Annotated in this window: 53 protein-coding genes and 1 riboswitch (1 of these 54 running past the window's edge); of the genes, 29 read left to right on the top strand and 24 right to left on the bottom strand. The window is 72.4% G+C overall.

All coding sequences use genetic code 11. The features are described 5' to 3' along the window. The 10 genes from ABGB17_RS25660 to ABGB17_RS25615 form a co-directional block, all read right to left on the bottom strand. Nucleotides 1–115 carry the start of a DUF4191 domain-containing protein gene (locus ABGB17_RS25660; protein WP_347633877.1) on the bottom strand. The gene continues 569 nt to the left of window position 1, outside the view, so 115 of the gene's 684 nt are visible here — the first part of the coding sequence; the start codon lies at nt 113–115; its stop codon lies beyond the left edge, outside the window. Nucleotides 116–354: 239 nt separating this feature from the next. Further along, a complete protein-coding gene (gene lipA, locus ABGB17_RS25655; protein WP_347633875.1) occupies nt 355–1,284 on the bottom strand; it encodes a lipoyl synthase in 930 nt (309 codons plus the stop codon). 65 nt (nt 1,285–1,349) lie between these two features. After that, a complete protein-coding gene (gene lipB / locus ABGB17_RS25650) occupies nt 1,350–2,033 on the bottom strand; it encodes a lipoyl(octanoyl) transferase LipB (protein ID WP_347633961.1) in 684 nt (227 codons plus the stop codon). Nucleotides 2,034–2,089: 56 nt separating this feature from the next. Next, a complete protein-coding gene (locus tag ABGB17_RS25645) occupies nt 2,090–2,827 on the bottom strand; it encodes a peptidase E (RefSeq protein ID WP_347633873.1) in 738 nt (245 codons plus the stop codon). Nucleotides 2,828–2,904: 77 nt separating this feature from the next. Further along, nucleotides 2,905–3,891, bottom strand: a complete 987-nt coding sequence (locus ABGB17_RS25640) for a DUF1731 domain-containing protein (protein WP_347633871.1) — start codon at nt 3,889–3,891, stop codon at nt 2,905–2,907. A gap of 167 nt (nt 3,892–4,058) precedes the next feature. Then, nucleotides 4,059–5,516, bottom strand: coding sequence for a 2-oxoglutarate dehydrogenase, E2 component, dihydrolipoamide succinyltransferase (gene sucB, locus ABGB17_RS25635; RefSeq protein ID WP_347633869.1), 1,458 nt, complete (start codon nt 5,514–5,516; stop codon nt 4,059–4,061). Nucleotides 5,517–5,548: 32 nt separating this feature from the next. After that, a complete protein-coding gene (lpdA, locus tag ABGB17_RS25630; protein ID WP_347633867.1) occupies nt 5,549–6,928 on the bottom strand; it encodes a dihydrolipoyl dehydrogenase in 1,380 nt (459 codons plus the stop codon). Between the two features lie 168 nt (nt 6,929–7,096). Further along, nucleotides 7,097–8,629 carry a leucyl aminopeptidase gene (locus tag ABGB17_RS25625; RefSeq protein ID WP_347633865.1) on the bottom strand — a complete coding sequence of 511 codons (1,533 nt, stop codon included), beginning with the start codon at nt 8,627–8,629 and terminating at the stop codon, nt 7,097–7,099. 56 nt (nt 8,630–8,685) lie between these two features. Then, nucleotides 8,686–9,456 carry an adenosylcobinamide-GDP ribazoletransferase gene (cobS, locus tag ABGB17_RS25620; protein ID WP_347633863.1) on the bottom strand — a complete coding sequence of 257 codons (771 nt, stop codon included), beginning with the start codon at nt 9,454–9,456 and terminating at the stop codon, nt 8,686–8,688. 96 nt (nt 9,457–9,552) lie between these two features. Next, nucleotides 9,553–10,659, bottom strand: coding sequence for a bifunctional adenosylcobinamide kinase/adenosylcobinamide-phosphate guanylyltransferase (locus ABGB17_RS25615; protein ID WP_347633861.1), 1,107 nt, complete (start codon nt 10,657–10,659; stop codon nt 9,553–9,555). A 612-nt stretch (nt 10,660–11,271) separates the two neighbouring features. On the opposite strand from ABGB17_RS25615, the gene ABGB17_RS25610 reads away from it, so the two are divergent. Next, nucleotides 11,272–11,478: a hypothetical protein gene (locus ABGB17_RS25610; protein WP_347633859.1), complete on the top strand. Its 207-nt coding sequence runs from the start codon at nt 11,272–11,274 to the stop codon at nt 11,476–11,478. A 110-nt stretch (nt 11,479–11,588) separates the two neighbouring features. Here ABGB17_RS25610 and ABGB17_RS25605 read toward each other — a convergent pair whose 3' ends face one another. Continuing rightward, nucleotides 11,589–12,587 (bottom strand): aldo/keto reductase family protein, encoded by a 999-nt coding sequence (locus tag ABGB17_RS25605; protein ID WP_347633857.1) that lies wholly within the window; start codon nt 12,585–12,587, stop codon nt 11,589–11,591. 84 nt (nt 12,588–12,671) lie between these two features. After that, a complete protein-coding gene (locus ABGB17_RS25600) occupies nt 12,672–13,295 on the bottom strand; it encodes a DUF3043 domain-containing protein (RefSeq protein WP_347633855.1) in 624 nt (207 codons plus the stop codon). Nucleotides 13,296–13,528: 233 nt separating this feature from the next. Here ABGB17_RS25600 and ABGB17_RS25595 point away from each other — a divergent pair, with 233 nt between their 5' ends. From ABGB17_RS25595 to ABGB17_RS25560, 8 genes are all read left to right on the top strand, one after another. After that, nucleotides 13,529–14,365, top strand: coding sequence for a PspA/IM30 family protein (locus tag ABGB17_RS25595; protein ID WP_347633853.1), 837 nt, complete (start codon nt 13,529–13,531; stop codon nt 14,363–14,365). After that, on the top strand, nt 14,362–14,640 hold the full coding sequence (locus ABGB17_RS25590) for a hypothetical protein (protein ID WP_347633851.1): 279 nt from the start codon (nt 14,362–14,364) through the stop codon (nt 14,638–14,640). The genes ABGB17_RS25595 and ABGB17_RS25590 overlap by 4 nt, the downstream gene beginning before the upstream one ends. Nucleotides 14,641–14,649: 9 nt before the next feature. Further along, nucleotides 14,650–15,564, top strand: a complete 915-nt coding sequence (htpX, locus tag ABGB17_RS25585) for a zinc metalloprotease HtpX (protein ID WP_347633849.1) — start codon at nt 14,650–14,652, stop codon at nt 15,562–15,564. A 1-nt stretch (nt 15,565) separates the two neighbouring features. Next, nucleotides 15,566–16,126: a hypothetical protein gene (locus tag ABGB17_RS25580; protein ID WP_347633847.1), complete on the top strand. Its 561-nt coding sequence runs from the start codon at nt 15,566–15,568 to the stop codon at nt 16,124–16,126. A gap of 142 nt (nt 16,127–16,268) precedes the next feature. Next, the gene (locus ABGB17_RS25575; protein ID WP_347633845.1) at nt 16,269–18,098 is read left to right on the top strand and encodes a phosphatidylglycerol lysyltransferase domain-containing protein; all 1,830 of its coding nucleotides are present in this window, start codon (nt 16,269–16,271) and stop codon (nt 18,096–18,098) included. A 67-nt stretch (nt 18,099–18,165) separates the two neighbouring features. Next, nucleotides 18,166–19,902 carry a protein kinase gene (locus tag ABGB17_RS25570; protein ID WP_347633843.1) on the top strand — a complete coding sequence of 579 codons (1,737 nt, stop codon included), beginning with the start codon at nt 18,166–18,168 and terminating at the stop codon, nt 19,900–19,902. Between the two features lie 17 nt (nt 19,903–19,919). Further along, on the top strand, nt 19,920–20,816 hold the full coding sequence (locus ABGB17_RS25565) for a hypothetical protein (RefSeq protein ID WP_347633841.1): 897 nt from the start codon (nt 19,920–19,922) through the stop codon (nt 20,814–20,816). Between the two features lie 72 nt (nt 20,817–20,888). Beyond that, nucleotides 20,889–21,656 carry an SIMPL domain-containing protein gene (locus tag ABGB17_RS25560; protein ID WP_347633840.1) on the top strand — a complete coding sequence of 256 codons (768 nt, stop codon included), beginning with the start codon at nt 20,889–20,891 and terminating at the stop codon, nt 21,654–21,656. Between the two features lie 40 nt (nt 21,657–21,696). On the opposite strand, the gene nadA is transcribed toward ABGB17_RS25560, so the two are convergent. After that, nucleotides 21,697–22,884 carry a quinolinate synthase NadA gene (gene nadA, locus ABGB17_RS25555; protein ID WP_347633838.1) on the bottom strand — a complete coding sequence of 396 codons (1,188 nt, stop codon included), beginning with the start codon at nt 22,882–22,884 and terminating at the stop codon, nt 21,697–21,699. 219 nt (nt 22,885–23,103) lie between these two features. Between nadA and erpA the strand changes: the two genes are divergently transcribed. Beyond that, on the top strand, nt 23,104–23,457 hold the full coding sequence (erpA, locus tag ABGB17_RS25550) for an iron-sulfur cluster insertion protein ErpA (protein ID WP_347633836.1): 354 nt from the start codon (nt 23,104–23,106) through the stop codon (nt 23,455–23,457). A gap of 346 nt (nt 23,458–23,803) precedes the next feature. Further along, nucleotides 23,804–24,790, top strand: coding sequence for a carbohydrate kinase family protein (locus ABGB17_RS25545; protein WP_347633834.1), 987 nt, complete (start codon nt 23,804–23,806; stop codon nt 24,788–24,790). 68 nt (nt 24,791–24,858) lie between these two features. Here ABGB17_RS25545 and ABGB17_RS25540 read toward each other — a convergent pair whose 3' ends face one another. Both ABGB17_RS25540 and ABGB17_RS25535 read right to left on the bottom strand, forming a co-directional pair. Beyond that, nucleotides 24,859–25,161: a sulfurtransferase TusA family protein gene (locus tag ABGB17_RS25540; RefSeq protein ID WP_347633832.1), complete on the bottom strand. Its 303-nt coding sequence runs from the start codon at nt 25,159–25,161 to the stop codon at nt 24,859–24,861. Between the two features lie 148 nt (nt 25,162–25,309). Next, on the bottom strand, nt 25,310–26,455 hold the full coding sequence (locus tag ABGB17_RS25535) for an aminotransferase class V-fold PLP-dependent enzyme (protein WP_347633830.1): 1,146 nt from the start codon (nt 26,453–26,455) through the stop codon (nt 25,310–25,312). A 348-nt stretch (nt 26,456–26,803) separates the two neighbouring features. On the opposite strand from ABGB17_RS25535, the gene coxB reads away from it, so the two are divergent. From coxB to ABGB17_RS25515, 4 genes are all read left to right on the top strand, one after another. Beyond that, nucleotides 26,804–27,466 (top strand): cytochrome c oxidase subunit II, encoded by a 663-nt coding sequence (gene coxB / locus ABGB17_RS25530; protein WP_347633828.1) that lies wholly within the window; start codon nt 26,804–26,806, stop codon nt 27,464–27,466. After that, on the top strand, nt 27,463–29,142 hold the full coding sequence (gene ctaD, locus ABGB17_RS25525) for a cytochrome c oxidase subunit I (protein WP_347633826.1): 1,680 nt from the start codon (nt 27,463–27,465) through the stop codon (nt 29,140–29,142). The genes coxB and ctaD overlap by 4 nt, the downstream gene beginning before the upstream one ends. Further along, a complete protein-coding gene (locus ABGB17_RS25520) occupies nt 29,139–29,534 on the top strand; it encodes a cytochrome c oxidase subunit 4 (RefSeq protein ID WP_347633824.1) in 396 nt (131 codons plus the stop codon). The genes ctaD and ABGB17_RS25520 overlap by 4 nt, the downstream gene beginning before the upstream one ends. Nucleotides 29,535–29,717: 183 nt before the next feature. Then, complete coding sequence (locus ABGB17_RS25515; protein WP_347633822.1) at nt 29,718–31,016, top strand: Ig-like domain-containing protein; 1,299 nt, start codon at nt 29,718–29,720, stop codon at nt 31,014–31,016. Between the two features lie 168 nt (nt 31,017–31,184). Here the strand turns inward: ABGB17_RS25515 and ABGB17_RS25510 are convergent, their stop codons facing one another. From ABGB17_RS25510 to ABGB17_RS25495, 4 genes are read right to left on the bottom strand one after another with little or no spacing between them, the layout of a single operon-like run. Continuing rightward, a complete protein-coding gene (locus ABGB17_RS25510; protein WP_347633820.1) occupies nt 31,185–32,840 on the bottom strand; it encodes a ubiquinol-cytochrome c reductase cytochrome b subunit in 1,656 nt (551 codons plus the stop codon). Next, entirely contained in the window at nt 32,837–33,913 is a 1,077-nt protein-coding gene (locus tag ABGB17_RS25505) for a Rieske 2Fe-2S domain-containing protein (RefSeq protein WP_347633818.1), read from the bottom strand. The genes ABGB17_RS25510 and ABGB17_RS25505 overlap by 4 nt, the downstream gene beginning before the upstream one ends. After that, complete coding sequence (locus tag ABGB17_RS25500; protein WP_347633816.1) at nt 33,910–34,758, bottom strand: c-type cytochrome; 849 nt, start codon at nt 34,756–34,758, stop codon at nt 33,910–33,912. The genes ABGB17_RS25505 and ABGB17_RS25500 overlap by 4 nt, the downstream gene beginning before the upstream one ends. Then, entirely contained in the window at nt 34,755–35,381 is a 627-nt protein-coding gene (locus tag ABGB17_RS25495; protein ID WP_347633959.1) for a heme-copper oxidase subunit III, read from the bottom strand. The genes ABGB17_RS25500 and ABGB17_RS25495 overlap by 4 nt, the downstream gene beginning before the upstream one ends. A gap of 187 nt (nt 35,382–35,568) precedes the next feature. Between ABGB17_RS25495 and ABGB17_RS25490 the strand changes: the two genes are divergently transcribed. Together ABGB17_RS25490 and trpD are read left to right on the top strand one after the other, a co-directional pair. Continuing rightward, on the top strand, nt 35,569–35,967 hold the full coding sequence (locus ABGB17_RS25490) for a hypothetical protein (protein ID WP_347633814.1): 399 nt from the start codon (nt 35,569–35,571) through the stop codon (nt 35,965–35,967). A 13-nt stretch (nt 35,968–35,980) separates the two neighbouring features. After that, on the top strand, nt 35,981–37,036 hold the full coding sequence (trpD, locus tag ABGB17_RS25485) for an anthranilate phosphoribosyltransferase (RefSeq protein WP_347633812.1): 1,056 nt from the start codon (nt 35,981–35,983) through the stop codon (nt 37,034–37,036). Between the two features lie 52 nt (nt 37,037–37,088). Here trpD and ABGB17_RS25480 read toward each other — a convergent pair whose 3' ends face one another. Beyond that, nucleotides 37,089–37,376 (bottom strand): Lrp/AsnC ligand binding domain-containing protein, encoded by a 288-nt coding sequence (locus tag ABGB17_RS25480; RefSeq protein ID WP_347633810.1) that lies wholly within the window; start codon nt 37,374–37,376, stop codon nt 37,089–37,091. Between the two features lie 46 nt (nt 37,377–37,422). Next, nucleotides 37,423–39,156 (bottom strand): DEDD exonuclease domain-containing protein, encoded by a 1,734-nt coding sequence (locus ABGB17_RS25475; protein ID WP_347633808.1) that lies wholly within the window; start codon nt 39,154–39,156, stop codon nt 37,423–37,425. 244 nt (nt 39,157–39,400) lie between these two features. On the opposite strand from ABGB17_RS25475, the gene ABGB17_RS25470 reads away from it, so the two are divergent. The 5 genes from ABGB17_RS25470 (at nt 39,401) to ABGB17_RS25450 (ending at nt 46,428) form a co-directional block, all read left to right on the top strand. Further along, on the top strand, nt 39,401–40,723 hold the full coding sequence (locus ABGB17_RS25470; RefSeq protein ID WP_347633806.1) for an NYN domain-containing protein: 1,323 nt from the start codon (nt 39,401–39,403) through the stop codon (nt 40,721–40,723). 243 nt (nt 40,724–40,966) lie between these two features. Beyond that, the gene (locus ABGB17_RS25465) at nt 40,967–41,953 is read left to right on the top strand and encodes an NlpC/P60 family protein (RefSeq protein WP_347633804.1); all 987 of its coding nucleotides are present in this window, start codon (nt 40,967–40,969) and stop codon (nt 41,951–41,953) included. A gap of 444 nt (nt 41,954–42,397) precedes the next feature. Then, nucleotides 42,398–42,558, top strand: a riboswitch (cyclic di-AMP (ydaO/yuaA leader). 103 nt (nt 42,559–42,661) lie between these two features. Next, complete coding sequence (locus ABGB17_RS25460) at nt 42,662–43,192, top strand: C40 family peptidase (protein ID WP_347633802.1); 531 nt, start codon at nt 42,662–42,664, stop codon at nt 43,190–43,192. A 994-nt stretch (nt 43,193–44,186) separates the two neighbouring features. Beyond that, the gene (locus tag ABGB17_RS25455) at nt 44,187–44,750 is read left to right on the top strand and encodes a hypothetical protein (RefSeq protein WP_347633800.1); all 564 of its coding nucleotides are present in this window, start codon (nt 44,187–44,189) and stop codon (nt 44,748–44,750) included. A 535-nt stretch (nt 44,751–45,285) separates the two neighbouring features. Continuing rightward, nucleotides 45,286–46,428 carry a glycosyltransferase family 4 protein gene (locus ABGB17_RS25450; RefSeq protein ID WP_347633798.1) on the top strand — a complete coding sequence of 381 codons (1,143 nt, stop codon included), beginning with the start codon at nt 45,286–45,288 and terminating at the stop codon, nt 46,426–46,428. 6 nt (nt 46,429–46,434) lie between these two features. On the opposite strand, the gene ABGB17_RS25445 is transcribed toward ABGB17_RS25450, so the two are convergent. Both ABGB17_RS25445 and ABGB17_RS25440 read right to left on the bottom strand, forming a co-directional pair. After that, a complete protein-coding gene (locus ABGB17_RS25445) occupies nt 46,435–47,040 on the bottom strand; it encodes a methyltransferase domain-containing protein (protein ID WP_347633796.1) in 606 nt (201 codons plus the stop codon). Nucleotides 47,041–47,109: 69 nt separating this feature from the next. After that, nucleotides 47,110–47,442 (bottom strand): hypothetical protein, encoded by a 333-nt coding sequence (locus ABGB17_RS25440; RefSeq protein WP_347633794.1) that lies wholly within the window; start codon nt 47,440–47,442, stop codon nt 47,110–47,112. Between ABGB17_RS25440 and ABGB17_RS25435 the strand changes: the two genes are divergently transcribed. Continuing rightward, nucleotides 47,429–49,153 carry a P-loop NTPase fold protein gene (locus tag ABGB17_RS25435; protein WP_347633792.1) on the top strand — a complete coding sequence of 575 codons (1,725 nt, stop codon included), beginning with the start codon at nt 47,429–47,431 and terminating at the stop codon, nt 49,151–49,153. The genes ABGB17_RS25440 and ABGB17_RS25435 overlap by 14 nt on opposite strands. Before the next feature lie 8 nt (nt 49,154–49,161). Here the strand turns inward: ABGB17_RS25435 and ABGB17_RS25430 are convergent, their stop codons facing one another. Further along, a complete protein-coding gene (locus ABGB17_RS25430; protein WP_347633790.1) occupies nt 49,162–50,961 on the bottom strand; it encodes an AMP-dependent synthetase/ligase in 1,800 nt (599 codons plus the stop codon). A 249-nt stretch (nt 50,962–51,210) separates the two neighbouring features. On the opposite strand from ABGB17_RS25430, the gene ABGB17_RS25425 reads away from it, so the two are divergent. From ABGB17_RS25425 to ABGB17_RS25400, 6 genes are all read left to right on the top strand, one after another. Beyond that, a complete protein-coding gene (locus ABGB17_RS25425) occupies nt 51,211–51,978 on the top strand; it encodes a metallophosphoesterase (RefSeq protein ID WP_347633788.1) in 768 nt (255 codons plus the stop codon). An 84-nt stretch (nt 51,979–52,062) separates the two neighbouring features. Next, a complete protein-coding gene (locus ABGB17_RS25420; RefSeq protein WP_347633786.1) occupies nt 52,063–52,500 on the top strand; it encodes an SRPBCC family protein in 438 nt (145 codons plus the stop codon). Continuing rightward, complete coding sequence (locus tag ABGB17_RS25415) at nt 52,497–53,693, top strand: ArsA family ATPase (protein WP_347633784.1); 1,197 nt, start codon at nt 52,497–52,499, stop codon at nt 53,691–53,693. Before ABGB17_RS25420 ends, ABGB17_RS25415 begins: the two co-directional genes overlap by 4 nt. Further along, nucleotides 53,677–54,225: a hypothetical protein gene (locus ABGB17_RS25410; protein ID WP_347633782.1), complete on the top strand. Its 549-nt coding sequence runs from the start codon at nt 53,677–53,679 to the stop codon at nt 54,223–54,225. Before ABGB17_RS25415 ends, ABGB17_RS25410 begins: the two co-directional genes overlap by 17 nt. Nucleotides 54,226–54,256: 31 nt before the next feature. After that, nucleotides 54,257–55,201 carry an ROK family glucokinase gene (locus ABGB17_RS25405; protein ID WP_347633780.1) on the top strand — a complete coding sequence of 315 codons (945 nt, stop codon included), beginning with the start codon at nt 54,257–54,259 and terminating at the stop codon, nt 55,199–55,201. A gap of 147 nt (nt 55,202–55,348) precedes the next feature. Beyond that, nucleotides 55,349–56,041, top strand: a complete 693-nt coding sequence (locus ABGB17_RS25400) for an endonuclease/exonuclease/phosphatase family protein (RefSeq protein ID WP_347633778.1) — start codon at nt 55,349–55,351, stop codon at nt 56,039–56,041. The last annotated feature ends 130 nt before the right edge of the window (nt 56,042–56,171 follow it).

The raw sequence follows: 56,171 nt of genomic DNA, 5'->3' as shown, positions 1-56,171 counted from the left end.
CCGACGCGTAAACGATCGGCATGCCCTTGGGGTTGGCCTTCTGGACGATCTGCGCGACCATCCGGAGCTGCTTGATGCGCCCCGGACGCTCGGGGTCTGCGGGCTTGTTCGCCATGGGTAAAGGATACAAATGCCCAGCGGGGAAAAGGACCGCCCGCCCGCCGCGCGGCGACGCCCCGGCGGCCGGGGCCCCCCGCCGTACAGGCGCCCGCGGAAAAGGACCGCACCCCGGCGGCCCGCACGGCTGCCGGAGCGTGAGGCGATGGTCAGACGGTCCGGCGGGCTCGGCGCCGCCGGGAGGCGAGGCGGGTCAGACGGTCCGGCGGCTTCGGCGCCGCCGGGGGGCGAGGCGGGTCAGATGGTCTGGCGGGCCTCGATGGCCTGCTTGTACAGGCGCCCGGCGCGGTAGGACGAGCGGACCAGCGGCCCGGACATCACCCCCGCGAACCCGATGGCCTCCGCCTCGGCCTGCAGGGAGACGAACTCCTCCGGCTTGACCCAGCGCGCCACGGGGTGGTGGCGCGGCGTGGGACGCAGGTACTGGGTGATGGTGAGCAGGTCGCAGCCGGCCTCCTTGAGGTCGCGCATGGCCTGCGTGATCTCCTCGGGCTCCTCGCCCATGCCGAGGATGAGGTTGGACTTGGTGACCAGCCCCGCCTCGTGCGCCATCGTGATCACGGCCAGGGACCGGTCGTACCGGAACGCGGGCCGGATGCTCTTGAAGATGCGCGGCACCGTCTCGATGTTGTGCGCGAACACCTCGGGACGGCTGGAGAAGACCTCCTCCAACTGGTCCCGCTTGCCGTTGAAGTCGGGCACGAGCAACTCGACGCCGCACCCGGGGACGTCGGCGTGGATGCGCCGCGCGGTCTCGGCGTACAGCCACGCCCCGCCGTCGGGCAGGTCGTCGCGCGCCACCCCGGTGACCGTGGCGTACCGCAGGCCCATCTGCATGACGGACTCGGCGACCCGGCGCGGCTCGTCGGTGTCGTACTCGGCGGGCTTGCCGGTGTCGATCTGGCAGAAGTCGCACCGCCGCGTGCACTGGTCGCCGCCGATGAGGAACGTCGCCTCGCGGTCCTCCCAGCACTCGGAGATGTTGGGACAGCCGGCCTCCTGGCACACGGTGTGCAGGCCCTGGTCCTTGACGAGGGATCTGATCTCGTTGAAGGTGGGCCCGTTGTGCAACCGTGTCTTGATCCACGGGGGCTTGCGCTCGATGGGGGTCTGGCTGTTGCGCACCTCCAGACGGAGGAGCTTTCGGCCTTCAGGAGCAACTGTCACGCCGTCCAGCTTACGTCCGCCCGCCCGGCCGCGATGACCCCGGCCCGCGTCGACGCCACCCCTGGTCAGACCCGGCCCGACAACAGGTCTTCCTCCTGGACGTCGACGCCTTCCGCGCCGAGCGCCTCGGCGAGCCGCTTCTCCGCGAACGGCAGCACCTCGTCCACCGTGATGCGCCGCCCCGTCTCGGCCGACAGGGACGTGACGCCGGCGTCGGGGATGCCGCACGGGACGATGCGGTTGAACCAGCCGGGGTCGTTGACGCAGTTGAGCGCGAAGCCGTGCATGGTGGCCCCGCGCGACACCCTGATGCCGATCGCGGCGAGCGCGCGGTCGGGCAGCCCGTGCGCGGGGTCGCCCGCCACCCACACGCCGCTGCGGCCCTCGACCCGCCCGGACACCACCCCGAAGTCGGCGCACACCTTGATCAGCGCCTCCTCCAGCAGCCGGACGTAGACCACGACGTCCAGCGCCTCGGTGAGCCGCACGATCGGGTACCCGACGAGCTGCCCCGGACCGTGCCAGGTGATCTTGCCGCCGCGGTCAACGTCGATCACCGGGGTGCCGTCGGACGGCCGCTCCTCGGGACGGGTGCGCTTGCCCGCGGTGTACACCGGGGCGTGCTCCAGCAGCAGGCAGGTGTCGGGGATGGCGCCCGCCACCCGGCGGGCGTGCACGTCACGCTGGAGCGCCCACGCCTGTTCGTACGGGACGTCGACGCCCATCCGGACGAGTGCGAGCCGCCCGATGCCCGTGGTGCTGCCGTGGTTCCCGCGCTCGCTCACGGGGTCAGCCTAACGCGAGGTCACGGGGTGAGCAGGCGAGGCTCCACACGGAACTCCTTGACGCGCCCCTCGCCGTCGCGCTCCAGCCGGTAGGCGGAGCCGGCGGGGTCCACGGTGACGGCCTGGATGAACTCCTGTCCCACGTAGTGCAGGCCCACGCCCTCGTCGGCGGCGTACCCCTCGGGCAGCTCGCCGGAGGCGACCGAGGCCTGCAGCAGGCGGCGGCGCTGCGGCTCGGAGTTGTAGTGCACGCCGCAGGAGAACGGCAGGAAGGCGAGCCCCTCCGCCCACACCCGCAGGTCCGGGCCGAAGGAGTCGGTGTTGCCGCCGACGTGCCAGCACAACGCGCCCGCGCTCTGGCCGGACAACACGACGCCGGACCGCCAGGCCTCCTCGAACGCCTCGTCCAGCCCGTGCAGCCGCCACAGCGCCACGAGGTTGGCGACGCTGCCGCCGCTGACGTAGATGACGTCCTGGTCCAGGATCCACTCGCGGGGGTCCTCGACGTTCGGCATGGGGAACACCGTCAGGTGGCTGACCTCGACGTCCCATGATCGGAACGCGCCGTACATCTTGAGCAGCCACGGCGCGTCGTCCCCCATCGCCGTGGCGACCAGGCCGAGCTTCGGGCGGTCCTGACCGGTGAGGTCGAGGGCGTAGCGCAGCAGGCCGGACGCCTCGACCACCCCCAAGCGCCGGGTCTGGCGGAACGAACCGCCGCCGATGGCGAGGATGTGGGACTGGCCGGACCGTCGCATGATCTCTCCTGATGCCGCATCGTGGGGCGAGAAGCCCCACCATGGGTCACCGGGCCTCCCGTTTCCGGAACGGCACACTAGAGTATGGCGGCCAGGGCCTCGTCGATGAGGGGATGACGGAACCGGTACCCCATCTCCAGCAGGCGGGCCGGCAGCACACGCTGGCCGATCAGCACCCCTTCGTCCGCCAGGGGGCCGAGCGCGGCCCGCAGGGCGAACGGCGGCACGGCCACCGGCAGGGTGGGACGGCCCAGCGCGCGGCCGAGCGCCTTGGTGAACTCCGCGTTGGTCACAGGCTCCGGCGCGGTCAGGTTCACCGGCCCGGCGGCCCCCGCCGCCGCGCCGGCCAAGAGGTGCTCCACGGCCCCCAGCCAGTCGTCCATCGTGATCCACGAGGTGTACTGCCGCCCGGATCCCAGCGGAGCGCCGAGACCCAGCCGGAACAGCGGGAGCAGCCTGCCGAGGAAGCCTCCCTCGCGGGTGAGCACATGCCCGGTCCGCAGCGTCACGACCCGCACGCCCGCCTCGGCTGCGGGCGCCGTCTCCGCCTCCCACGCCCGCGCGAGCCCCGCGAGCCACTGGCCGGGGGAATCGGGCGACGGCCTCGCGGGCGGCGCGGGTGCCGCGCCGGATCCCCGCGGCGACGTGCCTGCTTCTGTGGACGGCCCCACCGGCGGCTCGGTGGTCTCGTCCACCGCGCGGTCGCCGGTGTCGCCGTAGACGCCCATGGCCGACCCGGAGAGCAGCACCCCAGGCGGCCGGCCGAGACCGGCGATGGTGGTGGCGAGCAGCCGCGTGGACTCCACCCGGCTGGACAGCAGCTCCCGCCGGTAGGCGTCGCTCCACCGCCGGTCCGCGATCCCGGCCCCCGCCAGGTGCACCACCGCCTCGGCACCCTCAAGCGCCTCTGGCTCCAGCACCCCCGCCCGCGGGTCCCAGAACGCCTCGTCCGCCCCCGCGGGCGGCCTGCGCACCAGCCTGACGACGGTACGCCCCTGGTCGCGCAGCGCGCGGACCAGCGCCGTACCGAGGAGCCCGGACGATCCCGTGACGACGACGCTCATGCCGATCACCCTATGCGGATCACCCGGGATGACGGCGCCCCGGGCGCCATGTGTCGCGCACACCTGCCGAGCCCGCACCCGTCCGCGCCGGCTCCGGCGCGCGGTGGGCCGGACAGCCGGACGGCCGGACCGGGGAGTGTCCGGTCCGGCCGTCGGGGTGTCGCGGGTCAGCCCAGGCCGAGCTGGCTTTCGAAGCGGCCGTCCTCCAGGCGGCGCTTGACCGTCGTCAGGAAGCGGGCGGCGTCGGCGCCGTCCACCAGGCGGTGGTCATAGGTCAGGGCCAGGTAGACCATGGAGCGGACGGCGATGACCTCGCCCTCGGGGGTGTCGAGCACCACGGGGCGCTTGACGACCGAGCCGGTGCCGAGGATCGCCACCTGGGGCTGGTTGATGATCGGGGTGTCGAACAGCGCGCCGCGGCTGCCGGTGTTGGTCAGGGTGAAGGTGCCGCCTGACAGCTCGTCGGGGCTCACCTTGTTGGTGCGGGTGCGCTCGGCGAGGTCGGTGATCTTGCGGGCCAGGCCGGCGAGGTTGAGGTCGCCGGCGTCCTTGATGACCGCGGACGCGAGGCCGCGCTCGGCGTCGACCGCGAACGCCAGGTGCTCGTGGTCGAAGTAGGTGACCTCGTTGGTCTCGCTGTTGATCACCGCGTTGAGCTTGGGGTGCTGCTTGAGTGCCTCGACGGTGGCCAGCGCGAAGAACGGCATGAAGGTGAGCTTCACGCCCTCGCGGCGCTGGAAGTCCGCCTTGACCCGGTCGCGCAGCCGCGCGATCTTGGTGACGTCCGCCTCGACGACCGTGGTGAGCTGGGCCGAGCTCTGCAGCGACTCCATCGTGCGCTTGGCGATGGTCTGCCGCATGCGCGACATCTTCTCGGTGCGCCCGCGCAGCGTGGTGTCCGCCTGCACCGGCTCGGGAGCCGGGGCCGCCGCCTGCGGGGCGGGGGCCGGGGCGGCCTGCGCCGCCGGGGCCTGGGCGGCCTGGGCCTGGGCGTTGCGCTCGCGCTGCTGCCTGGCGGCCTCCAGCACGTCCTGCTTGCGGATGCGCCCGCCGACACCGGTGCCGTTCAGCGAGTCGAGGTCCACGCCGTGCTCGCCGGCGAGCTTGCGCACCAGCGGCGTGACGTACGGGCTCTCGCCGGTGGACGGCGCGGCCGGAGCAGGGGCGGCCTGCGGGGCCGGCGCCTGCGGCGCCTGCTGCTGAGGCTGCGGGGCCTGCTGCGGCGCGGGCTGAGGAGCCGGCTGCGGCGCGGGCTGAGGAGCCGGCGCGGGCGGCTGCGGGATCGACGACGCCGGGGCGGCCTGCGCGGCCTTCGGCTGCTCGGGCTCGGGCTGCGGCTCGGGCTCGGGCTCGGGCTTCGGCTGCTCGGGCGCGGCGGCGGCGCCGCCCTCACCGTCGATGACGGCGAGCTCGGAGCCCACCTCGACCGTCTCGTCCTCCGCGACGACGATCTTGGTGAGCACCCCGCTGGACGGCGAGGGGATCTCGGTGTCGACCTTGTCGGTGGAGACCTCGAGCAACGGCTCGTCGGTCTCGACGTGGTCCCCTTCCTTCTTCAGCCAGCGGGTGACGGTGCCCTCGGTCACGCTCTCGCCGAGCTGGGGCATGGTTACGGAAACCGGCATGATTTCTTCTCTCGCGCTTCCTTGTGAGGGCTTCAGTTGTGGACGTGCAGCGGCTTGCCGGCCAGCGCGAGCATCGCCTCGCCGACGGCTTCGGACTGGGTCGGGTGAGCGTGGATGAGTTGCGCCACCTCGGTGGGCAGGGCTTCCCAGTTGTAGATGAGCTGGCCCTCGGTGACGAGCTCGCCCATGCGCTTGCCCACCATGTGGACACCCAGAACCGGGCCGTCCTTCTGGGCGATGATCTTGACGGCGCCCTGCGTGCCGATGATCTGGCTCTTGGGGTTGCCGCCGAGGTCGTACACCAGCTCGGTGACCTCGTGGCCGCGCTCCCTGGCGACGGCCGAGGTGATGCCCACGGAGGCGACCTCGGGGTCGGAGTAGGTGATGCGGGGCACCCCGTCGTAGTCGATCGGCACGGGGTTCAGGCCCGCGATGTGCTCGGCGACCAGGATGCCCTCGGCGAACCCGGCGTGCGCGAGCTGCAGCGTGGGGATCAGGTCGCCCACGGCGTACACGCCGGGCACGCTGGTCTGGCAGTACTGGTCCACGACGACGGTGCCGCGCTCGATGGCGACGCCCGCCTCCTCGTAGCCGAAGCCGGACAGCACGGCGCCGCGGCCGACGGCGACCAGCAGCAGCTCGGCGTCCAGCGTCTTGCCGCCCTCCAGGGTCACCACGACCCCGGTGTCGGTGGTCTTGACGCCCTCGAAACGGGTGCCGAGCTCGTACTTGATGCCGCGGCGGCGGAACGCCCGCTCCAGCAGCTTCGAGCTGGACTCCTCCTCGAGGGGCAGCAGGTGGGGCAGGGCCTCGACGATCGTGACCTCGGCGCCGAAGGACTTCCAGACGGACGCGAACTCCACGCCGATGACGCCCCCGCCGAGCACCACCACAGAGGACGGCACCCGGTCCAGCTTCAGCGCGTGGTCGCTCGTGATGACCCGCTCGCCGTCGATCTCCAGGCCCGGCAGCGACTTCGGCGCCGACCCCGTGGCGAGCACGATGTTGCGGCCTTCGACGGCCTGCCCGCCCACCATGACGCGGTTCGGGCCGGCCAGCCGTCCCTCACCCTCGAAGATCGTGACGTTCCTGCTCTTCAGCAGGCCCTGCACGCCCTTCCAGGCGCGGTTGACGATCTTGTCCTTGAAGGCGTGGACACCGGACATCTCGATGCCCTCGAAGCGCGCCTTGACGCCGACCGTCGTGGCCTCACGCGTCTCGTCGGCCACCTCGGCGGCGTGCAGCAGCGCCTTGGTGGGGATGCACCCCCGGTGCAGGCACGTGCCGCCGATCTTGTCCCGCTCGATCAGCGCGACGTTCTTGCCCAGCTCGGCCGCCCTCAGGGCACACGCGTAGCCGCCGCTACCGCCGCCCAGGACCACGATGTCGAAGGGGCCGCTGCCATCAGCCACTGGAAAGCTCCTTGTCGGATCGGTGGGCCCACACGGCCGGGTCCTGCCCGTGGTCGCCTCCGCGACGCTCCCGGCCCGCCCAACAGCATCTTTTCACTTGTCCCGCGTACATGTGACGCGCTTGGCCGCCGGTACGCGCGGGGCCCGCGCAGGCGCGTCCCCGGCCCATCATGCCTCTCGGGCGGGCTGGTGGCGCTCGGCGAGGGCGACCAGCGTGCGAGTGATCACTCCGGTGCCGCCCTTCGGGGTGTACCCGTGCGGCGCCTCCTTGTTGAACGCGGGGCCCGCCATGTCGATGTGGGCCCAGCGCACGCCCTCGGGCACGAACTCGCGCAGGAAGATGCCCGCGGCGAGCATGCTGCCGGAACGCTCGGGGTTGAGGTTGGCGATGTCGGCGACCGGGGAGTCCAGGCCCTTGCGCAGCTCGTCCGGCAGCGGCATGCCCCAGGCGGCCTCGCCCTGGGCGACGGCGGTCTCCACGACGTCGGCGCGCAGCTCCTCGTCGGAGGCCATGACGCCGCAGGTGCGCCAGCCGAGCGCGACGATCTGCGCGCCGGTGAGGGTGGCGACGTCCACGATGACGTCCGGGTCGTCCTCGCCCGCGCGGGCGATGCCGTCCACCAGCACCAGGCGGCCCTCGGCGTCGGTGTCGACGACCTCGACGGTCTTGCCGCTGTAGGTGGTGAGCACGTCGGAGGGACGCTGCGCGCTGCCGCTCGGCATGTTCTCGGCCAGGCACAGGTAGCCGACGGCGTTCACCCGCAGGCCGAGCTTGGCGACGGCCAGCAGCGCGCCGAGCACGGCGCCCGCGCCGCCCATGTCGGACTTCATCCACGGCATGGACGCGGACGGCTTGAGCGATAGGCCGCCGGAGTCGAAGGTGATGCCCTTGCCGACGAACGCCACGCGCGCGGACGCCTCGGGGTGCTCGTAGCCGAGGCGCACCAGGCGGGGCGGGTTCACCGAGCCCTGGCCGACGCCGACGATGCCGCCGAAGCCGCCGCTCTTGAGTGCGGTCTCGTCGAGGATGTCGACCGTCAGGCCGGACTTGGTGCCGAGCTCCTCGGCGATCTCGGCGAACCTGGCGGGCGGCAGGTCGCACGGCGGGGTGTTGACCAGGTCACGGACCAGCGACACCGACTCGGCCAGCGTCGCGGCGCGGTCGAGCGCACCCTGCGCGCCCGGGGCGTCGCTCAGCACGGCGAGCTCGCCGACCGGGGGCTTGTCCTGCCCGGTGCGGTACTTGGTGAAGACATAGGCGCCGAGCAGGCCGCCGAGCGCCACCGCCTCGGCCTGCTCCGCCGTGGCGGCGGGCAGCGCCAGCGCGGCGCGCGACGTGCCCGCGAGGGCTCTGGCGGCCGTGCCGGCGGCCCGGCGCAGCACCTCCAGGTCGTATCCGCCGTCCTCAGGGGCGTCTCCCAGCCCCACGGCGACGATCACCGTTGCCGGCACGGCGCCGAACGCCGGGAACTTGGCGGTCTCTCCCGCCTTGCCGCTGAAGCCGAGGGCGCCGAGTGTGGCGGTGAGCCCGCCCGCGATGGCGTCGTCGATGCTCTCCGCCCCTGAGGCGGGACGCGGGCCGTCTGGGGAACTGTGGATGCCGATCACGAGGGCGTCGGACTCCACCGACCTCGGGTCAGGCGCGTTAAGTCGCACTGTCGTCACGTAGGCCGATGCTAGCCCTGCTTCCTCCGTACGCATAAACGAGGGTTCGTCCGACGATTCCCGCCCCGCTTTCCGCGGCGAACCGGGAAGCCTCAGATCAGCGCGGCGCACACGACCAGCGCGACCGCCGTGGCGGTCTCGACGAGGGCCCCGAGCACGTCCCCGGTGATGCCGCCGAGCCGCCGCACGGCGTGCGTCTGCACCAGCCAGGCCGCTCCGAGCCCCGCGGCCATCGCGAGCACGTACGCCACGGGGACGCCGGTCGCCACCCCCGTGAGCAACGCGGCCACCGCCGCCGCGATCGTCACGATGATCGCGTCACTGCGCCGCACGGCCCCCGCGACCATGGCCCCGAGCCCTTCGGGCCGCGCCGCCGGCACCCCCGCCGCGCAGGCCCACGTCACCGCCAGCCGCCCTGTGACGCACGCCACCACCAGCGCCACCGCCCCGGCCTCGGCGGTCGCCGTCACCTGGACCAGCACCGTGAACACCAGCGCCATCACCCCGAACGGCCCGATGTCCGACCTTTTCATGATCTCCAGCGCCTGGGGGGCGGCCTTACCGCTGCCCAGCCCGTCCGCCAGGTCCGCCAGCCCGTCCAGATGCAGTCCCCGGGTGAGCACCGCCAGCACTCCCACCCCGAGCGCCGCCGCGAGGAGCCCCCCCGTCACCAGCCCCGCGACCGCCATGACCCCCGCCGCGACGACCCCCAGCGCGAGCCCCACCACCGGCGCCAGCGTCATCGCCCACGAGGTCGTGGCCCGATCGACCTGCGGCGCCCCCACAGGCCAGATGGTCAACGTCCCGGCCGCCAGCCGTAACCCTTCGGCCACCGGCCGCTCCGCGGCAGGGGAGGTCGTCACGCCCCAAGTATCACGCCTCCCCGCGCTCGCCGCGCGCCCCGTCCCACCCGGCCGCCGCACGGCGGCGCCGGATTTGCCGCCCCCGTGGGGAGCGGGTCAGACGGGGAGGGGGATGGGGCGGCCGGCCAGCACGAAGGTGGTCTGTTCGGATTCGGCGGTCAGGCGTTGGTTGAGGCGGCCGAGGGCGTCGCGGAAGACGCGGCCGCTGGCGGTGGCGGGGACGACGCTCAGGCCCACCTCGTCGCTCACGGCGACCACTTGGGCGCGGGTCTGGCGCCAGGCGGCGATCAGGTCGTCGCAGCGGGCGGCGACGGCGTCGAGGGCGGTGCCGAAGCGGCCCGGTTTGCGGCCGCGGGGGCGGTCGTGGGCGGGGTCGCCCCAGGCGCCGCAGCCGTCGAAGACGGCCGTCAGCCACGTTCCTATGCCGTCGATGAGGAGGGGGCCGGTGGCGGTCCTGAGCAGGGTGGCGAGTTCGGTGGTCTCGATCGTGGTCCAGTACGGGGGGCGGCGACGCTGGTGGGCGTGGACGCGGGCCAGCCAGTCGGGGTCGCGGCGGCCGGTGGGGCCGGTGGCGACGTAGGTGACGTCGGGCTCGGTGATGAGCCGCAGCTCGGCCTCGGCGGACTTGCCGGAGCGGGCGCCGCCGAGGATCAGGGTGCGGCGCGGCGGGGCCGGGCGGGGCGGGGGGAGGTGCCGGGTGTCGAGGATGGTGCCGTCCTCCACGGCGTGCGCGCCCCAGAACGCCAGGCGCCGCCCGAGCTCGGCTTCCGACGGCAGGCGGTGGTCCAGGTGGACGGCCACCACCTGCGTCCGCGCGGTGACCAGGCCGCGGCGCCGCAGGTCGCCGAGCCGTTGCGGCCGGTCCAGCAGGTCGATGAGCACGAGGTCGTAGGCGTCCTCGGCCCAGCTCGGTGAGGGGTCGCCCCTGTCTTCGTCCTCGGGGGCGACGGCGTGCAGCACGCGCCCGCGGTCGGGCCCGCTGACCGCGTGCCCGTCCGGGGTGACCGTCATGCGGTACCCCTTCGGCAGCGAGGCGGGCTGCGCCAGCGGCAGCCCCGCCGGGGGCGCCAGCCGCACCATGTCGTCGAGCACGATGGACGTGGGCAGACGGTGGCCGGGGGAGAGCCGGGAGCAGGAGACACACCCGCAGGCGGGCTCGGGCCAGCCGAAGGGCCCCGCCGTCCCGGAGAGCAGGACCTTCACCGCGCCCCGGCCGGGTGGAGGGACACGGCCGCCGCGAGAGCAGCGCCCGCTCGCCGGCCGTCACCGGCCCGCGACACGCCACGCGTGCACGGCGGGGAATCGGCGGTGCGCGGGACACCGGCCGGGTACGACGGCACGGCAGGGGCGGAGGTGCGCGGGGTGGCGACCGCGGGACGAGCGGGCATCTGTGCCGGGACGGTGGCCGTGGGGCGAACGCGCGCCGGTGCCGGGGCGGTGGCCGTGGGCAAAGCGGGCGCCGGTGCCGGGGCGGTGGCCGTGGGCAAAGCGGGCGCCGGTGCCGGGGTGGTGGCCGTGGGCAAAGCGGGCACCTCTGCGGAGGCGAAGGCCGTGGGCCCAACGGGCGCCGGTGCCGGGGTGGTGGCCGTGGGCGGAGCGGGTACTTGTGCCGAGGGGGACGTGGGGTGAGCGGGGACCCGTGCCGGGGTGGTGTCAGGCGGCATGGGGTGGGCTCCTTGCTTGTCCGGAGGGCGGGTGGGGCCTCCTGAGGGGTCCGCGCGCCCCCACGGCAAGATCTGCGGGACACTCCCAGGAGATAGGGTCTGCACAGCCTCGGGAGGCGATCGGCGAACCCCGCGAAAAGGAGCGTATGGCATGAGTTGGCGATGGCGATATGAAAATGCCAATGGCGGTGAGGTCACCGAAGGGCCGCTTCCGCGGGAGGTGTTTCCCAGCCAGGCGGACGCCGAGTCGTGGCTCGGGGAAAACTGGAAAGTGCTGCTCAATTCCGGGGTCGAGCAGGTCTCGCTGCTGGACGGGGACAAGGTCGAGTACAAGGCGATGTCCCTGCGTGTGGAGTGACGGCGGGGCCCTCCGTGCCGGTTGATGCGCGTGTGACGCCAAATACGAAGGGCCCCGGTCGCCGGTGACCTTACGGTCCCGCCTTTACCCCGGATAAGGGCATTTACTGCCTATGGCCGGGGATTAGGGCTTTCGGTGCGCGACGGGTCGCGCTCGATCACCGAGCCGAGCGTCTCGTCGATTCTGGCCATCACGTCGGCGTCCAGCTTCATGCCCGCGGCCTTGACGTTGTCGCGCACCTGCTCGGGCTTGGAGGCCCCGATGATGGCGCTCGACACGTTGGGGTTCTGCAGCACCCAGGCCACCGCGAGCTGCGCCATGCTGAGCCCGAGGTCGGCGGCGACGGGTTTGAGGTCCTGGACGGCGGACAGCACGTCGTCGCGCATGAAACGGCTGATCATGTTGGCGCCGGTGGGGTCGGTGGCGCGGGAGCCCTCGGGCGGCGCCTGGCCGGGCTGGTACTTCCCGGTGAGCACGCCCTGCGCGATCGGCGACCAGACGATCTGCCCGACGCCTTCCTGCTCGCACAGCGGCACGATCTCGCCCTCGATGACCCGCCACAACATGGAGTACTGCGGCTGGTTGGAGACCAGGCGGTCGAAGCCCATCTGGTCGGCGATGCGCAGCGCCTCGGCGATCTGCGAGGCCTTCCACTCCGAGACGCCGATGTAGAGGACCTTGCCCTGCCGGACCAGGTCGTCGAACGTCTTGAGGGTCTCCTCAAGGGGCGTCTCGTAGTCGAACCGGTGCGCCTGGTACAGGTCCACGTAGTCGGTCCGAAGGCGGCGCAGCGAGCCGTGGATCGACTCGGTGATGTGCTTGCGCGACAGGCCGCGGTCGTTCACGCCGGGGCCGGTCGGCCAGTAGACCTTGGTGAAGATCTCCAGCGACTCGCGCCGCTGCCCCTCGAGCGCGCGGCCGAGAACCTCCTCGGCCCGGGTGCCGGCGTACACGTCGGCGGTGTCGAACGTCGTGATCCCCTCGTCGAGCGCGGCGGCGACGCACGCCTTGGCGGCGTCCTCCTCGACCTGGGAGCCGTGGGTGATCCAGTTGCCGTAGCTGATCTCGCTGACCTTGAGACCGCTGCGGCCGAGATGGCGGAATTCCATGCCCATGACCATAAACCTCCCGTGCGGGACGACCCCGGGGAGGTCCCCCGTCCACCCGGCGGGACCAGGTGGACGGGAGGCGGCTCACCGCTTCGGCGGGACCGGCTTGCCGCCCGGCAGCAAGGTGGGCGGCGGGAAGCGCAGCCGCCGGATCTGCAGCGCGCGCATGGCCGCGTAGAAGCCGACGCCCTTGAGGTTCTCGCCGGGCAGCTTCGCGGCGACCTCCTTGCGCACCCGTTGCGACACCAGGATGGAGCTGACGACCACCAGGATGATCATCAGCGGCCACAGGAAGGTGATGGCGTAGGAGTACAGCACGATGCCGGCCTGCCCGAAGAGCATGGGGACCGTCCACAGCACGAGCAGCAGGGCCAGCGAGAACGGCAGGAAGTACTGGCTGATCGTGCGCCGGGAGTCCACCCAGTCGCGGGCGAACCTGCGGGCCGCGCCGCGGTCGCGCGCGGGCAGGTAGCGCTCGTCGCCGCGCATCATGCCCTCACGGGCGCGCACACGCTCGGCCGCCTGGCGCTCGCGCATCTGCTTGTAGGCCTCTTTGCGGTTGGAGGGGGCGGTCACCGGGGACCGGCGCCGGCTCTCGGAGTCCTTGCGCTTGGGGGTGGGGCGCCCCTTGCCCGCGGTCTTGGCCGATGACTCCGTGGACGCGGCGGGGGCGTCATCCGCGGGGGCTTGATTACGACGTCGGAACACGACGTCAGCCTACCGGCGGTGCAACTTAATGACGCCCTCGTGCGTTATGCGTAGGGTGGACGTAGGCGACTTTGCCGCGATAATCGGGGGCCGGGCATGAGCGGGCAGCCTATGGAGTCGCGCGTCGGCGCGAGGGAGCATGGATGCCTGCGCAGCGAGCATACGGCCGGCGAGCGTCGCTGCGTGCGGGAACATAGGCATAGCACTACCTAAGAAGGGGACGGCCAACGCGCATGAGCGTGATGAAGAGACTTTCCATGATCTTCAGGTCCAAGGCCAACAAAGCCTTGGACAAGATGGAGGATCCGCGCGAGACCCTGGACTATTCCTATCAGCGGCAGCTCGAGCTTCTGCAGAAGGTCCGCCGGGGTGTGGCCGACGTCGCCACCTCGCGAAAGCGGGTGGAGCTGCAGATCAACCAGATCCAGCAGCAGTCGAAGAAGCTTGAGGACCAGGGGCGCAAGGCTCTCGGCGTGGGCCGTGAGGACCTGGCCCGTGAGGCGCTGAGCCGCCGTTCGGCGCTGCAGGGCCAGATCGCCGAGCTGCAGGTGCAGCACAACAACCTGCAGGGTGAGGAGGAGAAGCTCACCCTCGCCAGCCAGCGGCTGCAGGCCAAGGTCGACTCCTTCCGCCACCGCAAGGAGACCATCAAGGCCACGTACACCGCCGCCGAGGCGCAGACCCGCATCAACGAGGCGTTCTCCGGCATCTCCGAGGAGATGGGCGACGTCGGCCTCGCCATCCAGCGTGCCGAGGACAAGACGGCGCAGATGCAGGCCCGTGCGGGCGCCATCGACGAGCTGCTCGCGAGCGGCGCGCTCGACGACTTCAGCGGCCAGCGCGGCGACGACATCCAGGCCGAGCTGGACCGCATGGGCGGCGGCAGCGACGTCGAGCTGGAGCTCGCCCGCATGAAGGCCGAGCTCGGCCAGGGCCCCGCCCCGAGGGACGCCATCGAGCCCGGCCAGCCCGCGCAGCAGCACGCCCCGCAGCAGCAGTACCCCCCGCAGCAGCAGGCTCCGCAGGGCGGCCCGACGCAGCAGTACCCACGCCCGGGGGAGGGCTTGTGATCATCCGCATCATGGGCGAGGGCCAGGTCCAGATCGCCGAGGGCGACATCGACGTCCTCAACCTGCTGGACGGCGAGCTGGAAGCGGCCATCGAGACCGACGACGAGACGCAGTTCCGCTCCAAGCTGCACGCGCTGCTGGACAAGGTGCGTCAGATCGGCAAGCCTCTGCCTGATGACGCACTGGAGCCGTCGGAGCTGATTTTGCCGCCGGCTGACGCTTCGATCGACGAAGTTAGGGACATGCTCGGCGATTCGGGGCTGATTCCGGGTTAGTTTGGACATATGACGCAAACCCGGTTCGCCCCCGACCGGGGTCTGACCGTACGCATGGTCGTGACCATGTTCCTGCTGGGGCTGCTGTACGTCGTGTTCGTGGGCGTCCTGCTCGCTCTCGGCGTGCAGGCGGTCGTGGTGCTCGTTCTCGCCGGCGGCCTCCTGCTGGTCCAGTACTTCCTGTCCGACAAGATCGCATTGTTCGCGATGCACGGGCGTGAGGTCTCCCCGCAGGAGGCACCCGAGCTCCACGGCCTCATCGACCGCCTGTGCGCGATGGGGAACACGCCGAAGCCGCGGGTGGCGATCGCCGACAGCGACGTCCCCAACGCCTTCGCCACCGGCCGCGACCAGAAGCACTCCGTGGTCTGCGTGACCACCGGCCTGCTGCGGCGGCTGGACCCTGCGGAGCTGGAGGGCGTCGTCGCCCACGAGATGTCCCACGTCGCGCACCGGGACGTCGCCGTCATGACCATCGCCTCGTTCCTCGGCATCGTCGCGGGCCTGATGACGCGCTTCGCGCTCTACAGCGGCCTCGGCCGCGACCGTGGCAACAACAACGGCCCACCGATCGGCCTGATCATCATGCTGGTATCGATCGTCGTGTACGCGATCAGCTTCCTGCTCACCCGTGCCCTGTCCCGTTACCGCGAGCTGTCGGCCGACCGGGCGGGGGCGCTGCTCACCCAGCGGCCGTCGGCCCTGGCCAGCGCCCTGGTGAAGGTGAGCGGCGAGATCGCGCGCATCCCGACCAGGGACCTGCGCGAGGCGCAGCCGTTCAACGCCTTCTTCTTCGCGCCGGCGCTGTCGGGCCGCGGCGCGGGCCAGGGCCTCGCCACGCTGTTCGCCACCCACCCGCCGCTGGAGCGGCGCCTTGAGCAGCTCAGCCGCATCTCCGCCCAGCTCGGCCGCGGCGGGGTGTGACGTGGGCTGGCTGGACGCGCTGCTCGGCCGGGGCAAACCCGCCAAGGCCAACCTCGACGCCCTGTTCGCGCTGCCGTCCGCGGCCGTGACGCTCCAGGCCGCCACCGGCTTCGTCCCCACGGGCACCGGCTCGGTCTGTTTCCGCCCCGCCGAGGGCGGCGCGTTCGCGAGCCTGGAGCAGGACGTGACCGAGCTGCTCGGCGACGTGGACGTGGAGCGCACCCGCGACGCCTACGGCTACACGTGGCTGTTGCTGCGCCGCCCCGCCGACGACGTCGCCGCGCTGGTCACGGACCTGCACGGCGTCAACTCCTCGCTGGAGGGCGCCGGGTTCGGGCCGTCGCTGCTGTGCTCGCTGGTGACCTTCGCCGGCCCCGGCGGGGAGCGCCTCGCCGTCGTGTACCTCTACAAGCGCGGCACCTTCTACCCGTTCGCCCCGCTGGCGGGCGAGCGGCGGGACAACGCCCTGGAGCTGCAGGTGCGTGGCGTCCTGTCCGGCGAGCTGCCGGTCGAGGACGACCTGTCGCGGTGGTTCCCGGTGTGGGGCGCGCCCGGCCTGTGATCCGCCGCTTTCCGGCGTTCTTCACCGGCCTCTGCTTACCGTACCCAAAGCGATCAGTCACCCCCATGTGGCCCTAAGCAGGTGAACAGCCGGGTATACGACCCGACGATCACTGACGAACGGCCATCGCGGGGGAGACGGCGTGGCAGTCACCGAACAGGGCCGCGCCGCCGCGGCCGGGGCGGCCCGCCCGGCGGGGGACGGCGGGCGGGTGCGGGCGCTGGTCCCGCGCGCGCTGTCGGTCGCCATGGCGCTGGCGGCGCTGTACTCGGCGGCCATCGCGCTCGTCCCGCCCCTGCGGAACCTGCTGCGGCCGGTGACCTTCGTGGTCGAGACGGCCGTCTTCCCGGTCGCGCCCAACCTGGGGTACGCCGTGTTCCTCGCCATCCTCGCCGGGGCGCTCGCCCGCCGCAAACGCGCCGCCCACCGGGTGGCGGCGGCCGTGGTGGCCCTGCTGGTGCTGGGCGACCTCGCGGTGGTGCTGTCGGCCTCGCTGATGCCGGACCTCGTGGAGGAGTTCGGGCTGACCGGCCAGGTGGTCGCCTCGCAGGTGAACCTCGCCGTGGCCGCCGCCGCGCTCGGCGTGCTGATCGCCACCGCCGACGAGTTCTTCGCCCCCACCCGCAAGGCCTCCTTCCGCCAGGCCCTCGCCACCCTCGGGGGGCTGCTCGCCCTGTCGGCCGCGGTGGGCTACGGCCTGGTCACCCTGTTCCCCGGGACGCTGCGCGGCGAGCACCACCTGGCCTGGGTGCTGGAGCGGGCGCTCGGCGGGGCCGCGACGTTCGACGCGCAGCGGGCCGGGCGCCCGCCGTCCTGGGTGGACCTGGTCATCGGCCTGCTGAGCGCCGTCGCGGTGCTCGCCGCGTTCGCCGTGCTGTTCCGCTCGCAGCGGGTGAGGGCCGAGCTGCCGCCCGCCGACGAGGAGCGCCTGCGCGCCCTGCTGGCCACCTACGGCGCCCGCGACTCGCTCGGCTACTTCGCCACCCGCCGCGACCGCGCGGCGGTCTTCTCGCCGAGCGGCAAGGCCGCGGTGTCGTACCGCGTCGTGGCCGGGGTGTGCCTGGCCGGGGGCGACCCCATCGGGGACGTCGAGGCGTGGGCGCCCGCCATCAGGGCGTGGCTGGAGGAGGCACGCCGCTACGGCTGGGCCCCCGCGGTCATCGGGCCGGGCGAGACCGCCGCCCTGGCCTACGCCCGCGCCGGGCTGCGCGTGCTGGAGCTCGGCGACGAGGCCGTCATCGAGGTCGCGGACTTCGGCCTGGACGGCAGGGAGATGCGCGGGGTGCGCCAGGCGGTGAACCGCGTGCGGCGCGCCGGGTTCACCCTGCGGATCCGGCGGCACGCCGACGTGCCGGCCGCCGAGATGCGCGAGGCCGTCGAGCACGCCGCCGCGTGGCGCGACACCCGCGACGAGCGCGGCTTCTCCATGGCGCTGAGCCGCCTCGGCGACCCCGCGGACGGCGACTGCGTGCTCGTGGAGGCGCACGACGCCGACGGCCGGCCGGCCGGGCTGCTGTCGTTCGTGCCGTGGGGCGGCGACGGGCTCTCGCTGGACCTGATGCGGCGCGACAGGGACGCCGACAACGGGCTGACGGAGTTCATGGTGGCCGGGCTGGCCGCCGCGGCACCCGATCTCGGGGTGAAGCGGATCTCGCTGAACTTCGCGATGTTCCGCGCGGTGTTCGAGGGCGGCGCCCGGCTCGGCGCCGGGCCGGTGCTGCGGCTGTGGCGCTGGACCCTGGTGTTCGTCTCGCGGTGGTGGCAGCTCGAGTCGCTGTACCGGGCCAACGCCAAGTACCGGCCCCGGTGGGTGCCGCGCTTCCTCGCCTTCGACGACGCGCGCGACCTGCCGCGGGTCGGGCTCGCCTCGGTGATCGCCGAGGGCTTCCTCACCGCCCCCCGCCTGCCTGAGCCCCCGTGGCGCCTGCGGCGGGCGGGTCACGCTACGGGTACGGGTTGGCCCAGCAGGTGAAGTGTTCCTCCGCCGCACCCCACAATGGTGTGAATTGCGACCGATGTGGGGCGATGGAGGGGGCGTCATGTCGAACCCGGTGCCGTTGCGGCCGGGCGACCCGGAACGGGTGGGGGAGTACGAACTCGCCTCCCGGCTGGGTGAAGGGGGACAGGGGGTCGTCTACCTCGGCCGTTCCCGGACGGGTGCCCCGGTGGCGGTGAAGCTGCTCCGCTCCGACCTCGCGCAGAACGAGGAGGCGCTCGCGCGGTTCGTCCGCGAGGTCTCCACGGCCGAGCGGGTCGCCACCTTCTGCACCGCCCAGGTGATCGAGACCGGTGTGGCCGGGCACCGGCCGTACATCGTCAGCGAGTACATCGACGGCCCGACCCTGGACGCCGTGGTCAGCGAGGACGGGCCCCGGCGGGGCGCCGCGCTGTACCGCCTGGCCATCGGCACCGTCACGGCGCTGGTGGCGATCCACCAGGCCGGCATCGTGCACCGCGACTTCAAGCCGTCCAACGTGCTGCTCGCCGCCGACGGGCCGCGCGTGATCGACTTCGGCATCGCCAAGGCGCTGGACAAGACCTCGACGCTCACCTCGATGGTGGTGGGCACGCCCGCGTACATGACGCCCGAGCAGCTCGCCGGGCAGCAGGCGGGCCCGGCGGCCGACATGTTCGCCTGGGCCGGGACGATGATCTTCGCGGCGACCGGCGACGCGCCGTTCGGCTCCGACAGCCTGCCCGCGGTGTTCCACCGCATCATGAGCATCGAGCCGGACCTCACCGCGCTGGAGGAGCCGCTGCGCGGCATCGTGGCCGCCTGCCTGGCCAAGGACGCGGCCACCCGGCCCTCGGCGGGCGAGGTGCTGATGCGCCTGCTCGGCCAGCCCGGCGCCGCCGCGCCCGGGGCCGCCGCGCCCGCCGCCATGCTGGCCGAGGGCACGGCCGCCGCCCAGCCCCGCGAGCCCGCCGGGCTCCGCGACCCGGCCGCGGCGGCGCACGAGCCGCCCGTACCGCGTCCCGACGCCGCACCGGCGCGCCGGGAGATCCCGGCGCAGCACCATGAGCCCGCGGCCCAGGCCCGCGAGCACGCCTCGCCGTTCCAGGCCTGGGCCCAGCCCCTCCCCGCCCCGCCCCCGCAGGTGGGCACCCGCCCCGTGGATCCCGGCCCGGGCCGGACCACCCATCCGTCCGGCGGCCTCGCCTCGTCCACCCACCCCTCCGGCGGCGCCCCGCCGTCCGCCCACCCCTCCGGGGGTCACGCGCCGTCCGGCCACCCGCCCGGGGGGCAGGCGCCGCCCGCGCACCCGTCAGGCTTGGCGCCGTCCGGCCACCCCTCCGGCGGGCACGCGCCGCCCGCGCACCCGTCGAACTTGGCGCCGTCCGGCCACCCGTCCGGCCCCACGCCGTTCCCGCACCCGTCCGGCCACGCGCAGGGGGCGGCCACCCGGCACGCGGGGGGCTCGCACCCGCAGGGCGGGCACCTGCCCGGCCCGACGGCGCGCGTGCCGGGGGCCGGGGGGCCGCCGTACCCGCAGGGGCAGGGCGCGACGGTGCCGGCGTGGCAGCCGGGCGGGCCGTCCGCGCCGGCCGGCTGGCCCGGCAGCGAGGCGCCGCCGCCGTGCTGCTGGTCGCCGGGGGCGGCTACCTGGTGGTGCGCAACCTCAGCGACCCGGGCGGTGTCGCGGGCCGCACACCGGGGCCGTCGCAGACGGCGGGACGTTCCGCGACCCCGTCGGGCGGGTCGGCGGACGGAGGCTCGGAGAGCGATCCGAGCGCGTCCCCGGGCGGCAGGGCGGGCACCGCGACCGGCGGGGTGAACCCCTACACCTCACCGGTGGGCGACCCGCCGGCGGCGACCCGGCAGATCAAGCTGCCGGGCAGCACGATCACCGTGCACGAGAACGACGCCGACCCGATCAAGCTCACCGCCTACAGCCTCGACTACGGCAAGCGGGTCTACATCCGTCCCTGGGGCAAGAACTCCTTCGACCGCACGAGCAAGTACTTCGAGTACACCGTGGGCGCCGCGGGCCGCACGGCGCTCGGCACCAACGTCACCTACACCACCGACAACTACTCCACGGTGGCCCTGGTCGACCGCACCACCAGCCGCTCCACCACCATCAAGATCGCCAAGGCTCCGGTGTACCCGGTCTACCCCCAGTGGTCGCCGGACGGCAGCAAGATCCTCGTGAGCCTGAACAAGGCCGTCGGCGACTCCAGCGAGGGCTGGGGCTTCGCGATCATCGACGTCGCGCGCAAGACCGCCAAGATCGTGCGCATCACCGAGAAGGACGTCGGCCGCTGGAGCTACTTCTGGCGGGGCGACGGGCAGGCCGTCGGCACCTGGGCGCTGAAGGACGCCACCGAGCGCATCCGGTTCTACGACCTCAACGGCACCGTGCTGCAGACCCTGCTGGACGTCGGCTCGCCCCTCACGGTGGAGAGTGACGACGTCTCGCCCGACGGCACGCAGTTCCTCACGCGCTGCACCGGCAGCGACCAGGTCTGCGTGTGGTCCACCGACGGCGAGGAGCGGGCCCGCGTGCCGTTCGAGAGCGAGCGCCTGATCGGCTGGTACGACGACGGGCACATCGCGGGCTGGCGCAAGACGGGCGACGCGTACGAGGCGGTGGTCTTCGACTTCCAGGGCAAGGTGACGCGATTGCTGGCGACCGCCAACGCCGGGGACTACAAGAAACAGTACCTGCGCTACACCAGGGTGGCCTGAGAATGGTAAAGCTCCGGCCGTCCCCGGACGGGGCGCGCGGGGCCGCGCGGGGGCCGGTGGTGGCATGTGCCCATGACCAAGTTGAGTGTGGTGCTGGCGGCCACCGCGTTCGCCGTCGCGGGGCTCCAGACGGCCCCCGCCCTCGCCGCCGCGTCCCCCGTCCCCGTCGCCGTCACCGCGTCCCGCGCGGCGGGTGACGCCATGGAGATCACCGTCGCCGGGCAGGGCAGCGTGCAGGCCGTACCCGACGTGATGCGGCTCAACGTCGGGGTGGAGATCCGCAGGGACACCGCGGGAGAGGCCTTCGCCGCCGCCCGCGCCGCCGCGGGGCGGCTGACGGCCGCGCTCGTCGCGGCCGGGGTCGCCGAGAAGGACCTGCGGACCAACGACTTGTCCCTCGGCACCGAGTACGAGAAGTACCCCAAGGCGGTGGGCTACCGCGCCTCACAGGGCATGCAGGCGTTCGTCCGCGACCTGTCCATCGCCGACGCCGTGGTGGACGCCGCCGCCGGGGTGGGCGACGAGGTGCGCTTCCACGGCGTCACGTTCGAGGTCTCCAAGGCCGCGGAGCTGCTCAGGAAGGCGAGGGCCGCCGCGTTCGAGGACGCGCGGGCCAAGGCCGAGCAGTACGCCGCCCTCGCGGGGTACCGCCTCGGCCGGGTCCTGAAGATCGAGGAGGAGGGCGACGGCGGCCCGCCCCGGTTCGCCCTCGCGGCGGACAAGGCGTCCTCCATCGAGCCCGGCCAGGGCGGCGTCTCCGTCGCCGTCCGTGTGCTGTACGAACTGACCGAGGCCGGGCCGCAGGACGGGCCGCACCCGCGGGAGCAGGCCCGCCCGTAGGGCCGGGCCGCCGGCGACGGCGGCACCGCCCCGCGGGCCCCTACGGCAGGGCCAGCATGCGGTCCAGGGCCACCCGCGCCCAGTGGGCGGTGCCGGCGTCCACGGTGATCTGGTTGACGACCTGGCCGTCCACGAGGGACTCAAGTGCCCACACCAGGTGGGGGAGGTCGATGCGGTTCATCGTGGAGCAGTAGCAGACCGTGCGGTCCAGGAACGTGATCGTCTTGTCGGGGTGCCGGGCGGCGAGGCGCTTGACGAGGTTCAGCTCGGTGCCGACGGCCCACGCGGACCCCGCGGGGGCCCGGTCGATCATGTTGATGATGTACTCGGTGGACCCCACGTGGTCGGCCTTGGTGACCACCTCGTGGCGGCACTCGGGGTGGACGAGCACGTTGACGCCGGGGATGCGGTCGCGCACCTCGTCCACGCACCCGGCGGTGAACCGGCCGTGCACCGAGCAGTGGCCGCGCCACAGGATCACCTTGGCGTTCCTGACCTGCTCCTCGGTGAGCCCGCCGTCCGGCCGGTGCGGGTTGTAGACCACGCAGTCGTCCAGTGAGAAGCCCATCTCCAGCACCGCGGTGTTGCGCCCGAGGTGCTGGTCGGGCAGGAACAGCACCTTGCGGTCCCCGGCGCCCTTCCCCTCGGGCCCGCCGGGGCCCTGGTCGAACGCCCAGGTCAGCGCGCGGCGTGCGTTGGAGGACGTGCACACCGCGCCGCCGTTGCGTCCGCAGAACGCCTTGATGTCGGCCGAGGAGTTCATGTACGTGACGGGCACCGTGACGTCGGCGACACCCATCTCGGTGAGGACGTCCCACGCCTCCTCGACCTGGTCGAAGGTCGCCATGTCCGCCATGGAGCACCCGGCCGCGAGGTCGGGCAGCACCACGCGCTGGGCGGGGGAGGTGAGGATGTCGGCCGACTCGGCCATGAAGTGCACACCGCAGAAGACGATGAACTCCGCCTCGGGCCGGGCCGCCGCGTCCTTGGCGAGCTTGAACGAGTCGCCGGTCACGTCGGCGAAGCGGATCACCTCGTCGCGCTGGTAGTGGTGCCCGAGCACGAAGAGGCGGTCGCCGAGGGCGGCCTTGGCCCGCTGCGCCCGCGCGACCAGTCCGGGATCGGACGCGGGGGGCAGCTCTCCGGGGCAGTCGACGCCCCGCTCGCTGTGGGGGTCGATGCCCTGGCCGAGGATGAAGAGCGGTAGGCCCGTCTCCGTAGTCGTCACGCCACACCTTCTTTGCAGCTTCTTACGCGACTTATCGTCTATGTGACGACTAATCATTGCATACGGCGCCGGGTGACCCGTCCAAGAGGCCCCCGGGGACGCCCATCCATCGGGACAGGAATGTGTGAGGGTGCCCGGGTGTTGGTAGCGTCTGAGTGAGACCTCAGACCAAGGCCTCCGTCCCCGAGGGGCGGTTTGGGCAGACGGGGAGTTCAGCACATGACGGTTGAGAGCAGCCAGACCACGCAGCAGGGCCTGATCCTGACCGACGCGGCGGCGGCCAAGGTGCGAAGCCTCCTTGAGCAGCAGGGCGAGGAGGGCCTGCAGCTCCGGGTGGCCGTGCAGCCCGGCGGGTGTTCGGGCCTGCGCTACCAGCTCTTCTTCGACGACCGCGCCATGGACGGCGACGTCGTCTCCGAGTTCGGCGGCGTCAACGTCGTCACCGACCGGATGAGCGCCCCGTACCTCATCGGCGCCACGGTCGACTTCGTCGACACCATCGAGAAGCAGGGCTTCACGATCGACAACCCGAACGCCACGGGTTCCTGCGCCTGCGGCGACTCCTTCAACTGACGCCGTGCCCTCGTCCCCGCCCGCGGACCGGTCCGCGCGGCGGGGTTTCGGCATGCCCGCCTCCGTGATCTCCACGGCGTCCTCCGCCGGGGTGTCCCGCACCTGAAACGCCGCCGAAGCCGCCCCGCCGGATCCGGCACGGGGCCGCGGGCCCGGGAACGGGGGAGCGGCTGGGGTGGCGCCGCGTCGGCGCAGGTGACGCATCCCGCCGGCGCCTGGCGGCGGACCGGAAAGTGGTGAACGGACGGCCGGGTGCCCGCGCGGCGGCCTCGGCACAGGCTCCGGCGCTAGTTCGTTGTCGTATTCTTGGCGGGCCCATCGATGCTGACAACGAGGAGAGCACCCCGTGCGCATCGCCGTCACCGGCTCCATCGCGACCGATCACCTGATGACCTTCCCGGGTCGCTTCGGTGATCAGCTCATCGCCGAGGCGCTCGACCGCGTCTCCCTGTCCTTCCTCGTCGACGACCTGCAGATCCGGCGCGGCGGGGTCGCGGCCAACATCTGCTTCGGCATGGGATGCCTCGGCCTGCGGCCCGTCCTCGTCGGCGCGGTCGGCACCGACTTCGCCGACTACCGCTCCTGGCTGGAGCGCCACGGCGTCGACTGCGACTCGGTCCACGTGTCCGAGCTGCACCACACGGCCAGGTTCCTGTGCACGACCGACGACGACCACAACCAGATCGCGTCGTTCTACACCGGGGCGATGGCCGAGGCCCGCGAGATCGAGCTGTGGCCCATCGCCGAGCGGCTGGGCGGCCTCGACCTGGTCATGATCAGCGCCAACGACCCCGACGCGATGATCCGCCACACCGAGGAGTGCCGTCAGCGCGGCATCCCGTTCGCCGCGGACCCGTCCCAGCAGCTCGCCCGCATGGAGGGCCAGGACATCCGCACGCTGATCGACGGCGCGGCGTACCTCTTCACCAACGACTACGAGAAGGCCCTGGTCGAGCAGAAGACCGGCTGGTCCGACGAAGAGGTGCTGTCCCGGGTCGGCGTCCGGGTGACCACGCTCGGCCCGAAGGGCGCGCGCATCGACCGCCAGGGCGAGCCGTCGCTGCACATCCCGCCGGCCCCCGAGGTCGGCAAGGTCGACCCCACCGGCGTCGGCGACGCGTTCCGCGCCGGGTTCCTGTCGGGCCTGCACTGGGGCCTGACCCTGGAGCGGTGCGGCCAGCTCGGCAACCTCACCGCCACCCACGTGCTGGAGCAGGTGGGCGGCCAGGAGTACCGCCTCGGCCGCGAGGGCTTCGTGGAGCGCCTCGGCGCCGCGTACGGCCCCGAGGCGGCGGCCGACTGCGAGGCGTACGTCGCCTGCGTCTACCCCTGACCCGGCCTGACGTGGCCTGACTCACCGAGGGGGCGCCGCCCGGCGTCCCCTCACGTGCTCCTCAGGGCTCAGTAGTTGCGCCGCACGTGGATCGCCCAGCCGCCCTGCGGCAGCACGTAGCTGCCCACATGGTGGTGGGACTTCAGGCGGCACCACGCGGGGATGTCGGTGAAGGCGGCCGGGTCGTCGGCCAGCACGGACACCACGGCGTTCAGCGGCACCGAGTTGATCTGGTCGGCCAGCATGATGATCGGGATCGGGCACTTGCGGCCGAGCGCGTCGATGGTGAGCGCCGCCGGCGGCAGTGGCTCCTGTTCGGGCGCCGGGCCGCCCGCCGCCGCGGTGGTGTCGGGTCTGCGCCGCCGTGCCATCACGATCTCCCCCTCGCCCCGATTTCCGCACATCGCCCTCGACGGCAACCGTGCCGGACATCACATAACGCCTTACCAGGGGCTTTCGGGCTCGTGCGGAAAATGGGCTCAGCCGGGCCCGCCCCCTGCGCCGTTCCCCGGTGCCGTCTCACGACCGCACCCCGACGCTCTCCCGCACCCGCCGGACGATGCCCGGCAGCACCGCGAGGAAGTGGTCCACGTCCGCGCCGGACGCGCCGCGGGGCAGCGAGACCCGGACGTTCCCGTGGGTGAGCACTCCCATCGCCTCCAAAACATGCGATGGTCGTAGCGTACTCGCCGTGCACGAACTGCCGGAGGAGACGGCGAAGCCCGCCCTGTCCAGTTCGGAGAGAATCGCCTCACCTGGCACGTAAAGACACGAGAACGTCACGATATGCGGGGCGCGGAGTTCCGGCTCGCCGACCACCTCCACGTCGGGCACCAGCCGCGGCACCTCGGCGCGGATCCGGTCGACCAGCGACGACAGCCGGGCGTTCTCCTCGGGCGCCTCGGCCGCGCGGGCGCGCAGCGCCGCCACGGCGGCGACCACCGCGGGGACGTTCTCGAAGCCCGGCACCCGGCGCCGCTCCCGCTCGTCCTCAGGCAACGGGGAACGCCAGCGCGTGCCCTTGCGCACGGCCAGCACCCCCACCCCCGCCGGGCCGCCCCACTTGTGGGCGCTGCCGGCCAGCACCGACCAGCCGTCCGGCACCGGCAGCCGTCCCAGGGTCTGCGCGGCGTCCACCAGCAGCGGCACCCCGGCCTCCCGGCACGCGAGCGCCGCCTCCTCGACCGGCTGCAGCGTGCCGACCTCGTGGTTGGCGGTCTGGAGGCACGCCAGTGCCGTGCCCCCGGCCGCGACGGCCGCCGCGAACGCCGCCGGGTCCACGCGCCCGGTGAGGCCGACGGGGACGGTCTCCACCGTGCCGCCGTCCGACTCGTGGGCACGGGCCGCCTGCAGCACGCTGGAGTGCTCCACGGCGCTCACGACCACGCGGCGCCCGGCACGGCGGCGGCCGAGCAGCGTGCCGAGCACCCCGAGGTGCGCCGCCTGGGTGCCCGAGGTGGTGAAGGACACCTCGTCCGGCCGGGCGCCGATGATCTCGGCGGCCTCGCCGCGTGCCTGTTCGAGCAGCAGCCGCGCCTGCCTGGCCGTCCCGTACAGCCGGGCCGGGTCGGCTCCCGCGGTGTCCAGGGACGCCAGGAGCGCCTCGCGCGCCGCGGGGTGCAGGGGTTCGGTGGAGGCCGCGTCGAAGTACGCCACGGCCCCCATCGTCCCACCCGGCCGCCGCGCCGGGCGGGCCGGGCCGCTCGACGGGGAAGGCGTTGCCGCGCGGCGTTGCCGGGGGTGGGAAGGAGGGCGGACCCAGTCCGCGCTAATGTGTCCCCCAGCGTGACGACAGCCGACTTTTTTCAGAGCGCGACAAGTGAACCGGGAAACGACCGCCCAGGAGGGACCACTCTTGGGCTTCAACTTTGGGGTAGGCGATCCGTGAGTCCGACCCGCCGTTCTGCACGGCGTCCGTTGGCCCGCCGCAGGGTGCCTCGCGCCGCCGCGTTGGCGGCGCTTGCGCTGTCCCTGTCGGCGTGTGGAGGCGTTGGTACGTGGTCTCGTGGTGGCATGCCGGAAGGCGTCACCAAGGAGGCCGGCATCATCCAGAACCTGTGGAACGGTGCCTGGATCGCCGCCCTGGGCGTCGGGATCGTGGTGTGGGGCCTGATCTTCTGGGCCTGCCTGTTCCATCGCAGGCGCAAGAACTCGCCGGACGCGCTGCCGCCCCAGGTGCGCTACAACCTGCCGATCGAGATCCTCTACACCACCGTGCCGATCATCATGGTGGCGGTGTTCTTCTACTTCACGGCGCGCGACCAGACGGCCATCGGCGCCGTCTCGGGCCGGCCGGACGTGAAGGTCAAGGTGGAGGGCTTCCAGTGGAGCTGGCGCTTCACCAGCACCTACGACGGCAAGACCGTGCAGGTGGCAGGCACCCCGGCCCAGCGGCCGGAGCTGGTGCTGCCCGTCGGCAAGAAGATCGAGTTCAACCTTGAGTCGCGCGACGTCGCCCACTCGTTCTGGGTGCCCGCGTTCCTGTACAAGCTGGACGTCCTGCCGGGCGTGCCCAACAGGTTCGAGGTCACCACGCTGGACAAGCCCAGCACCTACGTCGGCCGATGCGCCGAGCTCTGCGGCGTCGACCACAGCCGCATGCTCTTCACGGTGAAGCTCGTGCCGCAGGCCCAGTACGACCAGTACGTCAACAGCCAGGCGGGGAGTGCCCAGTGACCGCCGTCAACGAACCATCCATCCAGGCGGCGCCCGCCGCCGCCCGGCGCGCCCGCCGGGGCACGGTCATCGCGAAGTGGGCCTCGTCCACCGACCACAAGATCATCGGGCACCTGTACCTGATCACGTCGTTCGTGTTCTTCCTCATCGGCGGCGTGATGGCGCTGGTGATGCGGGCCGAGCTGGCGCAGCCGGGGCTCGACTTCGTGAGCAACGAGCAGTTCAACCAGTTGTTCACCATGCACGGCACGATCATGCTGCTGATGTTCGCGACCCCGCTGTTCGCCGGGTTCGCCAACGAGCTGATGCCGCTGCAGATCGGCGCGCCCGACGTGGCGTTCCCCCGGCTCAACATGGTGAGCTACTGGCTCTACCTCTTCGGCAGCACCATCGCGGTGTCGGGGTTCTTCACCCCCGGCGGCGCGGCGTCGTTCGGCTGGACGGCCTACACACCGCTGTCGGACATGGTCTACTCGCCCGGCCTCGGCGCCGACCTGTGGATCATGGGTCTGTCGATGTCCGGCGTCGGCACCATCCTCGGCGCGGTGAACTTCATCACCACGATCATCACGATGCGCGCCCCCGGCATGACGATGTTCCGCATGCCGATCTTCACCTGGAACATCCTGCTCACCAGCATCCTGGTGCTGCTGGCGTTCCCGGTGCTGGCGGCGGCGCTGCTCGCCCTTGAGGCCGACCGGCGGCTCGGCGCGCACATCTTCGACTCCGAGACCGGCGGGGTGATGCTCTGGCAGCACCTGTTCTGGTTCTTCGGGCATCCCGAGGTGTACATCATCGCGCTGCCGTTCTTCGGCATCATCACCGAGGTCCTCCCGGTGTTCAGCCGCAAGCCGGTGTTCGGCTACATCAGCCTCGTCGGCGCGACCATCGCCATCGCGGGCCTGTCGGCGGCGGTGTGGGCGCACCACATGTTCGTCACCGGCCAGGTGCTGCTGCCGTTCTTCTCGTTCATGACGTTCCTCATCGCGGTGCCCACCGGGGTGAAGTTCTTCAACTGGATCGGCACGATGTGGCGCGGCCACCTGGTGTTCGCCTCACCCATGCTGTTCGCGGTCGGCTTCCTCGTGACGTTCCTGTTCGGCGGCCTGACCGGCATCATCCTGGCGTCGCCTCCGCTGGACTTCCAGGTCAGCGACTCCTACTTCGTGGTGGCCCACTTCCACTACGTGGTGTTCGGCACCGTCGTGTTCGCGATGTTCTCCGGCTTCTACTTCTGGTGGCCGAAGTTCACCGGCAGGATGCTCAACGACACCCTCGGCAAGTGGCACTTCTGGACGTTGTTCATCGGCTTCCACACCACGTTCCTGGTGCAGCACTGGCTCGGCGCCGAGGGGTTCCCCCGCCGGTACGCCGACTACTCCGCGCTGGACCAGTTCACCGACCTGAACGTCGTCTCCTCGATCGGCGCGTTCATCCTCGGCGCCTCCACGCTGCCGTTCCTGTACAACGTCTGGCAGACCTGGCGCCACGCGCCCAAGGTCACCGTGGACGACCCGTGGGGCTACGGCAACTCCCTGGAGTGGGCCACGTCCTGCCCGCCGCCGCGGCACAACTTCACCATGCTGCCGCGCATCAGGTCCGAGCGGCCGGCCTTCGACCTGAAGAACCCGCACCGGCTGGCGCCGGTCGAGCAGCTTGAGGGGACGACGCGATGAAAGTCCAAGGCTGGCTGTTCCTGCTGAGCGGCATCTTCTTCGCCGCCGTCGACCTCGTCTACTGGTTCTGGTCCAAGGAGCCCACCGGCACCACGGCCCTCGCCATCTCGGTCGGCCTGGCCCTGATGATCGGCTACTACCTGCTGTTCACGGCCCGCCGCATCGGCGAGCAGCCCGAGGACCGCAAGGACGCCGAGATCAGCGACGGCGCCGGCGAGCTCGGCTTCTTCAGCCCGTCGAGCTGGTGGCCGCTGTTCGTCTGCCTGTCGGTCGCCCTGGTGACCGTGGGCTTCATCATCGGCTGGTGGCTGTTCATGATCGGCGTGGCCGCCACCCTGATGACCACGGTCGGCTTCGTCTTCCAGTACTACCGGGGTCACTTCTCCCACTGAGGCGTCCCGGCCCGGCACGCTCCCGCGCGGGCGGCCGGCGGTCTCCGTCAAGGAACCGTCGGCCGCCCGCGCCGCTTTTTTGCTGGTCGTTTCGCCCCTTTCTCCGAACACCCAGGTACACGACACGCTGTGACCGGGTAATAACTGATAAGGAGTGATCCATCGGAGCGGGGGAGACGTCAGGTGGGACACGTCGAATTCCGGGTGATCGCCATAGGAACCGGGGCATTGGCCCTGCTGCTGGCCGGTGGGTGCGGCACCCCCGGCACCGACAAGGAGGGGGACGGCACGGGAGGCCGCTCCGGCGTGGCCGTGAACGTCTCTCCGGCGAACGGGGCGACCCAGGTACCACCTGAGCTGCCCGTGACCGTCGGCATCGCGGGCGGCGCTCTCAGGAGCGTCCAGGTGCGCCCGACGAACGGCGAGCCCGTCGCGGGCCTGCTCAGCGCCGACCACACCCGATGGCGCAGCAGGCGGGCCATGGCGCCGGGGCAGACCTACGAGGTGACCGTCGAGGCCGTCGGGCCCGGAGGCAAGGCCAGGCGCGTCACCAGCGTGTTCTCCACCCAGAGAGCCACCCAGGTGTTCGCGCTCGCCAAGATCCTGCCCAGCAAGGAGGCCACCGGCCTCACCGTGGGCATCGGCATGCCGATCATGCTGACGTTCGACAAGCCCATCACCGACCGCGTCTCGGTCGAACGCAACCTGCTGGTGCAGAGCTCCAAGCCGATCGAGGGAGCCTGGCACTGGTGGGACGACAAGACGCTCGCCTTCCGCCCCAAGGTCTACTGGCCGGCGAACACCAAGGTGAAGCTGGTCGCCCAGCTCGCCGGGGTGCACGGCGGCCCCGGCATGTACGGCGCGCGGGACTACGTCAGGGAGTTCACCGTGGGCCGGGCCCGGATCAGCCACGCCGACACCACGACGCACCAGATGACCGTCAAGGAGAGCGGCAAGGTGATCCGCACCATCCCGCTGTCCGCGGGACAGGGCGGGACCTGGAAGTACTACACGACCAACGGCATCCACCTGGCCATGTCACGCGAGGACGTCACCACGATGACGTCCCCCGGCATCGGGCCCGGCAGCCCCGGCTACTACAGCCTCACCGTGTACGACACCGTGCGCATCTCCGACACCGGCGAGTACGTCCACGGCGCGCCGTGGTCGGTGGGTTCGCAGGGCAACTCCAACGTCAGCCACGGCTGCGTCAACATCAGCCCGTCCAACGCCGAGTGGTTCAAGGACACCACCCTGATCGGCGACCCGATCATCGTGTCCGGCTCGCCCCGCCGCCTCGACCCGACCAACGGCTGGGGCCACTGGCAGGAGACCTGGCCGGAATGGCTCCGCTGGAGCGGCCTGCGCTCCGGCTTCACCACCGAGGCCCTGGCCGTCACCCTGGCCGACCACGCCTCCGCCAAGGCCGACGAGGCCGACAAGCTCAAGAAGGACACGGAGAAGAAGGACACCCCGTCCTGACCACCGCGCCGCCCCCCGGGACGGCCGCACGCCTGACCGCCGCGCACCTGCCGGCCCGCCCTCCGGGCCCAGCACGAGGGGGCCCGCACGAGGGGGCCCGGCACGAGGAAGGGCCCGGACGCGCTCACCGCGTCCGGGCCCTTGCCTCTTGCCTGCCTGAACTGCCTTCTAGTGGCCGATCGACTTGCCCTCGCCGGGCGAGCCCGCGATGACCGCCGCGTGCTCGTCGTGGGCGCCGTGGCCGTCGTGGCCGCCGTCCAGCGAGATGGCCTCGCTGTCCCTGGCGTACTCCGCGCTGAGCTTGGCGCGGAGGCGGCCGATGGGACTGCGCAGGCCCTTCGGCGGGATGCCGTCGCCGTCGGGGCCGGCCGTGACGGCGGCGATCGGTGCCTTGCCCTTGATGTGCGCGGCGAGGTCCTCGGCCGGCGGCACGTGGACCTCGATGTACTCGCCGTGCGGCAGACGCTTGATCACGCCGGACTCCACGCCGTGGTGGATCACCGCCTGGTCGCTGCGCTGCAGGCCGAGGCACACCCGGTACGTGATGAAGTACGCCAGCGCCGGGCCGAGGAACACCAGGACCCGTCCCACCTCGGTGGTGGTGTACAGCGAGATGTGGAACGTCGCCGAGATCTCGTCGTTCGCGCCGAGCAGCCACAACACGCCGTAGAACGTGATCGCCGAGATGCCGATCGAGGTGCGGTGCGGGTTGTTGCGGGGACGGTCGGCCAGGTGGTGCTCCCGGTTGTCCCCGGTGATCCAGCGTTCCGCGAACGGGTACAGCGCGAGCCCCGTCATCACCAGCCCCAGTGGCACGAGCGCGGGTATCAGCACGCTCAGCGCCAGGGTATGGCCGAGGAAGTTGATCTCCCAGGCGGGCATGAGCCGCAGCGAGCCTTCCAGGAAGCCCATGTAGAAGTCGGGCTGCGACCCCGCCGAGATGTCCGCGGGTGTGTAGGGCCCGAACAACCAGATCGGGTTGATCTGGGCGAACGTGCCGAGCAGCGCCACGGCGGCGAAGGTGAACAGGAAGTAGGCACCCGACTTCGCCATGAACGACGGGTAGAACGGCGCCCCGACCACGTTCTTCTCGGTGCGGCCCTTGCCCGGCATCTGCGTGTGCTTCTGCACCCACATCAGGATCAGGTGGGCCGAGATCAGCGCCAGCAGCAGGCCCGGGATCAGCAGGATGTGGATCGTGAAGAACCGCGAGATCACGTCCTCGCCGGGATACTCGCCGCCGAAGAGGAAGAACTGGAGGTACGTCCCGAGGATCGGGATCGACAGCAGCACGCCCTGGGTGATCCGCAGGCCCGCGCCGGACAGCAGATCGTCCGGCAGGGAGTAGCCGGTGAGGCCCTCGAGCAGCGCCAGCGTGAACAGCAGCACGCCGATCAGCCAGTTGAACTCACGCGGCTTGCGGTAGGCGCCGGTGAAGAACACGCGGAGCATGTGCACCATGAGGCCCACCACGAACAGCAGCGCCGCCCAGTGGTGGATCTGCCGGATGAGCAGGCCGCCGCGGACGTCGAAGCTGATGTGCAGCGCCGAGGCGTACGCCTCGGACATCTGCACGCCGACCAGCGGCAGGTAGGAGCCGTCGTACTCGACGTGACCCATGCTGGGCTTGAACCAGAACGTCAGGAACGTGCCGGTGAGCAGCAGGATGATGAAGCTGTACAGGGCGATCTCGCCGAGCAGGAACGACCAGTGGTCCGGGAACACCTTGCGCAGGTTGCGCTTCAGGAAGTTGCCGGCGCCGAGACGGTCGTCGATGTAGCTCGACGTGCCCGCGATGGCCTTGGGCGTCGCGTCGAGGCTCATGCCTGCCCCCTAGCTTCGGCTTCGGCGTCCCCGCGCTCCCAGAAGCTGGGCCCCACCGGGACGTTGAAGTCGCTCTGTGCGATGAGGTACCCCTCGCCGTCGACGCCGATCGGCAGCTGAGGCAGCGGACGCGCGGCGGGGCCGAAGATGACCTTCGCGCCGTCCGTCGCGTCGAACGTGGACTGGTGGCACGGGCAGAGGATGTGGTGCGTGGTCTGCTCGTACAGCGCCGCAGGACAGCCCACGTGCGTGCAGATCTTAGAGTAGGCAACGATGCTGTCGTACGTCCAATTCAGCTTCGTGCCGGACTTGAGGTCCTCCGGGCGGAACTTGATCAGGATCAGCGTGGCCTTGGCCAGCGCGTTCAGATCGTGCTCGTGGCCCTCGGGCACCACCGACAGGATGCCGCCGGGGGAGTTGAAGTCGGCCGCGCGGATCGGCTGGCCCGAGCCCTCCACCAGCAGGCGGGTGCCCTTCTTCCAGACCGTGTGGCGCAGCGAGGTGCCCGGCAGCGGGCCGAGGTCCTTCAGCAGGACCAGCGGCAGCAGGCCGAGGGGCGCCGCGGCCAGCAGCAGGGTGCGGCGCAGCAGCTTGTACTTGACGAAGCCGCTCTCGTTGGCGCCCTGCAGGAAGACCTCGTTGACGTGCCGCCGTACCTCCGGGTCCGTCGCCATCGTGTGGCGCTCCTGGATCAGGTTGTACTTCGGCATCAGCCCGCGCACCCAGATCACGATGCCGCAGGCGAGCGCCAGCAGCGCGATCGACAGCGTGCCGCCGAGCGCGAGGTTGGAGATCTGCGTCTTCTCGATCGTGCCGACCTGGAACACCACGTACGACACGATGAACGCCACGGTGGCGAGGAACGTCACGAGGAACAGCAGCGCGACGACGCGCTCGGCCTTGCGTGCGCTGCGCTCGTCGAGGTACTCCACGCCCTCGTGGACGATCGGCTCGACGGCCGAGGGCGGCGCGCCGAGGGTGGCCTGGCCCGCCTGGACCGGCGTGCCGATCACGCGATGCGGGACGCGGGGCTCCTCGGTGTCCTGGACGCCGTTGGTGGGGTGATCGCTCATCGCGTGACCTTCCGCTTCTTCGCGGTGATCCAGATCGCGGCGAGCACGACGATGCCGAGGCCGGCCGTCCAGGCGACCAGGCCCTCCATCACCGGGCCGATGCGGCCGAGGCCGTTGCCGCCCGGGTTGGGCTCCTCACGGAGGCCGACGATGTAGGCGATCATGTCCCGCTTCTGCTCGGGGGTGATCGTGGTGTCGTTGAAGACCGGCATCGCCTGCGGTCCGGTCACCATCGCCTCGTAGATCTGGGTCGGCGTGGCCGGGCCCAGGGCCGGGGCGTGCTTGCCGTAGGTCAGGGCGCCGCCCGAGCCGGCGAAGTTGTGGCACTGGATGCAGTTGGCCCGGAACAGCTCACCGCCCTTGGCGGGGTCGCCCTTGGCCGGGTCGACGGCCTCGGCCGCGGGCACCGTGGGGCCGCCGCCGAGCGACTGCACGTACGCGGAGAGCTGCCGGATGGTCGTCTCGTTGACCCAGTCCGGCGGGCGCTTGCGCAGGGCCTGCGGGCCCGGGTTGGCGAACGGCATGCGGCCGCTGGAGACCTGGAAGTCCACCGCCGCGGCGCCCACGCCGATGAGGCTGGGGCCCGACGCGGCACCCTTGCTGAAGGAGCCTTCGCCGTTCATGCCGTGGCAGGTCGCGCAGTGCGCCGTGAACAGCGCCTTGCCCTCGGCCACGTCGTCCAGCTTGCCCGAGGCGCTCGCCGCGTCGGCCTGGTTCGGGCCGGGCGCGAGCAGAGCGTACGTCCCCCCCAGGAAGCTCAGGGCCAGGAGGAGCACGACGAACCGCGCCAGCGGATGCCGCCTCTTTACGGTGATCGAGTTCACCGAGATCCTCGTTCCGATCATTTGATGATGTAGATGGTCGCGAAGAGGCCGATCCAGACGACGTCGACGAAGTGCCAGTAGTAGGACACGACGATCGCGCTGGTCGCCTGCTCATGGGTGAAGCGCTTCGCGGCGTACGTGCGTCCCAGCATGAACAGGAACGCGATCAGGCCACCGGTCACGTGCAGGCCGTGGAAGCCCGTGGCCAGGTAGAACACCGAGCCGTAGGCGTTGGTGGAGATGGACAGGCCCTCGTGCACCAAGGCCTGGTACTCGTACAGCTGGCCCCCGACGAACCACGCGCCCATGAGGAAGCTGATGACGTACCAGAAGCGGAGCCTGCTGACCTGACCCTTCTCGGCGGCCCACACGCCGAGCTGGCACGTCACACTGGACAGGACCAGGACGATCGTGTTGACCAGGGCGAAGGGGACGTCGAGATGGACGCCTTCGGGCAGCGTCGGCCAGGGCTGCTCATGGCCGAGGGTGACCGACCGGATCGTGAAGTACATCGCGAACAGCGCCGCGAAGAACATGAGCTCGGAAGACAGCCAGACGATCGTCCCCACGCTGACCAGGTTGGGCCGCCGGGACGATGCTGCTGTCGTCGTCGTTACTGCGGATGCTGTCGCCACGCGCAGCATTATTGCGGCTTCCATGGCCGGGTCGCCGCACGACCCCCCGGTTCGGGCACTTCAGGCCCACCAAACCGGACATATGCCTGGATCTTCGCGGACGGTGATCGGTCTGGGTTTCCGTCGGCGGGGACCGGTAGCATCCTTCGTGACCATACCTCGTCACCGACCGATAGTGAGCGCGACCGTGAGCAGCATGAGGGTTCTCGTCTACAGCGACGACGCAAGCACCCGTGAGAAGGTGCGGCTGGCGATCGGGCGGCGTCCCGCCGCCGACGTGCCCCTCGTCGAGATCGTCGAGTGCGCCACCCAGCCGGCGGTGCTCAAGCACCTGGACTCCGGCACCGTCGACGTCGCCGTGCTGGACGGCGAGGCCGTGCCCGCGGGCGGCATGGGCGTCTGCCGCCAGGCCAAGGACGAGGTGTACGACTGCCCGCCGATCTGCCTGATCATCGCGCGGCGTGACGACCGCTGGCTGGCCGACTGGTCGCGCGCGGACGCCGTCGTGCCGCAGCCGCTCGACCCGATGGCGCTGGCCGAGGCCGTGGCCGGCCTGCTGCGGCGCCGTTCGGCCACCCGCCTCTCCTCTCACTGACCCGGAGCCCCCCATGGACGCGCGCACCACCTGGCCCGCGCTGCTCACGGCCCTTCTCGGCGGCGAGCACCTCACCGCGGACGAGACCGCCTGGGCGATGGACCAGATCATGTCCGGCACGGCCACGCCGTCCCAGATCTCGGCGTTCGCCGTCGCGTTGCGCGCCAAGGGCGAGACCGTTGCCGAGGTGACCGGGCTGGCGCGCGGCATGCTGGAGCACGCCACGCCGCTGACGGTCGAGGGCCCCACGGTCGACGTGGTGGGCACCGGCGGCGACCGCGCCCACACCGTGAACGTCTCCACGATGGCGGCGATCGTCGCGGCCGCGGCCGGGGCGCGGGTCGTCAAGCACGGCAACCGCTCGGCTTCCTCGTCCTGCGGCGCGGCGGACGTGCTCGAACACCTCGGGGTGGTGCTGGACCTCCCGCCGGAGCTGACCGCGCGCACCGCGGTCGAGGCGGGCATCGCGTTCTGCTTCGCCCCCGTGTACCACCCGGCGCTGCGCTTCGCCGGCCCCACCCGCAAGGAGATCGGCGTCCCGACGGTCTTCAACTTCCTCGGCCCGCTCACCAACCCCGCCCGCCCCACCGCCCAGGCCATCGGCGTCTACGACGCCCGCATGCTGCCCGTCGTCGCCGGCGTCTTCGCCGAGCGCGGCGTGTCGGCCCTGGTCTTCCGCGGTGACGACGGCCTGGACGAGCTCTCCACCGCCGCCACCTCCACCGTGTGGATCGTGCGCGACGGCACCGCCGTGGAGACCACCTTCGACCCCCGCGACATCGGCGTGCCCCGTTCCGCGGCCGACGCCCTGCGCGGCGGTGACGTGACCTACAACGCCGCCGCCGTCCACACCCTGGTCGACGGGGAGAAGGGTCCCGTGCGCGACGCCGTGCTCCTCAACGCCGCCGCCGCCCTCGTGGCCCTCGACCCCACCCCCGCGGCCCCCGACTCCCTGGGCGCGGCGATGTCCGCCGCCTACACCCGCGCCGCCGAAGCCGTGGACTCCGGCGCCGCCAAGGCCACCCTCACCCGCTGGATCGAGATCAGCCGCAGCCACGCGGCGTCCTGACGGCGCCCCCTGCGGGGGGCCCAGCCGGGCTCGGGGTCAGTCGGGCTCGGGGTCAGTCGGACTCGGGGAAGCCGATGGAGAAGGCCGCGTCGAGGTCGTGCTTGGAGTAGGTGCGGAAGGCGAGATGCGTCTCGGTCTCCAGCACGCCGGCGATCTTGTTGATGCGGCCGGGGACGATCTCGGCGACCTGCTCGTAGGCGGAGACGCGGACCATGGCGAGCAGGTCGTGGGCGCCGGTGATCGAGTAGACCTCGCTGACGCCGTCGAGGTCGGCGATGCTCTCGGCGACCTCGGGGATGCGGTCGACTTCCGCCTTGATGTGCACGATCGCGGTGACCATTGCGTGGCTCTCCTTCGAGTACGGCTCGGCTGGAACCTTATCGCCGTCAGCGCAGGGGCCTTCCCTCGCGGGTGCCGCGGGGTTCCAGGCCTTGGTACGCCAGGTCGATGCGCTCCTTCAGGCGTCCGGCTCCCCGGGCGGGCAGGCTGTAAACGCCGTCCACCCGGACCAGCCGCACGCCGGGGGAGTCCAGCCATCGCAGGATGCACTCGCTCTCCTCGGCCACGGCGGCGGGCAGCGGGCCGGGGCCGGGCAGCACGGTCTCCGCGGTGGCCAGCAGGGCCTCCACGAACGGCGTGGGGTGCGCGCCCTTCGGCATCACCCCGGCCGCGGCGAGCCGGCCGTGCCGCACGACGTGGATGTCCCAGCCCCCGCCGAACGCCGGCGCGGCGGCGACCATCTCGGGGAGGGCGGTCAGCGACCGCAGCCGCTGCATGCGCGCCGCGGCGCGGACGAACACCGCGAGCCGGTCGCGGTCGACCGCCGCCTCCTCGTACCGCTGCTCGGCCGACAGGCGCCGCATGCGGGCCTCCAGCGCCGCGAACACCGGGCCGGGGTCGCGCTCGATGGCCGCGCGCGCGTCCTCGACGTGGCGGTGGTACTCGTCGGGGGTCTGCCGGCCCTCGCACGGCGCCCCGCACCGCCCCATCTCGGCCAGCGCGCACGCCGGCCGCCACGTGCGGGTGGTGATGCGCTCGGTGCACTGCCGCAGCGGCACCGCCTCGTGCAGCGCCGACCGCGCGTCCTCTGCCCCACGCGCCGAGGTGAACGGCCCGAGGTAGGTGCCCGCGTCGGCCTTGACCTCGCGCACGATGGACAGCCGCGGGTACGGCTCGTCGGTCAGCTTGAGCCACACGACCTTCTCGGGGAACCGCGACCGCCGGTTGTAGCGCGGCTTGGCGGCCCCGATGAGCCGCAGTTCCCGCACCTCGGCCTCCAGCGCGGTGGCGCACACGATGGGCCGCACCCGCTCGGCGATGCCGATCATCTCGCGGATGCGCGCCCGCGTCTCGCCCGCCGTGAAGTAGGACCGCACCCGGGTGCGCAGGTCGCCGCTCTTGCCGATGTACAGGGCCTCGCCGCGCTCGTCCTCGAAGACGTACACGCCCGGGGCGCTCGGCACGGACGCCGCGAGGTGGCGCTTGCGCTTCTGCTCGGGCGTGGGGGCCCGCACGAAGCCCTTCAGCTCCTCCAGCGTGGACACGCCGTACGACCCGACCCGCTCGATCAGCGCGTGCAGCACGTCCACGGTGGCCTTGGCGTCGGCCAGGGCACGGTGGCACGGCTCGGTGGAGCTGCGGAACACCCGCGCCAGGGTGGACAGCTTGCAGTTGGGCACCTCGTCGCGGGTGAGCACCCGCCGCGCGAGGTCGGCGGTGTCGACCACCGGCGCGACCGGCGGCGGGTAGCCGTGCTCCTGGCAGGACGCCTTGATGAAGCCGACGTCGAACGGCGCGTTGTGCGCCACCAGCACGGCGCCGGCCGCGAACTCCAGGAACGCCGGCAGCACCTGCCGCATCGGCGGCGCGGCCACGACCATGGCGTCGGTGATGCCGGTGAGCACCGTGATGAACGGCGGGATGGGCCGGCCGGGGTCGACCAGCGTGGCGAACTCGCCGATGACCTCACCACCGCGCACCTTGACCGCGCCGATCTCGGTGATGGCGTGCTCGGCGTGCGAGCCGCCGGTCGTCTCAAGGTCGAAGACGACGAACGTCACCTGCGAGAGAGGTGTGCCGAGTTCGTCCAGCGTGCCTTGAACCCCGATCTCCACGAGCATGACCATACGATCGCGGTCCGACAGTTTCTCCGCCCCGGCCGCCGTTCCGCCATTCGTGGCGCGATCGCAACCTTCCGCGGCGGGACTGTCGCGCCGTGCGAGTGACGGCGCCGCGCGGGGGCCCGCGAACGTCCCCTGGCGGGCCGCTGGCGGGTCGCGCGGATAGGGGCCGACCATGGACGCGACGGCCGTACCCTTGACGGATAGACATATTGTGAAGGGCCGGTCAGCTAGGGGAAGTCGGATGAGTTCAGCCGGAGAAGGCCTGTCTCGCCCGCTGCCCGAGCAGGTCCGGTTACATGTCGTCGAGCTGGCGGCGCAGGTGCTCGGCACCATGCAGCCGCCCGCCATCCCCGCTCCGCTGCGCAGCATCGCCCGGTTCGACCCCAGGAAGCGTGCCCGCCTCGGCAGCGCGCCGATCGCCGCGCAACTGGAGACCGACAAGGAGTTCCGCGAGATCGTCGCCGAGGCGACCGCCGAGGCGTGGCCGGAGCTGGTCGCCAGCCTGGAGGAAGGCAACGTGCCGCCGGCCGCCGAGCCGGTGCTGGTGGCCGCCGCGGCCTACCTCACCCGCCCGCCGGGCTGGCCCGGGCTGGTCGAGGCGGCCCGCGCCGACATCGAGCAGGCCGCGGCCGTCGCGGAGGAGACGGCGCAGGAGCAGACCGTCCAGCGGCTGCGCGAGGAGCTCGCGGCGCAGAAGACCGCGGCCAAGCAGGAGGCCGATCGCCTGCGCGAGCAGCTCAAGACCTCACGCACCGAGGTCGCGGACCTGCGGCGCCGCCTGCACGACGCCAGGGAGCGCGGCAAGCGCGCCGAGGAGCGCGCCGCCGAGGCCGAGGCGCAGGCGCAGGAGGCCCGCGCGGCGGTCGCCGCCGCCACCGGGGCCGCCGAGTCGGAGCTGCGCAAGCTGCGTGAGCGGCTGGCCGACGCCGAGCGCCGCCTGCTCGCCGGCCGCCGCGCCGCCCGCGAGGGCCGCAGCATCGAGGACGCCCGCCTGCGCGTGCTGCTGGACAGCCTCCAGGACGCCGCGGCCGGGCTGCGCGCCGAGCTCGGGCTGCCCGTGGCCATCAGCAAGCCTGCCGACTCGGTGGACGCCGTGACGCCCGCCCGCCCGTCGGTGCGCGCCGTCCCGGCCCGCGCCCTCGCCGACGACGACCCGGCGCTGCTCGACCAGCTCCTCGCCATCCCGCATCTCCACCTCATCGTGGACGGCTACAACGTCACCAAGACCGGCTACCCGGCGCTGACCCTGGTCGACCAGCGGGCCCGGCTGCTCGGCGGTCTCGGCGGCCTCGCGGTGCAGACCCGGGCCGAGGTGACCTGCGTGTTCGACGGCGCGGAGCTGAACGGCCCCGTCCAGGTGTCGGCGCCGCGCGGGGTGCGGGTGCTGTTCAGCGAGCCTGGCGAGATCGCCGACGACCTGATCCGCCAGCTCGTCCGTGCCGAGCCGCCGGGCCGCGCCGTCGCGGTGGTGTCCACCGACCGCGAGGTGGCCGACTCGGTGCGCCGCATGGGTGCCCGCCCGGTCCCCGCGGTCCTGCTGCTGCGCCGTCTCGGCCGGGCCTGACACGGCGCCGGGGCCGGGCATGACCCGGTCCTGACTGCGGCCTTGACTCAAGCTCTGACAGTGGTGGCGACGCCGGCGCGGCCCCGTGGTGCTCCTGGGGCGACCCTTAATCCCTGATACGGGCGTGAACTGGGGTTGCCCGGCTAAAACATTTCAGTCCGAAAGCTGTCGGGGACCTTACCGTTTCTGTAGGATCACGGCCCAGGTGTCACAGTTGTCGCACTTGAGGAGGCTGGGGTCCCCGTGACCGCGCGTGGTGTCCGGAAGCTCGGACGCGTACCGGTGACCGGAGTTCTCGTCGCCGCGGTGCTGGTGACCCAGGCGGCCGGGGCGGTGGCCGAGCCGAGGCCCACCGTCGCCCAGGCCAAGGCGCGGCTCGCCAAGCTGGACGCCAAGGCCGACAAGGTCGTCGACAAGTACAACGACGCGAACGAGAAGTACAAGGCGGCCCGCAAGGAGTACAACGCCGTCAACGGCCGCTTCAAGGAGAAGATCTCGCGGGCCGACGAGCTGCGTGCGGGCCTGGTGTCGGTCGCGGTGAGCAGCTACCAGTCCGGCGACATGCTCTCCTGGCCGCACCTGGTCACCACCGGCGACCCCGAGGCGCTGCTGGCGGGCCTCGCCTCGATCGACCAGATGTCGGCGCGGCGCTCGCGCACCCTCACGGAGTACGAGACGGCGATGAGCTCCCTCAAGGGGGAGCGGGACAAGGCCAAGGGCGCCTACGACAAGGCGCTCAAGCTGTTCGAGGACCTGCGCGACCAGAAGAAGGAGGTCGAGAAGCTCGTCGGCGAGCAGGAGCGGCTCCTGCGCCGCCTGAACGCCTTCAACGCGGGCAACCCCAACAGCGCCGGCGTCAAGTACACCGGCCCCGCCTCCGGCAACGCCCGCACCGCGCTCCAGTTCGCCTACGCCCAGATCGGCAAGCCGTACCGCTACGGTGGCTCCGGCCCCGGCTCCTGGGACTGCTCCGGCCTCACCCAGAAGTCCTGGGCCGCCGCCGGCGTCAGCCTGCCGCGCACCGCCGCCGCCCAGTACTCCTGGGGTGCCTCCCGCCGCGTCTCCCTGAACGCGCTGGAGCCCGGCGACCTGCTGTTCTCCTCCGGCCTCGGCCACGTCGGCATGTACGCCGGCAACGGCCAGATGGTCCACGCACCCCGCACCGGCGACGTGGTGAAGGTCGTCCCGCTGTCTTCTTACCGAGGCATATTCGCCGCCGTGCGGCCCTGAGGTTTTCCCGGCTCTTCGTGGTTCTCGGTGTGATTTCCGGCGCTTTTCGCGGCTGGAACGTTCTCGTGCGCCTGTATCCGTCGCTGGGGCCTGACTCGTGTGCCGCCGCGGGCTCCCGCCGCGCGGTGCCGGCGCTCCAAGATCGTTAACCCCCGTGACTCATGTGACGCATGTGACTCGGCGAGTGGCGTGTTGAGTGACATGTGAGGCGAATCACATTTGAAGGTAGATGCATGAGTTAACCAGGCGTTTTCCGTTTTGTGATCACTCGTTATGATCTAGAGATAACACCGAGGCTTTGCCAGTTCTTGGCGTTCTGTGTAGCTTCTGGGCCGCGGCGAGCACGCCATGCCGTCGCGAGAAAGCCCGGCCGTCCCGACGGCCGGTACCCACCAAAACATCCAGTGGTCATCGGCTTCGTATGTCCCGCCATTAATGGCGCAAGCCGGTGACCAGCCGAATCCGTGCGGCCAGGAGCACGGAACCGGGGACCCAAAAGACCCTGTTGATTGGGGTCAGGGGTGAATCAGCGGTTTATGCCGCTGTAGGGCGACTTCCAAGCCCGAATCCGTCAGCTAACCCGGTAGGCGTAAGTGGAAGAACCTAGGAGCGATCCTGTCCAGCACCACCCCTAGCCCCCGTCTGTCGCGCTTCGCTCGTCTCTCCCTCGGGGGTGTCGTCCTCACCGTCTCGGCCTCGGCCGGCGCGGTGGCGATCCCGGCGGCCGCCGGAGCCGACACGATTCCCGGCGCAGAGCAGGTCATCACGCCCCCCATCACGGTGGCGGCGCCCCCCGAGGCGCCGCAGAGCGCCACGCCGGCCGCCGCCAAGAGCACCGCCGCCAAGAGCACCAAGCTCAGCAAGGCGGCGCGGCAGCGGATCAAGGCCGCGAAGGCCGTGTCCGTGGCCAAGAAGCAGGTCGGCGACCCCTACCGTTGGGGCGCCAGCGGCCCGAACGCGTTCGACTGCTCCGGCCTGGTGATGTACTCGTGGCGTAAGGCCGGCGTGAAGCTGCCCCGCATCACGGGCAGCCAGTACCGTGCCGTCAAGAAGAAGGTCTCCTGGAAGAACCTCAAGCCCGGCGACCTGATGTTCTTCTCCGGCCTCGGCCACGTCGGCATGTACGTGGGCCACGGCAAGATGATCCACTCGCCCCGTAGCGGCACCCGGGTGCAGATCAACAAGCTCACCAAGTACCGCAAGGCGAGCTTCGTGGGCGCCGTCCGCCCGGGCATCTGACCAAGAGCCCCGGACGTCCCACACCAGCACACCCCGGGACACCCCCGCCGGGATCCCGGACGTGACACACCGGGCCGTGCTCCAGGACGAACCCCGCCAGCCCCCTTGGACACACCCTTCAGGGACCTTCCCCTGACCCCGCAGGGCCCCGGCCACCCCCACGTGGCCGGGGCCCTCGGCGTACTACAGGCCCACGGCGTACGGGCCCTTGGTGTACGGGCCCTCGGTGTACGGGCCCTCGTGTCCGGAGCCTCGGCGTAGGAGGCCTCGACGTAGGGGGCCTCGCCGCGCGGGGTGCTCGGCGTGCGGGCCCTGGCCGGACTAGGGCAGGCGGTAGATTGCCACCATGCGCGTCGTGTGGCTCTGGGCCGTGGGGGCCGGGCTCCTGGCCGCGCTGACGGGACCACCGGGGTCGCACGGGGAGCGTGCCGCCGTACCGCCCAAGGGATTCGCGCGGCCATCCGGCGTGGAGGCGGTACTCGCGGAGCGCCCCTGGCTGTGGCGCGGAGCGCGGGTGGTCCGGGGACGGGAGGTGGTCGTCGTGGGCGCCACGGGCACCAGGCTGGGCCTCGAGGACATCGCGCGCCGCGCCGACCGGGCCGCGGCGACGGTACGGCGGGTCATCGGACCGGCCGCAGGGCCGGGTGGTGAACTGGGCGCAGCGCCGGGCGGCACATCGACCGGCGCGTCAGACCGCGGGACAGGTGGTAGCGCGGGTAGCGCGTCAGACGGCGCGGCGGGTGGCGGAGCGGACGATACGTCTCCTGGTGGGGCAGGCGGTACCTCGGATGGCGAAGCGGCTGGTGGGGCAGCCGGTACCTCTGGTGGTGCGACGGGTGGTGGGGCAGACGGTACCTCTGATGGCGAAGCGGGTGGTGGGACAGGCGGTACCTCTGGTGGTGTGGTGGGTGGTTGGGCAGACGGTACCTCTGGTGGTGCGGCGGCCGGCGCTTCTGGTGGTGGGGCGGTTGCCGGGTCCGGTGATGGGGCAGTGGTGATCCTCGTGCCCGCCACCACGGCGCAGGCGGCCGAGCTGGCGGCGCCCGCCGCGGTCGGGGGCATGGCGGCGCTCGCGGGCACCGACCGGATCATCGTGGAGCCCCGCTCGTTCGCGCTCCTCACGGACGCGGGGCGGGACGTCGTGCTCGCCCACGAGCTCACCCACATCCCCATGAGGGCGGCCACGGACGGCCGCACCCCGAAGTGGCTGATCGAGGGCTTCGCCGACTACGCCGGATACCTGAACGCCGACATCCCCGTCCGCGCCGCCGCGGCCGAACTCGCCGCCGAGATCCGCGCCGGCCGCCTCCCCACCTCGCTCCCCGCACCGGAGGACTTCACCGCCACGCGGCCGGACGGGCGAGCGGCACGGGCGTACGAGGAGGCGTGGCTCGCCTGCCGGTACGTCGCCCGCCGCTACGGCGAGCCCCGCCTGCTCGCCCTCTACCGCGCCGCCGGCCGCGACGGAGTGGACGCGGCCCTCGCGAGCACACTCGGCCTGACCCATGCCTCGTTCGTGACCGCCTGGCGTGCCTACCTGCGCGCGGAGCTCTCGTGACCCGCCCTGCGCGCGGAGGCATGGTGACCCACCCTGCGCGCGGGCATTCGCTGACTCGCCGTGCTCCTGAAGGTCTTGGGACGCGGCTTGCGTGTGGAGCCCTGCGGTCCCGCCCGGTGTGCGGAGGATTCGTGGCCGGTCTTGTGCGCAGGGCTTCGGTGGCTCGCCGTGTTCGTCGAGGTCGCGGGACGGGCGCTGCGTGTGGAGTCTTCCGGGTCCGCCCGGTGTGCGGGGGTTTCGTGGCCGGTCTTGTACGCAGGGCTTCGGTGGCTCGCCGTGTTCGTCGAGGTCGCGGGACGGGCGCTGCGTGTGGAGTCTTCCGGGTCCGCCCGGTGTGCGGGGGTTTCGTGGCCGGTCTTGTACGCGGGGCTTCGGTGGCTCGCCGTGTTCGTCGAGGTCGTGGGACGGGTGCTGCGTGTGGAGTCTTCCGGGTCCGCCCGGTGTGTGGGGGTTTGGTGGCCTGCCTTGCGTTTGGGGTTCTCGTGGTGCGCACGGGCGTCTCGTGAGCGGGCGGGAGGGTGTCAGGACGCTTGTCGTGACCAATGACTTTCCGCCTCGGCCGGGGGGGATCCAGGCGTTCGTGCATGCTCTCGCCTCGCGGCTGCCGCCGGGGGCGGTGGTGGTGTACGCGCCGCGGTGGGCGGGGTGTGAGGAGTTCGACGGGCGGCAGGCGTATCCGGTGGTGCGGCACCCTACGTCGCTGATGTTGCCGGTGCCGGGGGTGGCGCGGCGGGCGGGGGAGCTGGTGCGGCGGTACAAGTGCGAGACGGTGGTGTTCGGGGCCGCGGCGCCGCTCGGGCTGCTCGCGCCGGGGTTGCGGGCGGCGGGGGCGCGGCGGGTGGTGATGCTCACGCACGGGCACGAGGCGGCCTGGGCGGGGGTGGCTCCGGCGCGGGCGCTGCTGGGCAGGATCGCGGCCCACGCCGACGCGGTGACCTATCTCGGGGACTACACCCGGGAGCGTCTCGCCCGGGTCGTGCCGCCGGACCGGCTGGTGCGGCTGGCGCCGGGGGTGGACACCACGGTGTTCCGGCCGGGTGCGGGCGGCGCGGAGATCCGGCTGTCCCTCGGCATCGGGGACCGGCCGGTGGTCGTCTGCGTGTCCCGGCTGGTCCCGCGCAAGGGGCAGGACACCCTGGTCCGCTGCTGGCCCCGCGTGCTGCGCGCGGTGCCGGAGGCCGTGCTGCTCCTGGTCGGCGGCGGACCCTACCGGCGGGCCCTGGAGCGGTCTGCCGCCGCACGCTCGCTGTCCGGGTCCGTGATCGTCACCGGGCCCGTCCCCTGGTCCAGCCTTCCCGCCTACTACGACGTCGGCGACGTCTTCGCCATGCCCTGCCGCACGCGGTTCGGCGGCCTGGACGTCGAAGGCCTCGGCATCGTCTACCTGGAGGCCTCGGCCACCGCCCTCCCCGTGGTGGCCGGCGCGTCCGGCGGCGCGCCCGACGCCGTCCGGCACGGCGAGACGGGCCTCGTCGTGGACGGCACCGCCCCCGCCGAGGTCGCCGACGCCCTGATCTCCCTCCTGGCCGACCCCGCCCGCGCCCGCGCCATGGGCCGGCACGGCAGGGCCTGGATCACCCGCGAATGGCAGTGGACCGAGGTCGCCGCCCGTTTCGCCACCCTCCTGACCCCCGACACCCCACCCGAGCCGACCGCCGCCGGCACGACACTCCTCTGACCGGCCTCACCCCTGCCGCACGGCGACGGCGAGATACCGATCGTCCCCGTCGTGGAACAGGGATAGCCCCCACCCCGACTCCCGCAGCAACGGCTCCAGATTCGCCCGCTCCCGCACGTCCGAGGCACTGAGCACCCGGCCGCGCCGTGCCGCCAGGACCGCACGTCCCACCGGGGAGAACAGGGCGAGCCGGCCCCCGGGCACGGTGACCCGCGCCAGCTCCGACAGTGCCGCCCGTGGGTGAGGAAGATGCGATATCAGGCCGCTCGCCAGCACCCCGTCGGCCACCGCGTCCCTCAGCGGCAACCGCTCCACCTCACCCAGCACCACACCCCCGAGCTCCCGCCGGCCGAGCGCGACCCGCGCCATCTCCGGCGTGACGTCCACCCCGACGACCCGCCCCGCGTGCCCCACCGCCGCCCGCAACGGCGCGAACGCCCGCCCGGTCCCGCAGCCCGCGTCCAGCGCCGTACCGCCCGGCGCCAGCCCGAGCTCCGCGACGGCCGCCGCGAAGGCCGGCCCGTCATCGGCGAACTTCTCGTCCCACCCCGCCGCCCGCGCCCCGAAGAACTCCCGCGTCTCCGCCCGTGACCGGCCCTCGTCGCCCTCCATACCGCAGTCCTACCAGACGGCCCCCGCGTCACGACTCGCGCACACCCGGGACACCGGAGGCGGTTCGCGTCATCCTGAACCCGGGGACGGCGGCGGGAAAGGTGTGCGATGGACGGCGTCGAGCGGGACAAGCAGTTCGCCGGGCTCGTGGACCAGGTACTCGGCGAGCCGGAGCTCACCGTGGCCATGGCCCGGGATCACGCCCCGGCGGCCCGTGACCTGCGTGCCGCGGCTCTCACGCAGCAGGACACCCTGCTCGGCCGCGCGCGGGCCGCCGAGGAGCAGTACCCGGGAAGCCGCCGGCCGCGTGCGGCGGCCTTCATGGGGCTCGTCGCGCAGGGCACGCGCGGTGATCTGGGGCGGCGTGGCGCTCGCCACCGTGATCGCGTTGGCGGCGTTCACGGTGGCGGGGTGGACCCGGGAGCACGCGACGGCCCTGACCGAGCGCCGCGCGCTGTCGCCCGGCGCCGTCCTGTTCGACAGCTTCGCCCTGCTGGTGGGATCGGTCCTGGCGTCCGCGCTGTTCGCCACCCTGGCCGCCAAGCTCTACCGGCTGTCGCGGTCCCTGCGCGCGGGGGATGAGGTCGCTAGGGCGCGCCGCTCCTGGACCACCGCTTTCGTCGCGGTGCTGATCATGGCCATCTTCGTCACCGCCGGTGCCACGACCTCGGGGGCGCTCGTCTGGCAGTACGCGCACGGCCGTCCTCTGGGGGCGAACACTCCGTACGGCTGGGGCGCCGTGGTAGGGCTCGCGGCGGGTGCTCTGTTCGTCGTGCCGTACCTCCTCATCCTCAAGGTGGCCGACGGTCAAGGGATACGCGTCAGACCGCCGGAGGCGGACCGCGCCGAGGCCGGGCGGTTACGCGTGGCCTGGCGTGACGCGGTGGCCGAGGCGCTGCGGGGCTTCCTGCGGGCGGAGATCGGGGCGCACGTCGCACGCCGGTACGCCATGACGCTGGAGCTCGCCGAGGCGCCCGGCCTGCGCCAGGTGCGCGGGCTGGGCTTCCACGTGCCGACCAGGGCCGAGGAGACACTGGTGGCCGTGGCCAACGGCATGGACGGCGGCAGCATCGCGCTGTCGGGGCCGCGCGGCGTGGGCAAGACCGACCTGCTGCACGCTTTCTGCCTGGACGGCGGTGACCGCATGGGGGTCGTCATGGCGGCGCCGGTGGTCTACGAGCGGCGCGAGTTCATGCTGGGGCTGTTCGCGCGGCTCTGCCGGCAGGTGACCGCGGCCGGGATGGACGCCGCCGCCCAGGCCGCCGCGCACCTGCGGTGGATCGAGTACCTGCAGACCCGGACGGACGAGGCGGGGGTGAGCGCCGGTGGGGGATGGCTCGGCCTGTCGGCCAAGCGCGGCGTCAGCCACGCCCGCCAGCCACTCACCTACCTGGAGATCGTGGACGCGCTGAAGGGCTTCCTCGCGGTGACCGCGACCGAGCTCACCACGAAGGGCGGGAAACCCCGCGGCCTGGTCGTCGGCATCGACGAGCTCGACCGCATCGAGCCCGCCGCCCGCGCCCGCGACCTGCTCAACGAGCTGAAGGTCGTCTTCGACGTCCCCGGCTGCCTGTTCCTGCTGTCGGTCTCCGACGAGGCGCTGCGCGAGGCCGACCTCGCGCCCGTCGGCCGCAGGGACGTCTTCGACAGCGCCATCGACGAGATCATCCGCGTCGAGCCCCTGGACCTCGCCACCGCCATCCGCCTCCTCGACACCCGCGCCGTGGGACTCCCGGTGCCCTTCACCGCCCTGTTCCACTGCCTGTCCGGCGGCATGCCGAGAGACCTGCTGCGCACCGCCCGCGCCGCCGCGGCGCTGCCCGGCCGTCCCGCCTCCCTGGGGGAGGTCGCCGCCGCGCTCGTCACCCGCGAGTCGGCACGCCTGGTGGACGACCACGAGCCCCTGGCCAGTGTGCGCCGCGCGTTCCTCGGCACCGTGGAGGAGGTCTTCACCGCGGCACTGACCAAGGACGACGTCCTCAAGGCCGCGGAGCCGGGTTTCCCCGGCTCCTTCGACATCCTCGCCGGGATCCGCAGGGACCTCGGCGTCGCCGACGAGCGCGCGGCCCGCAGCCTGGACGAGGTGAGGCGGGCCTGGGGCCTGCCCGGGTGAGCGGCCGGTCAGCCGTACAGCGCGTCGATGTCCTTGGCGAAGTCGCGGACGACGAGGTTGCGCTTGACCTTCAGGGACGGGGTGAGGTGGCCGCTCTCCTCGGTGAAGTCGGTGTCGAGGATGACGAACTTCTTGATCTCTTCGGCCTTGGAGACCTGCTTGTTGGAGTCGTCCACGGCGGACTGGACGGCCTCCACGATCGCGGGGTCGGTGCGCAGCTCGGCCAGGGTGGCGTTCCGGCGGTCGTTGGCCTCTTTCCACTGGTCCAGGGCTTCGGGGTCCAAGGTGATCAGGGCGGCGACGAAGGGGCGGTCGTCGCCGATGACCATGGCCTGGCTGACCAGGGGGTGGGCGCGGATGCGGTCCTCGAGGGGGCCGGGGGCGACGTTCTTGCCGCCGGCGGTGACGATGATCTCCTTCTTGCGGCCGGTGATGCGCAGGTAGCCGTCCTCGTCGATGGTGCCGACGTCGCCGGTGTGGAACCAGCCGTCGGGGTCGATGGCCTCGGCGGTGGCGGCGGGGTTGTTCCAGTAGCTCTCGAAGACGTGGCGGCCCTTGACGAGGATCTCGCCGTCCTCGGCGACCGCGACGGTCACGCCGGGCAGGGGCTTGCCCACGGTGCCGATCTTGTTGGCGCCGGGGATGTTGACGGTCGAGGGCGCGGAGGTCTCGGTGAGGCCCCAGCCCTCGAAGACCTCGATGCCGGAACCGCGGAAGAAGTGGCCGAGCCGCTCGCCGAGCGCCGAGCCGCCGGACACGGCGTGGCTGAGCCGCCCGCCGGTGGCGGCCCGCAGCTTGGCGTACACGAGCCGGTCGAACAGGGCCCGCCGCAGGCGCAGGCCGAGCCCGGCGCCGCCGCCGGCCTCCGCGCGGCTCCACGTGGTCGCCGCGTCCACGGCGGCGTGGAAGATGCGGCTCTTGGCGCCGCCCCCGGCCGCGGCCCGCTGCTCGGCGCCGTTGTAGACCTTCTCGAACACGCGCGGCACGCCGAGCAGGAACGTGGGACGGAACGACTGAAGGTCGGGCGCCACGTTCTTCATGTTGGGTGTGTGGGCCAGCACGGCACCGGCCTCGACCAGCACGATCTCGATGAGCCGGGCGAAGCTGTGCGCCAGCGGCAGGAACAGCAGCGCCGCGGGGTCCTTCACCTCGAACAGCGTCTCCAGCGGCCCCGCGATGACGTTGCGCGCCGTGAACAGCAGGTTGTCGTGGCTCAGGCAGCAGCCCTTGGGGCGGCCGGTGGTGCCGGAGGTGTAGATGATGGTGGCGAGGTCGCGCCCCCCGCGGACCGTCCGCCGTTCCTTGAGGGTCTCCTCGGGCACGTCGGCTCCGTGGGCGCTCAGCTCGCTGAGCGCGCCCCGGTCGAGGCACCACACCGCGGGCTTCTCGCCGATGCCGGCGAGGGCGGTGCCGAGGGTCGCCTCGTGCGCCTCGGTCTCGACGATCACGGCCGTGGCGCCGCTGTCGGAGACGATCCAGGCGACCTGCTCGGCCGAGGAGGTCTCGTACACCGGCACGCCGACGGCGCCCGCCGCCCAGATGGCGTAGTCGGCGACCGTCCACTCGTAGCGGGTGCGGGACATCAGCGCGACGCGGTCGCCGGGCTGGACACCGGAGGCGATCAGCCCCCGCGCGACCGCCGCGACCTGGTCGCGGAACTCGGCGGCCGTGACCGCGGCCCAGCCGTCACCGGTCTGCCGCTTGATCACCACCGAGCCGGGGCTCTGCTCGCCGCGCTCGAACACCACGTCGGCGCAGTTGGCGGATGCCGGTACGTCCACCAGCATGGGAACGCTGTACTCGCGCACGCTCACTCCTCCGGATGCGCACGAAGGCCGTCCTTCGGCGGGTTTCCCGGACGCTATCGCGTTAAGTTACGTGCCGGTAGACCCGTCACCGAGCCTTTATCCAACCGAAAAACCACGCTATCAGGGTCATCTACCCCCAGACGTCGACGTTGAGACCGCCCCCGGACGTGCGGAACGCCGAGCCGGGTGACGGAGGAGGGCACGCCGGGTCAGCAGGCGGGGCCGGCGCCGGGTAATACGATGACCGGCATGCGGGTCCATGTCGTCAGCGACGTCCACGGCCGCGCGGACGCCCTCGCCCGTGCCGGCGACGGGGCCGACGCCCTCATCTGCCTCGGCGACCTGCTGCTCTTCGTGGACTACGACGACCACTCCCAGGGCATCTTCGGCGAGCTGTTCGGCGCCGAGGAGGCCACCCGCTTCATCGGCCTGCGCACGCAGGGCCGGTTCGAGGAGGCCAGGGAGCTGTCCGCGACGTTGTGGGCCGCCATCGGCGGCGAGCCGCGCGAGCACATCGAGCGCATGGTCCGCGAGCAGTACGCCCGCATCTTCGCCGCCATGCCCACCCCCACCTACCTCACCTACGGCAACGTCGACCTGCCGGCGCTGTGGCCGGAGTTCACCCGCGACGGTCACCATGTGCTGGACGGCCAGACCGCCGAGATCGGCGGCCTGACGTTCGGCTTCGTCGGCGGCGGCCTGCGCACCCGCTACCGCACGCCGAACGAGGTCGACGACGAGGAGTACGCCCGCAAGGTCGAGGCGGTCGGCGCGGTGGACGTGTTGTGCTGCCACATCCCGCCCGCCGTGCCCGGCCTGCTGTACGACGTGGTGGCCCGCCGGTTCGAGCGGGGCAGCGAGGCCACCCTGGAGGCCATCCGCCGCACCCAGCCGCGCTACGCCCTGTTCGGCCACGTCCACCAGCCCCTCGCCGCCCGCACCAGGATCGGCCGCACCGAATGCGTCAACGTGGGCCATTTCCGCGGCCGGGGACGCCCCTTCGCCCTCGATCTGTGACGTCAGAACACCTGCGGGCACGACCTTTGCGAAGATCGGACCTCCGGCGTTCATGCGGTGACCGCGAACGAGTACGGTAAGCCCATGGCTGAGCGCACCACGTCGAGCATCACGATCGCCGCCGGCCCGTCGAGCGTCACCGAGGTGATCGCCGACTTCGCCTCCTACCCCGAATGGGCGGGGCAGGTGAAGTCCGCGCAGGTGCTGACCACGGGTGCCGACGGACGGCCGGAGACGGTCCGTTTCGTGCTGGACGCCGGAGTGATCAGCGACCAGTACACCCTCGGCTACCGCTGGACCGGCGACGAGGCCGTCGACTGGCGCATCGTCGAGGCCGGCTCCATGGTCTCCGGCCTCACTGGCAGCTACCGGCTGGTCCCCGAGGGCGACGGCACGAAGGTCACCTACGAGCTGGCGGTGGACCTCAAGGTCCCGATGATCGGCATGATCAAGCGCAAGGCCGAGAAGGTCATCGTGGACACCGCGCTCAAGGGACTCAAGAAGCGCGTCGAGGGCCGATGAGCGCGAGCCCGCGGGTCCTGCTCTTCACGGGCAAGGGGGGAGTGGGCAAGACGACCGTCGCCGCCGCGACCGCGACGCTCGCCGCCCGCCGTGGCCTCAAGACCCTCGTGGTCTCCACCGACACCGCCCACTCCCTGGCCGACGCCCTCGGCGTGCCCGGCACGCCCGAGCCCAGCCAGGCCGCACCGGGGCTGTTCCTCCAGCAGGTCGACACCCAGCGCGCCCTGGAGCGCCACTGGGGCGAGCTCCAGCGGTACGCCGAGGGCGTGCTCGCCGAGCTCGGCCTCGACTCGGTCACCGCCGAGGAGCTGACGGTCCTGCCGGGCGCCGAGGAGGTCATCGCGCTGCTGGAGCTGCGCGACCAGGTGGACACCGGCCGGTGGGACGTCGTGGTGATCGACTGTGCCCCCACCGCCGAGACGCTGCGCCTGCTCGCGCTGCCCGAGGCCCTCGACTGGCACGTCAACCGCCTGCTGCCCTCCGCCCGCCGCCTGATGCGGGCGCTCGCCCCGGTGATCCGCCACGTGGCCCGCGTCAGCGTGCCCGAGGACGGCGTGATGAGCGCGGCGGAGCGCATGCACACCGGCTTGATGGGGGTGCGTGAGCTGCTCGCGGGCCCGCACGCCTCGGTACGGCTCGTGCTCACCCCCGAGGCGGTCGTGGTGGCCGAGGCCCGCCGCACCTACACCTCGCTCAGCCTGTACGGCTACCGCGTGGACGGCGTGATCGCCAACCGGGTGTTCCCCGAGGGCGGCTCGGACGAGTGGCGGCGCGGCTGGGTGGAGGCCCAGGCCCGCCACCTCGCGTCCGTGCGCGAGTCGTTCGCCCCGCTGCCGGTGCACACCGTGCCGTACCTGCCCGCCGAGCCGGTCGGCGCCACGGCACTCGCCGCGCTCGGCGAGGAGCTGTACGGCGCGGCCGACCCGTTCGCGCCGCCCACCGGCGAGCCCCCGCTGTCCATCACCGCCGAGGACGACACGCACGAGCTGTCCCTCGCCCTGCCGCTGGCGGACAAACAGGACGTGGATCTCGCCAGGAAGGGTGACGAGCTGATCGTCACCGCCGGGTCCTACCGCCGCGTCCTGGCTCTGCCCGCCGCACTCGCCCGCCGATCGGTGCACGACGCGGCGCTCCGCGACGGCCGCCTCCGGGTACGGTTCCAGGCAGGAGGGGCCCATGACCGAGAAGCATGACGACAGTCACATCCACGAGACCCACGACGGCGGCGGCGAAGCCCGCCCGGCGGGCGTTCGGAGGCCGGAGAACCGCCCGGCCGGCGCCCGGCGGCCGGAGAACCGCGTGCGCCGTCCCCCGGCACCGGAGGAGAACGATCCCCTGGCCGGCGCCGTCGACGAGGCGCGCCGGTTCCTCGGCTCGATCCAGCGGCGCATCGGCCGCGAGATCGGCAAGGGGGTGGTCCAGGGCGGCGTGGCCGGCCTCGGCCACAGCCTCGGGCAGGGATTCGGCCGGTCCGGCGGCGGGGACGTGTGGAGCGACGCCGTGGCCGAGCGCCACGACGAGGAGTACATCTGCCGCGCCTGCCCCGTGTGCCGCCTGAAGGCGGCCCGGCGCGACGCGGGGGCGGACGTCACCGACCATCTGATCGCCGCGGGCGGGGAGCTGTTCGCCGCCGTCCGCCAGGCGGTCGAGGCGGTGTCGCGTCCGCCGGCGCCGAGGTCCTCCGGCGACACGGGCACCCGGGTCCAGCACATCGACCTCGGCTGAAGGCCGGCGGCTCGGGGAGAAGGGATGAGAGATGGCGCTGACGATCGGCGTTGACGTCGGAGGCACGAAGATCGCCGTGGGTGTCGTGGACGAGGCGGGCCACATAGTGGAGAACCTCCTGCGGCCCACCCCGGCGGACAGCCCCGACCAGGTCGCCGACACGATCTCCGAGGCGGTGCTCGAGCTCGCCGCCCGGCACGACGTCGAGGCCGTGGGCCTCGGTGCCGCGGGATTCGTGGACGAGACCCGATCGATCGTCAGGTTCGCCCCCAACCTCGCCTGGCGTGAGGAGCCGCTGCAGAAGAAGGTCTCCGAGCGGGTCAACCTGCCGGTGGTCGTGGAGAACGACGCCAACGCCATGGCCTGGGGCGAGTACCGCTTCGGCGCCGGGCGCGGCGAGAGCCACGTGGTCTGCGTGACCGTCGGCACCGGCATCGGCGGCGGCATCGTGCTCGGCGGCGTGCTGTACCGCGGCCGCTGGGGCATGGGGGCCGAGCTCGGCCACATGCAGGTGCTGCCCGGCGGGCGGCTGTGCGGGTGCGGGAACCTCGGCTGCTGGGAGCAGTACGCCAGCGGCAACGCGCTCGTGCACGAGGCCCGCACCATGGCCGCCGCCGACCCCGGCCGGGCGGCGCTCATGCTGCGCCTCGCGGGCGGCTCGGTGTCCGACATCGAGGGCGAGCACATCACGCAGGCCGCGCACGAGGGCGACGAGTGCGCCCTCACCGCGTTCACCACGATGGCCGAGTGGCTCGGCCAGGGCATGGCCGACATGGCGGCCGTGCTCGACCCCGGGTGCTTCATCCTCGGCGGCGGCGTGTCCCGCGCCGCCGACCTGTGGATCGACCACGCCCGCGCCGCGTTCCTGCGGGCCCTCACCGCCGCCGAGCACCGCCCGCACGCCGACATCCGCCCCGCCGAGCTCGGCCCCGCCGCCGGCCTGGTGGGCGCGGCCGACCTCGCCAGGCACCCCTGACGGTCCGGCACCCGGGCGGCGCCGCGATGGTGATCAGGTCGGGTGCGCGGGCGGGGAGTGGCGCCGGTGGTCGGGCCGCGCGTCCCGTCGATCTCCGTCCGAGGGGGCGCCGCGGGACGTGAGGTCCTTGCGAGGGGGTGTGGCGCGATGGTGATCAGGGTCGGCACGTACAACGTGCGGTCCATGTACGACGACAACGCCGCGCTGACGCGGGTCATCCGGGCCATGGCGCCCGACGTGCTGTGCGTGCAGGAGGCTCCGCGTCTGCTCGGCTGGCGGCGCAAGCGTGCCCGCCTGGCCGGTGGGGCGGGGCTGCGGGTGGTGAGCGGGTTGCGGGCCGGCGGGGTCGCGGTGCTGGCCGCGCCGGACGTCCGGGTGCTGCACGCCGGGGGGCACCTGCTGCGGGGGTTCGCCGGGCTGGAGCGCCGCGGGGTCGCCCTGGCGGTGGTCGAGCGGGGCGGCGTGCGGCTCACCGTCGCGTCGGTCCACCTTGACCTGTCCGCGCCGGCCCGGCTGTGCCATGCCGCCGAGATCATGTCCCTGGCCGGGCGGGCCGCGGAGCGGTTCGCGGCGCCGCTGGTGCTCGCGGGCGACGTCAACGAGCCGCCGGGCGGCCCGGTGTGGCGGTACCTCACCCGCCGCCTCGCCGACTGTTACCCGCTGGCGCCGCGCGGCGACGGCCTCACCTTCACCGCCCGCCGCCCGGGGCGGCGCATCGACGCGGTGTTCGCGGCCCCCGCGCTGCGCGTGCGCTCCTGCGGCGGCGTGGACACCGCGGCCGCGGACCTCGCCGCGGCCACCGACCACCTTCCCGTGGTGGCCGATCTGCTCGCGGGCTGACCCCGCCTCGCGCGGCGGTACGCGGCCGGGTCCTGGGGTTGTGTGGCTGGTGGCCTGCCTCTCGGCGGCGTGGAGGGGGTGGTGGCGGAGGTTGAGGGGAGCGTGTCCAGCGAGGGGCGGGGCGATGGGG

The organism is Sphaerisporangium sp. B11E5 (genome assembly GCF_039871875.1).
GTDB lineage: Bacteria > Actinomycetota > Actinomycetes > Streptosporangiales > Streptosporangiaceae > Sphaerisporangium.
Note: the sequence above shows the minus strand (reverse complement) of the source record. Positions and strands in the feature narration are given on the sequence as shown.

Excerpts from the sequence above, each read along its gene's own strand:
- ABGB17_RS25625 (WP_347633865.1), bottom strand. The coding sequence starts at position 8,629 with ATGCGTACGGAGGAAGCAGGGCTAGCATCGGCCTACGTGACGACAGTG.
- ABGB17_RS25415 (WP_347633784.1), top strand. The coding sequence starts at position 52,497 with ATGAGCGCGAGCCCGCGGGTCCTGCTCTTCACGGGCAAGGGGGGAGTG.
- ABGB17_RS25640 (WP_347633871.1), bottom strand. The coding sequence starts at position 3,891 with ATGAGCGTCGTCGTCACGGGATCGTCCGGGCTCCTCGGTACGGCGCTG.
- ABGB17_RS25540 (WP_347633832.1), bottom strand. The coding sequence starts at position 25,161 with ATGGCACGGCGGCGCAGACCCGACACCACCGCGGCGGCGGGCGGCCCG.
- ABGB17_RS25425 (WP_347633788.1), top strand. The coding sequence starts at position 51,211 with ATGCGGGTCCATGTCGTCAGCGACGTCCACGGCCGCGCGGACGCCCTC.
- ABGB17_RS25560 (WP_347633840.1), top strand. The coding sequence starts at position 20,889 with ATGACCAAGTTGAGTGTGGTGCTGGCGGCCACCGCGTTCGCCGTCGCG.
- ABGB17_RS25400 (WP_347633778.1), top strand. The coding sequence starts at position 55,349 with ATGGTGATCAGGGTCGGCACGTACAACGTGCGGTCCATGTACGACGAC.
- ABGB17_RS25510 (WP_347633820.1), bottom strand. The coding sequence starts at position 32,840 with ATGAGCCTCGACGCGACGCCCAAGGCCATCGCGGGCACGTCGAGCTAC.
- trpD (WP_347633812.1), top strand. The coding sequence starts at position 35,981 with ATGGACGCGCGCACCACCTGGCCCGCGCTGCTCACGGCCCTTCTCGGC.
- ABGB17_RS25505 (WP_347633818.1), bottom strand. The coding sequence starts at position 33,913 with ATGAGCGATCACCCCACCAACGGCGTCCAGGACACCGAGGAGCCCCGC.
- ABGB17_RS25645 (WP_347633873.1), bottom strand. The coding sequence starts at position 2,827 with ATGCGACGGTCCGGCCAGTCCCACATCCTCGCCATCGGCGGCGGTTCG.
- ABGB17_RS25480 (WP_347633810.1), bottom strand. The coding sequence starts at position 37,376 with ATGGTCACCGCGATCGTGCACATCAAGGCGGAAGTCGACCGCATCCCC.
- ABGB17_RS25520 (WP_347633824.1), top strand. The coding sequence starts at position 29,139 with ATGAAAGTCCAAGGCTGGCTGTTCCTGCTGAGCGGCATCTTCTTCGCC.
- ABGB17_RS25405 (WP_347633780.1), top strand. The coding sequence starts at position 54,257 with ATGGCGCTGACGATCGGCGTTGACGTCGGAGGCACGAAGATCGCCGTG.
- ABGB17_RS25610 (WP_347633859.1), top strand. The coding sequence starts at position 11,272 with ATGAGTTGGCGATGGCGATATGAAAATGCCAATGGCGGTGAGGTCACC.
- ABGB17_RS25495 (WP_347633959.1), bottom strand. The coding sequence starts at position 35,381 with ATGCTGCGCGTGGCGACAGCATCCGCAGTAACGACGACGACAGCAGCA.
- ABGB17_RS25470 (WP_347633806.1), top strand. The coding sequence starts at position 39,401 with ATGAGTTCAGCCGGAGAAGGCCTGTCTCGCCCGCTGCCCGAGCAGGTC.
- ABGB17_RS25605 (WP_347633857.1), bottom strand. The coding sequence starts at position 12,587 with ATGGAATTCCGCCATCTCGGCCGCAGCGGTCTCAAGGTCAGCGAGATC.
- ABGB17_RS25490 (WP_347633814.1), top strand. The coding sequence starts at position 35,569 with ATGAGGGTTCTCGTCTACAGCGACGACGCAAGCACCCGTGAGAAGGTG.
- sucB (WP_347633869.1), bottom strand. The coding sequence starts at position 5,516 with ATGCCGGTTTCCGTAACCATGCCCCAGCTCGGCGAGAGCGTGACCGAG.
- ABGB17_RS25410 (WP_347633782.1), top strand. The coding sequence starts at position 53,677 with ATGACCGAGAAGCATGACGACAGTCACATCCACGAGACCCACGACGGC.
- ABGB17_RS25445 (WP_347633796.1), bottom strand. The coding sequence starts at position 47,040 with ATGGAGGGCGACGAGGGCCGGTCACGGGCGGAGACGCGGGAGTTCTTC.
- erpA (WP_347633836.1), top strand. The coding sequence starts at position 23,104 with ATGACGGTTGAGAGCAGCCAGACCACGCAGCAGGGCCTGATCCTGACC.
- ABGB17_RS25475 (WP_347633808.1), bottom strand. The coding sequence starts at position 39,156 with ATGCTCGTGGAGATCGGGGTTCAAGGCACGCTGGACGAACTCGGCACA.
- coxB (WP_347633828.1), top strand. The coding sequence starts at position 26,804 with ATGCCGGAAGGCGTCACCAAGGAGGCCGGCATCATCCAGAACCTGTGG.
- ABGB17_RS25570 (WP_347633843.1), top strand. The coding sequence starts at position 18,166 with ATGTCGAACCCGGTGCCGTTGCGGCCGGGCGACCCGGAACGGGTGGGG.
- ABGB17_RS25500 (WP_347633816.1), bottom strand. The coding sequence starts at position 34,758 with ATGATCGGAACGAGGATCTCGGTGAACTCGATCACCGTAAAGAGGCGG.
- ABGB17_RS25535 (WP_347633830.1), bottom strand. The coding sequence starts at position 26,455 with ATGGGGGCCGTGGCGTACTTCGACGCGGCCTCCACCGAACCCCTGCAC.
- ABGB17_RS25595 (WP_347633853.1), top strand. The coding sequence starts at position 13,529 with ATGAGCGTGATGAAGAGACTTTCCATGATCTTCAGGTCCAAGGCCAAC.
- htpX (WP_347633849.1), top strand. The coding sequence starts at position 14,650 with ATGACGCAAACCCGGTTCGCCCCCGACCGGGGTCTGACCGTACGCATG.
- ABGB17_RS25420 (WP_347633786.1), top strand. The coding sequence starts at position 52,063 with ATGGCTGAGCGCACCACGTCGAGCATCACGATCGCCGCCGGCCCGTCG.